Here is a 55,952-nt window from a genome sequence, read left to right on the forward strand (position 1 = left end):
GGCGCGGTGTAGACGGGCTGGCCCTTGGCGTCCAGCACGGGCTTGCCGGCGGCGTCCAGCTTGGGGATGGGCATGCCGTGGTCGAACAGCAGCATGTCGTGCTGGATGACGCCCAGCCAGGTCGGCTCGGGGTAGCGGCCCGAGCCCTTGGGCGACTCGAGGCCCTGCAGGTCCTTGCGCTGCGCAACATAGGCGTGGGCGCCGTTCAGCCCGGTCTCCTCGTTGTTCCAGAGGATCAAGCGGATGGAGCGCTCCGTCGTGACGCCCGGCGCGTTGAAGATACGCGCCAGTTCCATGACGAGTGCCGTGCCCGAACCGTCGTCGTTGGCGGCCTCGCCGTAACCGATGCCGTCCATGTGGGCGGACACGATGTACATCTCGTCCGGTCGCGTGGCGCCGACCTTGGTGCAGTAGACGCTCTCGCGCAGGCCGGTGCCCAGCGGCGTGGACTCGCCGTTCAGCGCGCGCAGCTTCTCGTCGGGCTGGGCCAGCGGGTCGGTGTTGACGCCTATGGGCGCGCGCTTGCCGAACAGCGTGCCGCCGCCCTGCGCCGCCGGGCCGGCGGCGCGCACGGGCTGCAGTTGCGCCGGGTTGCGGCGAGCCGGCTCGGTGAACTCGTAGCGCAGCCGCTCGGTGTTCGTGCAGCCGTGGCTCTTCAGCTGCGCCTCTATCCAGTCCAGCGCATCGCGGTTGCGCTGCGTGCCCTGCTTGCGGTCGCCGAAGCGGGTCAGGCCCTTGATGGTGGCCTTGTACTTCTCCAGGTCCAGCTGGTCCACCAGCGCGGCGACCGGGTCGGGCGGCAGCGCCTGGGCGTAGGCGCCGCCCAGTGCGGCGAACAGGGAAGCGACAGCAATGGCTTTGAACATGGCGTGCGGTGTTGAGGTCAGGGAGACAGGGAATCCAGGTCCAGGCTGGCCGACAGCAGCAGCGCCGGCGCGGCGCGATCGTCGGCGTCGGTCACCAGCCACAGCTGCAACCGGCCATCCGCCACGGTGGCGGCGATGCCCTCGGCCTTGCAGCGCAGGGACAGCGGCCAGAGGCCGCGCAGCCGGCCGTCGGCCGCCACGACGCCCACGGCCGAGCCGCCGCAGGGGCCGTCGGCGTAGTTGTCGTCTGTGGCCTCGGCGGCGGCACTGAACACCCAGCCGCCGTCGGGCAGCGCGGCGCCGTCGGTGAAGCACAACGGCACGCCGTCGAGGTCGCCCAGCGCGTAGCGCGTGCCGGCCATGGGCGCCGGCGCCGGTCCACCGCGCAACCAGGCCAGCACGGCCGACCAGTCGAAACGGATCAGCTCGTTGACGGGGTCTGCGCCGCTGCCGCGCTGCAGCAGGCACAAGCAGCCGGCCGCGACGAAGGCGCCTTCGATGTTGAGCTTGGCGTGCCGGGCATGCAGCGCGGCGTACAGCGGCGCGAAATCGACCTGCTGCGCGCGCCGCTGCAGTTCGCCCGCTGCGTCCAGCGCCAGCAGGACCGCGCGTTCACGCTGCGGGCGCGAGCCAGATCCCAGCGCCAGCAGCGCACCGTGCGGATGGCCGTCGAACGGTGGCAGCAGCGCCAGCGCCTCCAGATCGGGCTTGGCCGCCTTGCGGGCCTTGGGGTCATCGGGCAGCTCGCCCTCGAACAGCGCATGCAGCGTGCCCGCGCCGGAGGCATCGAACTCGCCCAGCTGGTGCTCATCGTCGGCAACGACATACAGCCGCGCCCCAAGGCGAACCAGCCCGCTGGCCGCGCTGACGTGGCGTGGCCCGGCCGCGTCGGCCACGGACAGCGTTGCAAGCACTTGCGGGTTCAGCATGGCCGGCGAGCATAGCGGCCGAGAATGCGGCGCATGACCGATCTCCAGGATCCGCGGCTGTTGCGCCGCCTGCTGCGCGCCAAGGACCGCATGGACGCCGCCTCGAACGAGGAATGGACCGTCGAGCGGCTGGCCAGCATCAGCGACGTGTCGCCGGCGCATTTCTCGCGCAGCTTCAAGCAGGCCTTCGGGCTGCCGCCGCACCGCTACTTGCTGACGCGCCGCATAGAGCGCGCCGTGGCGCTGCTGCGCGAGACCGAGCTGCCCATCACCGACATCGCCTTCCAGACCGGCTGGGCGAGCCTGGGCACATTCGGCCGCATCTTTCGCGACATCACCGGCACCAGCCCCGGCGACATGCGCGAGCAGTCGCGCGGCCTGGCGCCCGAACTCGGGCGCATGCCGCATTGCGTGCTGCAGGCAGCGCAGCGCCCCGATCTCAGGACAGCAGTTTCGGAGAAGCGCCGTCGCGAGGCGGCCGATACAAATGAGTCTCCCAAGCCATCAAAGCAGGAGCAACCCAAATGATCCAAGCCATCCAAGTCGTCGGCCTCTATGTGCGCGACCAGGCCGAAGCCCTGGCCTTCTATGTCGACAAGCTGGGCTTCAAGGTGCACACCGACGTGGGCAACGGCCCCTACCGCTGGCTGACCGTGCAGCACCCCGACCAGCCCGGCTTCCAGCTGGGCCTGTTCCTGCCCGGCCCGCCTGTGCACGACGAGGCCACCGCGCAGGCGCTGCACGCCATCGTCGCCAAGGGTGCGATGCCGCCGCTGGTGCTGCAGGTCAGCGACTGCCGCGCGGTCCACGCGCAGTTGAAGGCGCGCGGCGTGGAGTTCACACAGGAGCCCACCGAGCGCTACGGCAACGTGGACGCGGGCTTCCGCGATCCGTCCGGCAATGGCTGGAAGATGATCCAGTCGGGGCGCGCATGAAGAAGGCCGCAGCCCCATCCGGCGACGCCGCCAGCGCGCTCATCGACCAGCGCATCGAGGAGCTGGGCGGCTGGCGCGGCCCGCTGCTCGCGCGGCTGCGCGCGCTGCTGCTGGAGGCCGTGCCCGATGCCGTCGAAGAATGGAAATGGGCCAACCCGGTCTGGTCCAGCAATGGCATCCTGTGCACCGGCGAGGCCTACAAGGCCACCGTGAAGATGACCTTTCCCAAGGGCGCCGCCCTGCCCGACCCGGCCGGCCTGTTCAATTCCAGCCTGGACGGCAACGTGCGCCGCGCCATCGACTTCCGCGAAAGCGCGACGCTGGACGAGAAGGCGTTGAAAGCCTTGTTCAAGGCGGCCGCGGCCGCCAACAAGAAGGGCTGATCAGGCCAACCCGGCCTTTTCCAGCCCGAACGCCCCGTCCCGCGTGCCCGGCGCCATGCGGAAGGCCACGTTCATGCGGTTCCAGCCGTTGATGGCGGCCACGCGCCAGGTCAGGTCCGACAGCTCCTGCTCGCCGAAGTGCTCGCGCGCCTCGGCGTAGGCGGCGTCGGAGATGCCTTCGGGCGCGATGCGGGTCAGCGCCTCGGTCCAGGCCAGCGCGGCCCGCTCCTTGGGTGTGAACAGCGGCGACTCGCGCCAGATGGCCACATGGTGCAGGCGCAGTTCACGCTCGCCGTGGATCTTGGCCTGCTTGACATGCATGTCCAGGCAGAAGGCACAGCCGTTCAGTTGCGATGCGCGGATGTCGATCAGCAGGGACAGCGTCGGGTCCAGCTGGAAGGCCATGCTGAAGGCCAGGTACTTGTTGAACAGCGTGGCGGACTGGGAGAAGTAGTCGATGCGGGCGTCGCTCATGGTGAGGTCCTGTCTGAGTTGAGGTTGAGAGAAAGGGAAGCGCTCATCCTCAAGACGGGGCAGCCCGCGGGTTTGTGACGTCAGCCGGCCAACTTTCGTTCGATGGCCTCCAGCTTGTCCGGATTGCGCTGGATGTACAGCGCCCCCAGGCGGCCGTCTTCCTGCGCCGGCGCCAGCGCAATGGTCTGCACCAGCCGGCCGCCGGCGGCGTCGTCCAGCACCAGGCAGCCCGGCAGGCCGTTGACCATCGCGGGCACCATGCGGCAGTGGCGGCCGGCCGGCAATTGCGTGAAGCCGATGAAGATCTGCGCGATGCGCGCGCCGCCGTGCAGCGGCTTCGGGACCGCGCTGACCTTGCCGCCGCCGTCGGCCATCATCACGGCGTCCTCGGTGAGCAGCGCCGTCAGCGCCGACACGTCGGCGCTGCGCACCGCGTCCATGAAGGCCTGGACCAGCCGGTCGGCCTCTTCCTTGGCCACGTCGCGGCGCGCGTAGTCGGCCTTCACGTGCTTGCGTGCGCGGGTGACGAGCTGGCGGCAGCTGGCCTCGCTGCGGTCCAGGTGGCGCCCAATCTCGTCGTAGTCCATGTCGAACACGTCGTGCAGCAGGAAGGCAGCGCGCTCCAGAGGGGACAGCCGCTCCAGCGCCAGCAGGAAGGCGATGGACACATCCTGCGCGAACTCGGCCTGCTTCTCGGGCCCCGGCGCCCAGCCGAACAAGGCCTCGTCCTCCAGCATGGGCTCGGGCAGCCACACGCCCACGTACTGCACGCGCCGCGCGGCGGCGGAGCGCAGCTGGTCCAGGCACAGGTTGGTCACCAGCCGCGTCAGGAAGGCGCCGTCGTTGAGCACCTCGGCCTCGTCCACCTCGGCCCAGCGCAGCCAGGCCTCCTGCACGATGTCCTCGGCCTCGGCTCGCGAGCCCAGCATGCGGTAGGCCAGCGCGCGCAGGCGGCGGGCGTGTTCACGGTCAAAGCGTCGGGCGCGGTCGGCGGCGCTGGAGTCGGCGGTCATGTCGTTGGCGGAAGTGGCAACGGATCATGACGGAACAGACCTCAGGTTTGTGACATGGCTTTCAGGGGCAGCGCAGGAACATGCCTTGCACGGTGCACGTGCCCTTGGGCCCCACGAGCCCCGGGCCCACGCGGGTCAGCGTGGAGCCGTCGCTGGCCGTGCAGGTGGCGGCGTTGCAGTGCGTGATGGTGACCGGGGGGTCCGTGCGCGGCAGGTCCAGCGGTGGCAGCGGCCGGGGCTGGGCGCGCGGCGCCAGCGGCTCGGCACGAGCCACGGGCGCAGGGGGTATCCACGTGCGCTGGGACGGCGGCGGCGACGTGGTCATGCCGCCCAGGCAGGCATCGGCCACGCGCTGGCGCAGCGGCTTCAGCTTCGCGGCCACATCGTCGCGTTGGCGGCGCGGCGCGGAGGCCGCGCTGTCGGCCAGTGCGTCCTCCGCCTGCTCCAGCGCGGCGACGGCCGTGCGGCAGGCCGGCGAGCGAGGCAGATCCTCGGCCTGCGCCACACCGGCAAGCGCGGCGCACAACAGCGGAAGCGAGAGCCACCATGCGTTCATGATGCTCACATCTTGCGCCATTCCGGCCACTGACGCTGTAGGCCATGACCGCCGGCTCAGGTCCGACGCAGCCGGGACAGGCCCAACGTCGCGACGACACCCACAAGACCCGCGACTGCAAAGCCCGCCACGCTGGCTGGGCTGGCATCGCCGGCCAGGCCCAACACATCCAGCGCTGCGACGCCCGTGTTCTGCAGACTCAGGTACAGGCCGAACAGGAACAGCGCGAGGAAGGTGCGCGAGCCCTGCGTCAGCCGGCCCAGCAGCGCCGCCGCCGTGCTGAGGAACAGCAGGCCGGCCACGCAGGCGGCCGCGCTCCACGGTGCGTCCACCAGCCAGCGGAAGAGCGCCGGAGCGCTCAGCAGCAAGCCCAGACCGAAGGCCGTCAGCAGCAGGCGCCAATCGCGCTCGCGCGCACCGCCCGGCACCGCGCTGGCCAGGGCCGACGTGCCGCTCTGCAGGTCTCGCGAGCTGACGTCGGCCACCGCCATGCCCCAGGCGACCAGAGCCATCGCCAGCACGCCGGTCAGCGCGTCGGCAGGCACGAAGGCCGATGCAACGGCGCAGCCGCACATCGCCAGCGCCAGCAGCGGCTGACTCAGCAGCACCAGGCCCACGTCGGCCAGCCAGCGACCCGGCACGCCGGGCAGGCGTGCCGCCAACTGCAGCACCAGGCCCAGCGCCCGCGTGAACGGACGCATCAGCGGGCTCAGCAGCCACTGCAGCGCCTGCGCCACGCGCCAGCGGCCGGCCGGGTTGCGCAGCTTCACGCGGTCCGGTGCGTAGCGGTGGAAGGCCAGCACCGCCGGCACCAGCGGCAGCAGCGCCAGCAGCATGGAACCCAGGCGCAGCGCCACCAGCTCGCGGCTCCACAGGCCCGCCGGCATGTGCAGCACGGGCAGCGTGGCGTCGAATGGCCCGCCGCCAACCTGCACATGGGTCACGTCCATCAGCCGGCTCAGGCTCACCAGCAGCGGCGACACGCCATTGATGTCGAACACCTGCCAGCCGCTCAGCTGGATGGCGCCCTGCCCCAGCGAGGCGGGGATGAACGCGAACTGCACCATCCACAGCACCCAGTACAGCAGGTCACCGCGCTTGCCCATCAGCGGCGCCCAGGCGTCGGACAGCACGGCCAGGCTGGCGCACAGCATCAGCCCCGGTGCCAGGCCCAGCAACAGCATCTGCAGATAGGGCAGCGGCTGCAGTGGCCCCTCGCCGCGCACCCATTGCAGCACCCATGCGGTCAGCATGACCACGGTGCCCAGCGACAGCAGGAAGCCGAATGCACCCAGCCAGCGCGCGCCCAGCAGTTGGGCGTTCGTCACCGGCGTGGCAGCCAGCACGCTGGCGGTGCCCGTGCGCAGGTCTTCCTGGCTGCGCCCGCGGGCGAGATAGAAGCCCGCCAGGCCGAACAGCAGCGACGCGATCAGCGTGGTCGCGAACGCCAGCGCCTGGCTCTCGTAGGCCACGCGCTGCTTGTGCACCACCATCATCGCGGCGCCGCTTTTCGGGTCCAGCACCATCAGCCAGCTCACGGCCACCACGGCCAGCAGGATCACCAGCGTGCTGACGCGCCGGCTGCGCAGCCGCCATTCGTTGACCACCAGGGCCTTGGGGAGTGACGTGCTCATGCGGCCACCCGCGCATCGGCATAGCGGTCGGCCATCAGCGCCTCCTCCAGGCTGGCTTGCGCGGGCTGGGCCTCGGCGAACGGCCGCTTGGGGTGGGCCATGCGCACCTGCACGAGGCCGCCCTGGGGCTGGGCCTGCAGCACCTGCACGTGGGCGCGCAGCGCTTCGTACTCGGCCTGCGCGAGCAAGGCCGTCCAGACCTTGCCAGCCGCGCGCGCCAGCACGGCGTCGGGCGTCTCGAAGGCCACCAGCCGGCCGTTGCGCAGGATGGCCAGGTGGCCCGCCATGTTCTCGACGTCAGACACGATGTGCGTGGACACGATGACCAGGCGCCGCCGCCCCAGGTCGCCCAGAAGATGGCGAAAGCGCAGGCGCTCCTCGGGGTCCAGCCCCGCGGTGGGCTCGTCCACGATGAGCACATCGGGGTCGTTCAGCAGCGCCTGCGCGATGCCCAGCCGCTGGCGCATGCCGCCCGAGAAGCCGATGGCCGGCCGGTTCGCCTGCTCATGCAGGTTCACCAGCTCCAGCAGCTGGTGCAGCCGGCGCGCATCGCGAATGCCCTTCAGCGCGGCGAAGTACTGCAGGAACTCCAGCGCCGTCAGGTGCGCATAGACGCCGAAGTCCTGCGGCAGATAGCCCAGACGACTGCGCATCAGTTCGGGCTTGGCGACGATGTCCTCGCCGTCCAGCAGGACGCGGCCGCTGGTGGGCGGCGTCAGCGTCGCCAGCATCTGCATCAGCGTGCTCTTGCCCGCGCCGTTGTGGCCGATGAGGCCCACGACGCCGGGCTGCAAGTCCAGCGTCACGCCGTCCACGGCCCGGAGTTTTCCGAACGTCTTGCTGACGTTTTGTATCTGCAGCATGGCCACCTCCTGTTGTGTGTTGCCAGCAGGTTAGGCAGGCGGCCCGGCGCCGCAAACGCACATCCGACAGACCGTCGTGTGCGCGGTTCAGGCGGGCGAAAGCGCGGCCTGGGCGTTGCGCGGCATCAGCGCCGCAGCGGTTGCAGCAGGCCGCGCAAGTCGTTGTGGTCCAGCTCGTACATCAAGGCCAGCAAGCGACCGATCTGGCCCTTGGGAAAGCCTTCACGCGCGAACCAGCCGAGGTAGCTGCCCGGCAGGTCGGCGAGCAGCGTGCCCTGGTGCTTGCCGAAGGGCATCTCGGTGGTGACGAGCTTCAAGAGGTCTTCCGGGTTCATGGGCGGAGTTTGACGCGCTCTTGCGGTGCCAGCCTCGAATCTTGAGATGTCCTTGATGCCCCGCCAGCAGGAGCTGGTGCGCGACCTGCCGCAGCGCGCCCGTCAGCTGCATCGCTTCGCGCGCGAAGCCTACCGCCGCTGGGGCGACTCGCTGCCGCGGCCGCCGGTGTCGTTCAACAGGGTGGGCGCTGCCGTTTAAGTGTTGCTCGCGTTGGGCCGAGCGCCGGGCCGCTCCCAAGCAGGCCCGTCTGGCGATGTGCAAGCGGCTTGATGCCGCTTGCATCGCCATCCCCTCGGGGGATCGACCGGGCATGCCCGCGTTCAGCGAGGCGGGACTGGGCAAGGGGCTCAAACTTTCAATCGATAGCCGACGCCGGCTTCGGTCACCAGCCACTGCGGCCGATTGGGGTCGGCCTCGATCTTCTTGCGCAGATTGGCCATGTGCACGCGCACGTAGTGCACATCCTCGGCATGGCCCGGCCCCCACACGGCTTTCAGCAGATGCTGGTGGGTCAGCACGCGGCCCGGCGCGGTGGCGAGCTCCTGCAGCAGCCGGTACTCGATGGGCGTGAGGTGCAGTTCCTCGCCATCACGCGTGACGGTGCGCAGCGCGCGGTCCACGGCGATGGGGCCGAAACGCAGCACCGGGTCGGCCGCATGGGCACCGCCGCCATGCCGGCGCAGCTGCACGCGCACGCGCGCCAGCAGCTCGGCCACGCCGAAGGGCTTCACGAGGTAGTCGTCGGCGCCGGCATCCAGCGCCTGCACCTTGCGCTCCTCGCCCTCGCGGGCCGACAGCACCAGCACCGGCGCCTGCGACCAGCCGCGGAACTCGCGGATGAAGTCCAGCCCGTCGCCGTCGGGCAGGCCCAGGTCCAGCACCACCAGCTCGGGCCGGCGCGTGGCGGCGTCGATGAGGCCGCGCTGCAGCGTGGCGGCGTCGAACACTTCCATGCCTTCGCTCTCCAGCGCCATGCGCACGAAACGCCGGATCTCCGGCTCGTCCTCGATCATCAACACGCGCGGGGCGCTCACTCCAGCTTCTCCTTCGGGGGGCTACCAACGGGCAGTTCGACTCTCACACAGGCACCGCCAGCGGGCGGATTGTGGGCGCTGATGCTGCCGCCATGCGCCTCCACGATGGCCTTGCAGATGGCCAGGCCAAGGCCCACGCCGGGCGTGGCGCTCTCGCGGTCGCCGCGCTCGAACTTGTCGAACAGCTGCGCCTCGCGGCCGGGCGGAAAGCCGGGGCCGTTGTCGCCGACGTCGATCTCGACCTGCCGCCCCGCCGCGCGCGCGCTGATGCGCACCTCGCGGGCGCCGTACTTGACCGCGTTCTCCAGCAGGTTGACGAGCACGCGCTCGAACAGCACCGCGTCCAGCTGCAGCAGCGGCAGTTCGGGCGGCAGCTCCACCGCCACGTCGCGGCCGGCCAGCGTCTCGTCCAGGCCCGCCAGCGCGCTGCCGATGACCTCCTGCAGCGGCAGCCATTGCCGGTTCAGCTGCACGCCGCCGGACTGCAGCCGCGCCATGTCCAGCAGGTTGGCCACCAGCGCGCTCATGCGCAGCGCCGAGCGGCGCATCGCGTCGGCCACCTCGGCCTGCGCGTCGCTGAGGCGCGGCGGCGCCAGCCTCAGCGCGTCGGCCAGGCCCACCAGCGCCGCCAGCGGCGTGCGCAGGTCGTGCGACACCGCCGTCAGCAGCGAGTTACGCAGGCGCTCGGACTCGATCTGCAACGTGCTGTGCTGCGCCACGTCGATGTAGTGGATGCGCTCCAGCGAGATGGCCAGCAGCGCCGCGCAGGTGTCCAGCAGCTCGCGCTCCTCGGGCGACCAGCGTCTGCCACGCCCCTCCACGGCCAGCACGCCGCGCAGCCGCATGGGCGCCGTCAGCGGCAACATCAGACAGGGGCTGGCGGGCAGCGTGTCGGTGCCCTGCCCCGCCGGCTGGCCGTGGTCGAAGGCCCATTGCGCCACGCCCATGTCGGGCTGGATGCCGGCGCCCGGCAGCACGGCCAGCACCTCGCGGCCCACCGACGTCGCCAGCGGCGGCGCCAACACTGCGGCGGCAACGCCGAACTCGGCGCGCAGGAAGCGCGACGCGATCTCGGCCACCTGGTCGGGCACCAGCGCCGCGCCGAGGTCGCGCGACATCGCATACAGCCCGCGCACGCGCCGCTCGCGCTCCTGCGCCGCCTGCGCCTGCGCCTGCAGGCCGGCCGCCAGCTGGCCGACGACCAGGCCCACCAGCAGCAGCACGGCAAACGTCACCAGGTATTGCGCGTCGCCCACCGCGAACGACCAGCGCGGCTCGACGAAGACGAAGTCGAACGCGCCCACGCCCAGCAGCGCGGCCATGGCCGCCGGCCCGCGGCCGAAGCGCAGCGCCACGCCCACCACGGTCAGCAGGTACAGCATGGCGATGTTGGTGGCGGCCATGAAGCCCAGCAGCAGCAGGCCCAGCGCGGTGGTCAGCAGCACGCCCAGGCCGGCCGCGGCAAAGCCGCGCAGCATCTGCGGCGCCAGCACGCCGCGGGCCTCGATGACCGGCGCCTCGCGCTCGCGCGCCACGGTGGGCAGCGCCACCTGCAGCACATCGACCTCGTCGGCCAGCCGGGTCAGCGACTCGGCCAGCGCCGGCCGCCCGGGCCAGCGCCACGCGCGCTCGTGCCGGCCCACCACCAGCCGCACCAGGTTGTGCTTGCGCGCATAGCCCACCAAGGCGGGCGCGACCTCGGGCGCCGACAGCACGGCCGTGCGCGCGCCCAGCGACTGCGCCAGCTCCAGCGTGCGCTGCACGCGCTGGCGTGCCGCCTCGCCCAAGGCCCGCGCGGTCTGCACATGCACCGCATGCCATTCCAGGTCCAGCTGGCGCGCCAGCCGCGCGGCGCTGCGCACGACCTTGTCACCGTTGCCGCCCGGGCCCACGCAGGCCAGCAGCGACTCGCGGTTGGGCCACACGGCACCCTGCCCCGTGTGCTCGCGGCGCCAGGCCTGCATCTGGTCGTCCACGCGGTCGGCCGTGCGGCGCAGCGCCAGCTCGCGCAGCGCCAGCAGGTTGCCCTTGCGGAAGAAGTTCTTGGCGGCGCGCTCGGCCTGCTGAGGCAGGTAGACCTTGCCCTCCTTCATCCTCTGCAGCAGCTCGTCGGGCGGCAGGTCCACGACGACCACCTCGTCGGCCTCGTCGAACACCTTGTCGGGCAGCGTCTCCCAGACACGGATGCCGGTGATGCCGCCCACCACGTCGTTCAGGCTTTCCAGGTGCTGCACGTTCAGCGTGGTCCAGACCTCCACGCCGGCCTCGCGCAGCTCCTGCGCGTCCTGCCAGCGCTTGGCATGGCGGGAGCCGGGCGCGTTGCTGTGCGCCAGCTCGTCCAGCAGCAGCACGCCACCGGGCTCGGCCGCCCCCCAGGCCAGCGCGGCATCGAGGTCGAACTCGCGCAGCGTCTGGCCCTTGTGCGCTATCTCGCGCCGCGGCAGGGCTGCCAAGTCGCGGGCAATGCCTTCGGTGTCGGCCCGGCCATGCGTCTCGACGACGCCCACCCGCACCGCGCGGCCCTGCTGCTGCGCCGAGTGCGCGGCGGCCAGCATCGCGAAGGTCTTGCCTACGCCGGCGTTCGCGCCAAAGAAGATCTTCAGCCGGCCGCGCTTGGCGGCGGATTCCTCGCGCTGCACTTTCGCGAGCAACGCATCGGGGTCGGGTCTTGAGTCGGTCATCCCGCGAGCAATTGCAGAAATGCAACCACAGAGGCACAGAGGCACGGAGAGAAAACCGTTGAATTCCTCCGTGCCTCTGTGCCTCTGTGGTTGCCTTTGAATTTCATGTCAGAGCCAGGCCAGCCGCTTGAAGCGCCAGTACAAGGCCCCGCTGACCAGCGCGATGGTGCCCAGCGCCATCGGGTAGCCGAAGGCCCATTTCAGTTCGGGCATCTTCTCGAAGTTCATGCCCCAGATGCCGGCCAGCGCGGTGGACGCCGCGAAGATGGCGGCCCAGGCAGCCAGCCGCTTGGTGACCAGCGATTCGTCGATGGTCACCAGCGTCAGGTTCACCTGCGTGGCAGCGATGATGGTTTCGCGCGCGGCGTCGATGCTGGCCTGCAGCCGCACCAGGTGGTCATAGACGTCGCGGAAGTAGTCCTGCATGGCCTTGCAGACCATGGGCACGCGGCCGCCATGCAGCTTGGCCGTCACCTCCAGCAGCGGCGTGACCGCGTGGCGCAGCGTCATCAGCCGTTGCTTCAGCGCGAACAGCTTCTGCACGACGGCCTGGCGGTCCTGCTGCGGCACGAACATCGTTTCCTCCAGCGCCTCGAGCTCGGCGTCGATGCCGTCCATCAGCGGCAGGTAGCGGTCCACCACCGCATCCATCAGCGCGTACAGCACGAAGCCGGGGCCCTGGCGCAGCAGCTCGGGCTCGCGCTCGGCGCGGCCGCGCACGCCCAGGAAGCCCTGGTTGCTGCGGTGGCGCACCGACACGACGAAGCGCGGGCCGACGAACACGTGCACCTCGCCTACCTCCAGCCCGTCCGGGCCCATCTCCAGCAGGTGCATGGCGGCGAAGGTGATGTCGCCGTACTCCTCGACCTTGGGTCGCTGGTGGCCCTTGCGGGCGTCTTCCACGGCCAGCGGCGGCAGCTCCAGCTCGTGCTGCAGCCGGCTCAGCTCGTCGTCAGTGGGGTCGCGCAGCGCGATCCAGACAAAGCCGGTCTGCGTGGCCTCCAGCGCTTCGGACACGTCGTCCAGTTCGGGCTCGGCCACCATGCGGCCATCGTCGTATACGGCACTGTTGATCAGCATGGGAGGCTCAGGCGGTGCGGGAACATCGCCTCATCCTCGCACGAGCGCGGCGGCGTTCCTCCCAAATCAACAGGCCCCACACCATGCCCAAGGGCAAGGCCACGGCGGACAGCGCCAGCAACGCGTACAGCCAGTCCACCGCGGCACCTCAGCGCGTTGTCGCGGGCGAGGCCGCGTCCAGCGCCAGGTTCAGCGCCAGCACGTTGACGCGCGGCTCGCCGATGAAGCCCAGTGCACGCCCTTCGGTGTGCTGCTCCACCAGCGCGGTCACGCGCGCCGGCTCCAGGCCGCGCACCCGCGCCACGCGGGCCGCCTGGTAGTCGGCGGCGGCGCGGCTGATGTGCGGGTCCAGCCCGCTGCCGGACGCCGTCACCAGGTCCACCGGCACGGCGGCCGTGTTGCCCGGGTCAGCGGCGCGCAGCGCCGCTATGCGTCCCTTGACGGCATCGGCCAGCGCCGGCGCGGTGGGCGCTTGGTTGGAGCCGGCCGAGTTGGACGCGTTGTAAGGCATGGGCCCGGTGGCCGACGGGCGGCCCCAGAAGTGGCCGGGGTCGCTGAAGGTCTGGCCGATCAGCGCGGAGCCGACAGTCTTGCCGTCGCGCACGACCAGGCTGCCGTTGGCGGCCTCTGGGAACAGCACCTGCGCGATGCCGGTCACGGCCACCGGGTAGGCCAGGCCCGTGACGATGCTCAGGGCTATGAACAACGTGAGCGCAGGACGCAGAAGAGAGTCTTGCTTCATGGCGGTCTCCATCAGAAGGTCTTCTTCAGACCGAGGACGAACGAGGTCTTGCCGAGAAACTTGTTGTTGGCGGCGCTGGTGTAGGCGGACTTCTCGGCGTCGGTGCCGACGATGGCGCCGCTGACGACGAAGCCGGAAAAGTCCTTGGCCAGCGTCAGCGAGTAGTCGGTGTACGACGCGGCCGAGTTGTTCTTGACGGTCTGGTGGCCCACGTGGGGCGTCAGCGTGAGGCCGTCGCCGATGTCGAAGTTGGCGGTGACGTCGAAGTAGCCGGACTTCTTGCTGGCGGCAAAGCCGAACAGGTTGGTCGTGCTGTGGGAGTACTTGGCCGTGACGGGCCCGCAGCTCAACGCGCCGTAGACCTCCAGCGTGTCGGGGCTGATGCCCAGCTTGTGGCTGGGGTAGACGTACTGCAGCAGGCCCACGTCGGCCGTCAGGCCGGGGGCGATCTCGGCCTTGTAGCCGCCGTAGACGTCGATCTCGGCCTGCGAGTCGCCGCCGGCGTCCTTGATCCACTGGATGGTGGAGGTCCAGGCGCCGACGTAGAAGCCGCTGGCGTGGGCGTAGTCCAGGCCGCCTTGCAGCGCTGGCTTCAGGCGGGTCTGGGAGATGCCGCGGTAGCGGTAGTCGCTGACGGCAGCGGCGTTGAAGGACAGCGAACTGGCGGCTTCCTGAGCAAACGCGGAAGCAGCAGCAAGAGAGAGAACGGAAACGACAAGAGTTTTCATGGGATGGGTTCAGTGCGCTCAGGCCAGGCCCAGCGCAACGAGGATGAGGTCGATGGCCTTGATGCCGATGAAGGGGACGATGACGCCGCCCAGGCCGTAGACCAGCAGGTTGCGGCGCAGCAGCGCGGCCGCACCGATGGCGCGGTAGCGCACGCCCTTCAGCGCCAGCGGGATCAGCACGACGATGATCAACGCGTTGAAGATGACCGCGCTCAGGATGGCCGAGCTGGGACTGTGCAGCTGCATGACGTTCAGCGCGCCCAGCTGCGGATAGGTCGACACGAAGGCCGCCGGCAGCACCGCGAAGTACTTGGCCAGGTCGTTGGCGATGGAGAACGTGGTCAGCGAACCGCGCGTCATCAGCATCTGCTTGCCGGTCTCGACGACCTCGATGAGCTTGGTGGGGTTGCTGTCCAGGTCCACCATGTTGCCGGCCTCCTTGGCGGCCTGCGTGCCGGTGTTCATCGCCACGGCCACGTCGGCCTGCGCCAGCGCGGGGGCGTCGTTGGTGCCGTCGCCGGTCATCGCGACCAGCCGGCCCTGGGCCTGGTGTTCGCGGATCAGCGCGAGCTTGGCCTCGGGCGTGGCTTCGGCGAGGAAATCGTCGACCCCCGCTTCAGCGGCAATCGTTGCCGCCGTCAGGTGGTTGTCGCCGGTGACCATGACGGTCTTGATGCCCATGCGGCGCAGCTGCGCGAAGCGCTCCTTGATGCCGGGCTTGACGATGTCCTTCAGCTCGACGACGCCCAGCACCTGCGTGCCATCGGCCACCACCAGCGGCGTGCTGCCGCGGCGCGCGGCCTCGTCCACGGCGCCCTGCACGCTGGCGGGCCAGCGGCCACCCAGCGCCTCGACGTGGGCGCGCACGGCGCTGCCGGCGCCCTTGCGGATCTGGCGCGCACCGAGGTCCACGCCGCTCATGCGCGTCTGCGCCGTGAAGGGCACGAACTCGCCGCGTTCGCTGGCGGCACCCGCCAGGCCGGACTTGCGCTCAGCTAGCGCGACGATGCTGCGACCTTCCGGCGTTTCGTCGGCCAGCGAGGCCAGGCGGGCCGCGGCGGCCAGCTGCGCTTCACTGGCACCGTCCACCGGCCAGAACGCATCGGCCTGGCGGTTGCCCAGCGTGATGGTGCCGGTCTTGTCCAGCAGCAGCACGTCCACGTCGCCGGCGGCCTCGACCGCGCGGCCCGAGGTGGCGATGACGTTCGCCTGCAGCATGCGGCTCATGCCCGCCACGCCCACGGCCGACAGCAGGCCGGCTATGGTCGTGGGGATCAGGCACACCAGCAGCGCTACCAGCACGAGCAAGCTGACGGGCTCACCCGCGCCGGCCACGGCCACGCTGAAGGTGGAAAACGGCAACAGCGTCGCGCAGACGATGAGAAACACCAGCGTCAGCGCCACCAGCAGGATGGTCAGCGCGACCTCGTTGGGCGTCTTCTTGCGCTTGGCGTTCTCGACCATCGCGATCATGCGGTCGACGAAGGTCTCGCCCGGGTTCACCGCCACGCGGGCGACGACCCAGTCGGACAGCACGCGGGTGCCGCCGGTCAGCGCGGAGAAATCGCCGCCGCTTTCTCGGATGACAGGGGCCGATTCGCCGGTGATGGCACTCTCGTCCACCGAGGCCACGCCCTCCAGCACTTCGGCGTCCGCCGGCACGACATCGCCAGCCTCGATCAGCACGATGTCGCCCTTGCGCAGCGAACCGGCCTCGCGTGGATGCCACTTCAGCGCCGTGCGCGCGGTGCCGGCGGCCCAGCCGTCGGCGACCTTGGCCCAGGTCTCCTTCTTCAAGCCGCGCAGCGACGCGGCCTGCGCCTTGCTGCGGCCCTCGGCCAGCGCCTCGGCGAAGTTGGCGAACAGCACGGTGAACCACAGCCACAACGTGACCGCGATGGTGAAGCCGCCCGGCTGGGCGATGGCCAGCGCGGTCGTCAGCAGGCTGCCGAGGTAGACGACGAACATGACCGGGTTGCGCAGCTGCGTGCGCGGGTCCAGCTTGCGGAACGAGTCCACGAGTGCGGCGCGCGTCAGCGCCGCATCGAACAGCGCAAAGGTCTTGCGCTTCTCGGTGGCACCCGTGGGCGCGACCGCGGTTTTGGTGGCGTGCATCAGTGGGGTCCCCACAGGATCAGGTGCTCGACGACGGGCCCTAAGGCCAGCGCCGGCACATAGTTCAGAAGGCCGACCAGCAACACCACGCCGATCAGCAGCGCGACGAACAGCGGGCCGTGCGTGGGCAGCGTGCCCTCGCCCGCCGTCAGGCGCGTCTTGGCGGCCAGCGACCCGGCCATGGCCAGCACCGGCACGATGACGCCGAACCGGCCTATCCACATCGCCAGGCCCAGCATGAAGTTGTAGAACGGCGTGTTGGCCGACAGGCCGGCGAAGGCGCTGCCGTTGTTGTTGCCGGCGGACGAGAAGGCGTACAGCACCTCGCTGAAGCCGTGCGCGCCGGGGGCGGCGATGCCCACCTTGCCGGCACCGGCCATCACGGCAATGGCCGTGCCGCCCAGCACCACCAGCGGCACCAGCAGGATGGCCAGCGATACCATCTTCATCTCGTGGGCCTCGATCTTCTTGCCGAGGTATTCGGGCGTGCGGCCGATCATCAGCCCGGCCACGAACACGGCCAGGATGGCGAACACCAGCATGCCGTACAGGCCCGCGCCGACACCGCCGAACACGACCTCGCCCAGCTGCATCAGCACCATGGGCACCGCGCCGCCCAGCGGCGTGTAGCTGTCGTGCATGGAGTTCACGGCGCCGCAGCTGGCGGCCGTCGTGATGGCGGCGAACAGCGACGAGGCTTCGATGCCGAAGCGCGCTTCCTTGCCTTCCATGTTGCCGCCCGGCTGCGTGGCGCTGGCGGTGGCATCCACGTCCAGCGCGGCCAGCCGAGGGTTGCCGGCCTGTTCGGCGGCGGTCGCGATAACCACGGCGACGACGAAGATCGCCGTCATCGCGCCCAGTACGGCCCAGCCCTGGCGCATGTCGCCCACCTGCCGGCCCATGACGAAGCACAGCGACGCCGGGATCAGGAAGATGGACAGCATCTGCAGCGCATTGGTCGCGGCGCTCGGGTTTTCGAAAGGGTGCGCCGAGTTGGCGTTGAAGAAGCCGCCGCCGTTGGTGCCCAGCATCTTGATGGCCAGCTGCGACGCGACCGGGCCCACGGCCAGCGTCTGCGTCTGGCTGGTCTGGTCTTCGATGACCGGGTTGCCCTGCGCGTCCTTCAGCGGCTGGCCGTCGGCGCCCGCCTTGGCCTGCTGCCAGGTCTGCGCCTCGACGGTCGTGACATCCTGGTAAGCATTGAAGGTCTGCACGACGCCCATGCCGGCCAGCACCAGCGCGAACGCGAAGGACAGTGGCAGCAGCACCCACAGCGTGGCGCGGCTCAGGTCGGCCCAGACGTTGCCGATGGCCTTTGCAGAGTGGCGCGCGAAGCCGCGCAGCAGCGCGAACACGACGACGATGCCGGTGGCGGCGGACAGGAAGTTCTGCACCGTCAGCGCGAGCATCTGCGTCAGATAGCTCATCGTGGCCTCGCCGCCGTAGCCCTGCCAGTTCGTGTTGGTGACGAAGCTGATGGCGGTGTTGAACGACGAGTCCGGCGTGACGGCGCCCATGCCCTGCGGGTTCAGCGGCAGCACCGCTTGGAAGCGCTGCAGCGCATAGACCGCCAGCACGCCCAGCGCATTGAAGACCAGCAGGCCCAGCGCGTAGCGCAGCCAGCCTTGTTCATGCTCGGCATTGACGCCGGCCATCTTTAGCAGGCCGCGCTCGATACGCTGCAGCCAGCCCACGCGGCCTTCCATGGCCGCGTGTATCCACTTGGCCAGCGGCCAGGCCAGCACCAGCAGCGTGACGAGATAGGCGACCAGTTGCACCCAAGCAGAGGCACTCATGACAAGTCCTCCGGGAACAGCAACGCCCAGAACAGATAGCCGACCAGGCCGACGACCAGGACGGCGGCGGTGAGTTCGAAGCCGCTCATGACTTCCTCCCCGCCAGCTTCTCGCAGCCCCAGGCCGCGACGCCGGTCACGAGCGCGAGGACCGCGCTGAGACCGAGAAAAACGATGTCCATGACACCTCCAGTAACGATGGAGGCATTCTGGAAATCGGGCCGTCAATCCGCCGACAAGATCGCGGCGGGCGGCATCAAGAAAGCATCAAGATCCCTTGATGGCGAGCTGGGTGATGTCGATGCCGCGCTCTTTCGCGATGGCTTCCAGCACCGGCAACAGCGGCCCCAGCTTCTCGTCCAGCGCGTCGCGCACGGTGTCGACGACCACCTGCGTGCTGCGGTCAATCTCGATGTGGATGGCGTCGCCGACGACCTTGTCGCCAAAGGTGGTCATGCGCAGCGTCTCGGGGATCAGCCAGACCTCGAACCAGCCCGAGCCATCGCGCTCGCGCTGCGCCTCGGCCACCGTCAGGCTGCAGCCGTTGACGCCGATATAGCCCTTGGCGAACACATAGCGCATCCACGGTGCCGGCACGGCGAAACGGATGACGTGGTTGTTGTCGGGCTTGCGGATCTCGGCGATGCGGGCCGACACGTCCACATGGCCCGACAGCGGATGGCCACCGATCTCGGCGCCATCCTTGGCGGCGCGCTCGACGTTCAGGCCCGAACCGACCTGCAGGCCGCCCAGCGTGGTCAGCCTCATCGTCTGGCCCATCACGTCGAACAGCGCCACGTCGGGCGATGGCCGTTCGGTGACGGTCAGGCAGACGCCGTCGCAGGACACGCTGGCGCCAATGGCCAGATCGTCGTCGAAGCCATGGGGCAGCTTCAGTGCCAGCGTGTGCAGCCCCTCGCGGGCGTCAATCGATTCGACTCGGGCGACGCCCTGGACGATGCCTGTGAACATGAGTGAAAAAGGCCCCGCGTGGGGCCGTTTCTGAGGGTGCAGCCAGCTTACCAGCTGACCTCGCGGTCCGGCGTTGCGCCGATCTTGTGGATGGACAGGTCGGCGCCCTCGAACTCCTGCTCGGCGTCCAGCCGCAGGCCCACGAACTGCCGGATCAGGCCGTAGACGACGAAGCCGCCGGCCAGCGCCCACGCCACACCGGCCAGCGTGCCGATCAGCTGCGCGCTGAACGTCACACCGCCCAGCCCGCCCAGCGCCTGCTGGCCGAAGATGCCGCAGGCGATGCCGCCCCAGGCGCCGCAAAGGCCGTGCAGCGGCCACACGCCCAGCACGTCGTCGATCTTCCAGCGGTTCTGCGTCAGCGTGAAGAACTGGACGAACAGCCAGCCCGCGACGCCGCCGGTCACCAGAGCGCCCAGCGGGTGCATGACGTCGGAACCCGCGCACACCGCCACGAGGCCGGCCAGCGGGCCGTTGTAGGCAAAGCCGGGATCGTTGCGCCCCAGCAGCACGGCCACCAGCGTGCCGCCGGCCATGGCCATCAGCGAGTTGACGGCCACCAGGCCCGACATCTTCTCCAGCGTCTGTGCGCTCATCACGTTGAAGCCGAACCAGCCCACCGTCAGCACCCAGGCACCCAGCGCCAGGAAGGGGATGCTGGACGGCGGATGGGCGCTCATCGCGCCGTCCTTGCGGTAGCGGTTCAGGCGCGGGCCCAGCAGCAGCACGGCGGCAAGGCCGATCCAGCCGCCCACCGCGTGCACGACCACGCTGCCGGCGAAGTCATGGAACTCGGCCCCGGTCGTGGCTTTCAGCCAGGCCTGCAGGCCCAGGCCCTGGTTCCAGGCCACGCCCTCGAAGGCCGGGTAGACCAGGCCCACGATGACCGCGGTGGCCACCAGCTGCGGGCCGAAGCGTGCCCGCTCGGCGATGCCGCCCGACACGATGGCCGGGATGGCGGCCGCGAAGGTCAGCAGGAAGAAGAACTTGACCAGCTCATAGCCGTTCTTCTGCGCCAGCGTCTCGGCGCCGACGAAGAAGTGCGTGCCGTAGGCCACCAGATAGCCCACCAGGAAATAGACCAGCGTGGACACGGCGAAGTCCACCAGGATCTTGACCAGGGCATTGACCTGGTTCTTCTTGCGCACGGTGCCCAGTTCCAGGAACGCGAACCCCGCGTGCATGGCCAGCACCATGATGGCGCCCAACAGGATGAAGAGCGCATCCGCGCCCTGCTTGATCGATGATTCCAACGCTGTCTCCGTCAGCGGCTTTCAACCCTGGATGACGCACCAGGGAGAAGCCAAACCGCACCGAAACAGCAAGTTCAATGCCCAGATTCAATGCGCAAGCGCCCCAGGATGGTGGCTGATGGCGCTGCGGCGAAGTTCTATTTTGGTGCAGCTGATGCACCTTCTTCGAACGCTGGTGCACTGAATCCGAGCGTCAAGCGACCATCGGCCCAGCGTACGACCGGGCGCTTGATGACGCTGGGCTCGGCCAGCATCAGCGCCGTGGCCGACGCGTCATCGACGACGCCGGCCTTGGTCGCGTCATCCAGCTTGCGCCACGTCGTGCCGGCGCGGTTGAGCAGCTTGTCGCGGCCGAAGGCCTTCAGCCAGGCCGGCAATTCGGCGGCGGGAACGCCCTGCTTCTTGAAGTCATGGAACGCGGCTTCCACCCCCCGGTCGGCCAGCCAGGTGCGGGCTTTCTTGACGGTGTCGCAGTTGGGAATGCCGTAGACGGTGATCATGGGCAGGCAACTTACCATGAGCTCATGATTGACTGGCTCGACGAGGACTCTCTGGCGTTCCCGCCCAGCAGCCGCGCGCTGGGCCCGGAGACCGACGCCCCCGGCCTGCTGGCCGCCGGCGGCACGCTGCATCCCCAACGCCTGGCCGCAGCCTACTCCCGCGGCATCTTCCCCTGGTACGGACCCGGCCAGCCGCCGCTGTGGTGGGCGCCCGACCCGCGCATGGTGCTGCAGACCGCGAACTTCAAGCTGTCGCGCTCGCTGCGCAAGACCGTGCAGCGCTTTGCCGCGACGCCCGGCTTCGAGATCCGCGTCGACCATGACCGCGCCGCCGTGCTGGCCGCCTGTGCCGACGCGCCACGCGAGGGCCAGAACGGCACCTGGATCGTGCCGGAGCTGCAGGCCGCCTACCTGGCCTGGCCGGCCATGCACAGCATCGAGACCTGGATGGACGGCGAGCTGGTGGGCGGCCTGTACGGGGTGAACCTGGGGCGCATGTTCTATGGCGAATCCATGTTCATGCGCCGCACAGATGCGTCCAAGATCGCGCTGTGCGCGCTGGTCTGCCTGTGCAGGGAGTTCGGCATCCCGTGGATCGACTGCCAGCAGAACACCCCCCACCTGGCCTCGCTGGGCGCGGCGGAAGTGAGCAGACACGCGTTCGAGGCACACCTGGCCGCCCATGTCGGGGAGGTCTCACCACAACCCTGGACCTATCATTCGGCCTACTGGCACCGGCACCTGCTGACTTCGACGTGACCCACCCCAAAGAACTGCCGCTTGCGCAGATCCAGTTCTATGCCACGGCCGCCTACCCGTGCAGCTACGTCGCGGGCCGCCAGGCGCGCTCCCAGGTCGCCACGCCCAGCCACCTGATCCACGCCGACGCCTATTCCAACCTCGTTGCCGCAGGCTTCCGGCGCAGCGGGCTGTTCACCTACCGCCCCTACTGCGACCAGTGCCGCGCCTGCATCGCGCTGCGCGTGCCGGTGGCGCGCTTCGAGCCCACCCGTTCGCAGCGCCGCGCGTGGAAGGCGCACCAGCATCTGCAGGCCAAGGTCATGCGGCTGGGCTACTCGCCCGAGCACTATGCGCTGTACCTGCGCTATCAGGCCGGCCGCCACTCGGGCGGCGGCATGGACCACGACAGCGTGGACCAGTACACCCAGTTCCTGCTGCAAAGCCGCATCAACAGCCGGCTGGTGGAGTTCCGCGAGCCGCTGCCCGACGGCCAAACCGGTCCCGGGCCGCTGCGCATGGTGTCCATCCTCGACATCCTCAACGACGGCCTGTCCGCGGTCTACACCTTCTACGACCCCGACATCGAGGCCAGCTTCGGCACCTATGGCGTGCTGTGGCAGATCCAGCAGGCCAAGGACCTGAAGCTGGACCATGTGTACCTGGGCTACTGGATCGCCGAGAGCCCGAAGATGGCCTACAAGGCCACGTTCAGGCCGCACCAGATCCTGCAGAACGGCGCCTGGACCGACGCCGACTGACGCTCAGACCAGCACTTCCACCACGTCCGGGTGACCGAGGAAGCCTGCCGGGCTGGCGCTGCGGCCATAGGCGCCGCTCTGGTAGACCACCGTCAGGTCGCCGATCTCGCCCCTGGCCATCTCCATGCGGTCGGCCAGCAGGTCCAGCGGCGTGCACAGCGGGCCGACGACGCTGGCGGCCTCCGTTGCCGACTCGCTACGACCTTGAGGCTCGACCGACGCCGGGTAGTTCTTGCGCAGCACCTGGCCGAAGTTGCCCGAGGCCGACAGGTGGTGGTGCAGGCCACCGTCCGCCACCAGGAAGACCTGGCCACGCGAGACCTTGCGGTCCACGACACGGCTGACGTAGACGCCCGCCTCGCCGACGAAGTAGCGGCCCAGCTCGATGACCAGCTTGGATTGCGGCAGGTCGGCCTTGGCGCGCTGCTGCAGTGAGGCCAGGTTGTCCGCGATGGGCGCCAGATCCAACCGCGTCTCGCCGGGGAAATACGGGATGCCGAAGCCGCCGCCCAGGTTCAGAAACTTGACCGGCGCGGGCGCCGACTCCGCCAGTCGCAGCGCCAGCTCGTAGCTCTTCTGCTGCGCCTCGCAAATGGCCTCGGCCTTCAGGTTCTGCGAGCCGGCAAACAGATGGAAGCCTTCGAACGCCAGGCCATCGCCGGCCAGCGCGCCGACCTGGGCCAGCACTTCGGGCACGGTCTCGGCGTCGATGCCGAACTGCTTGGGGCCGCCGCTCATGCGCATGCCCGAGCCCTTCAGCTCGAAGTCGGGGTTCACGCGCAGCGCGACGCGGGCCGGCAGGCCCAAGCGCTGAGACGCCGCCGCCAGCACCTTCAGCTCGCGCGCCGTCTCCACATTGACCAGCACGCCGGCCGCCACGGCCTGGCCCAGCTCGATGTCGCGCTTGCCGGGGCCGGCGAAGCTGATCTCGTGCGGGTCGGCGCCGGCATTCAGCGCCACCTGCAGTTCGCCAGCCGACGCGACGTCGATGCCGTCCACCAGCCCGGCCATCCACTGCACCAGCGCCGGCATCGGGTTGGCCTTCATCGCGTAATGCAGTTCGATGCCTTGCGGCAGCGCGGCACGCAGCTCAGCGACGCGGGCCTTCAGCAGCCCACGGTCGTAGGCATAGAACGGCGTCTGGCCCACGCGCTCGACCAGCACGGACAGGCGCTGGCCGCCGACGAGCAGCTCGCCGCTGGCGTCGCGGGGGAACAGCACGGGCGCGTGCTCGAGGGCACGCTTAGGGGCAATGGGTTCGCTCATGCGGCGTTGCGTTCGAGCCAGTCGGTGGACAAGGTCTTGCGGTCGATCTTGCCATTGGGGTTGCGCGGCAGCGGGCCGCTGCGCGGGTCGATGCCGTGCGGCACCATGTAGGCCGGCATGCGCGCCTTGCAGGCAGCGGTCAGTGCGGCGACGTCCAGCGCGGCCGCGCCTTCGGGCGGCGTGGCGATGACCTGGATGCTCTGGCCCAGCGTGTCGTGGTACACGCCGAAGGCCACGCATTCGCCCACCAGGCCGGTCGCGTACAGGATCTCCTCGACCTCCGTGGGGCTGACCCGGTAGCCCGAGGTCTTCATCATCTCGTCGCGACGGCCGACGAAGTACAGGAAACCCTCGGCGTCGCGCTTGACCGTGTCGCCGGAGAACACGGCGAACTCGGGCAGCTGCAGGCCACTCTCGCGGCCGCCCACGCCCACCGGCAGCGGCTTGTAGCGCTCGGCGGTCTTTTCGGCGTCGTTCCAGTAGCCCAGGCCCACCAGCGCACCGCGGTGCACCAGCTCGCCCGGCTCGTCGGGCGCGCATTCGGTGCCGTCTTCGCGCAGCACGAGGATCTCGGCATTCGGGATGGCCTTGCCGATGGAGTCCGGCCGGCGGTCCACCTCGCTGGGCGGCAGATAGGTGGAGCGGAAGGCCTCGGTCAGCCCGTACATCAGGAAGGGCTTGGCCGACGGCGCCTTGGCGCGCAGCAGGTCCAGCGTCGCACGCGGCATGCGGCCGCCGGTGTTGGCGAAATAGCGCAGGTTGGCGTCGATGGCGGCGGGCCACTCCAGCTGCGTCAGCTGGATGTACAGCGGCGGCACGGCGGTCAGGCCGGTGACCTTTTCGCGCTCCATCGCCTTCAGCACGTCCTTGGGCATCAGGTAGTTCAGCAGCACGACCCTGGCTCCGCTGTGGAAGCCCGTCGTCAGCTGGCTGAAGCCGGCGTCGAAGGACAGCGGCAGCGCCGCCAGCAGCGTGTCGCTGGCGCGGTTTTCCAGGTAGCTGGCCACGCTCTTGCCGCCCGCCACCATGTTGCGATGGGACAGCACCACGCCCTTGGGCCGGCCGGTGGAGCCCGACGTGTACAGGATGGCCGTCATGTCCGTGTCGATGACGCGGTGGCAGGCGCGCGCGGGCGACGCCAGCAACTGCGCCCAGTCATGCACGGGTACCGGCGCAGAACCCGTACCGCTCGTCAACACCACATGCTTCAGCGACGGGCACTGCGTCAGCACATCGCCCAGCTGCGACAGGCGCTCCGGCGACGTGACCAGCACGCGCACATCGCAGTCGCGCAGGATGAAACCCACCTGATCGGGCTTCAGCAGCGGGTTCAGCGGCACGAAGACACCGCCCGCGGCCGGCGCTCCGAAGCTGGCGACCACCGTCTCGAAGCGTTTCTCCAGGTAGATCGCCACCCGCTCGCCACGTGCCAGGCCCAGCGCCATCAGGCCGCTGGCGAAGCCGCGCACGGCGGTGTCCAGCTCGCCGTAGCTCAGCGTCGCCGCGCCATAGGTCAGGGCCTGGGCGTCGGGCGTGCGCTCGGCGGCAACGGCCACCAACTCGTTCAGCAGGGTCGATTCGGGCATGAAGCGGCGATGTCAAGGAGTGAGAAGGGCCGTGAAAAAAGTATCTCACGCGCCCCCGGGGCCGAGGGGGCGCAGCCCCGGGGCCGAGGGGGTGCCACGGCTAAACTGCCGCGTTCGATCTTTGCCACCCCATCCCGATGGACAACGCCCAAGTGCTCGGCCATGTGCTGAGGCTTCTCGACGACGTGCTGAGCCTCAATGGCCGCGCCCAGACCTTCACCCGCGACACCGCGCTGCTGGGCGCCCTGCCCGAGCTGGACTCCATGGCCGTGGTCAGCCTGATCACCGCGATGGAGGAGCAGCTGGGCATCGTCGTGGACGATGACGACATCGACGGCGACACCTTCGCCACCGTGGGCTCGCTGGCGGACTTCGTCGCCGCCCGCCTGGGTTGATCCCTCGCCCCGACGTCTTCTTCCTGCCCGCCGTCGGCGGCGAGCAGCGGCTGTGCCTGTTCCATGCGCCCGCCGGTACCCCGCGCAGCAAGCTGCTGTACCTGCACCCGTTCGCGGAGGAGATGAACAAGTCGCGCCGCATGGCCGCCCTCGCCTGCCGCGCGCTGGCCGAGGCAGGTCATGCCGTGCTGCAGATCGACCTGCGCGGCTGTGGCGACTCGTCGGCCGATTTCGGCGACTCTGGCTGGGCCGATTGGCAAGCCGACGTGCGGCTGGGCCTGGAGGCCCTGGACGCCCGCGTGCCGGGCGACGCGCCGCTGTGGCTGTGGAGCCTGCGCGCCGGTGGCCTGCTGGCCGCGGCCGACTGGGGCCGGACGGTGAACCACCTGTTCTGGCAGCCCATGACCAGCGGCAAGCTGGCGCTGCAGCAGTTCCTGCGCCTGAAGCTGGCCGCCGAAATGGCCAGCGGTGCCAGCAAGGGGCTGATGGACCAGCTGAAGACCGAACTCGCGGCGGGCCGCCCCGTCGAGATCGCCGGCTACAGGCTGGGCGCGGCGCTGGCCTCCGGGCTCGAGGCCGCCAAGCTGACGCCGGCGGGCCAGGCCGGGCGCGTCGAATGGCTGGAACTCAGCACCCGCGAAGATGCAACGCTGACGCCGGTCACCGAGCAGGCCGTCAAAAGCTGGCAGGACGCCGGCTGGACAGTGCGCACGCAGATCGTGCAGGGGCCGGGCTTTTGGAGCACCTCCGAGATCGAGCTGGCTCCCGCTCTCATCACGGCCACCGTGGAGGCCTTGTCGTGAAGGAATCGGTGCTGGGCTTCGACTGCGAGGGCGAGCGCCTGGTCGGCATCCTGGCCGAGCCCGACGGCGCCGCCGCTGAAGTGGGCGTCATCATCATCGTCGGCGGCCCGCAGTACCGCGCCGGCAGCCACCGCCAGTTCACGCTGCTGGCCCGCCACTTGGCCAGCAACGGCTTTGCCGCGCTGCGCTTCGACTACCGCAGCATGGGCGACAGCACCGGCGACGCGCGCGACTTCCAGGGCGTTGATGCCGACATCGGCGCGGCGATAGCCGCGCTGCAGGCGGCCCGGCCCGGCTTGAAGCGCGTGGTGCTGTGGGGGCTGTGCGATGCGGCCTCGGCTGCGCTGATGTACCTGGACGCGACGCATGACCCCCGCGTGGCGGGTCTGGCGCTGGCCAACCCCTGGGCGCGTTCGGCCGCAACGCTGGCACAGACCCATGTGAAGCACTACTACTGGCGGCGGCTGCGCCAGCGCGAGTTCTGGCTGAAGCTGCTGCGCGGCGGCGTGGGCCTGAAGGCCTTGAACACGCTGGGCAGCAACCTGAAGCTGGCCCGCAGCGCGGGCAAGGCCAGCGACTCGCGCAGTTTCCAGGATCGCATGGCGGACGGCCTGGCTGGCTTCAGTGGTCCGACGCTGCTGGTCTTGAGCGGCGATGACTACACTGCCCGGGAGTTCGAAGAACATGCTCGATCCTCTGCGGTGTGGCAGAAATTGCTGACGCGACCCACGCTGCAGCGCCACGCAATGCCGGCAGCCGATCACACGTTCTCTTCACTGTCGGAGCAGGACGACTTGAACCTTGTCTGCATGAACTGGTTGAGGACTCGATGCCTAGCAAATTGATTTCGATCACCCGTCATGCGGCACTGATCGCGGCGCTGGCGGTCAACACCTTGCCCGCCCAAGCGCAAGCCACAGCCCGACCCGCGCCGTCACCCGCGGGCTGTGGCGAACCGTTCAACGTCTACGGCCCGTTCGACTACCGGCTTGCCCACATCACGCAGAAATCCATCGTCGAGAACGCCCACTTCACGCGTGGCGTGGAGAACCTGACCCGGCGCAAGACGGGTGCCTTCGGCCATGACATCGGCTACACGCTGGCCGTCTTTCCCAACCATCCACGGGCGATCCACTCCATGGAGCAGCTCGCCGCGAAGGAAAAGACCGATCCGCCCCAGGGGGCCGACATGACCGTCGAGTGCTACTACGCCCGCGGCATGAACTTTGTGCCTGACGATCTCGTGTTCCGCATGTTCTATGTGAACTATCTGAGCCGCCGCAACCGCCTGGAAGAGGCGCGCCGCTTCCTGGACTACATCGTCACGCAGGCCGGTGACGCGCCGCACACGCATTTCAATGCCGGCATGCTGTACTTCGACCTGAAGGTCTACGACCAGGCGCTGATCCAGGCTCATCGCGCCATGGCGCTGGGTATGGATCGACCGGACCTGCGCGAGCGCCTGGAATCCGTCAAGCGCTGGAAGGATCCCGAGCCCGCACCGGCTGCTGACGCGGCGGCATCTGCGGCTTCCGCGGCTTCGCAGGCCACCCGCTAAGACCAAGAGCATGCCGCGCGTCAATATCGTCATCCCCGCCTACAACGCCGAAGCCTTCATCGCCGCGACGGTTCGCTCGGCACTCGATCAGACCTTCCCCGACCTGCAAGTCACCGTCATAGACGACGGGTCCAAGGACGCAACCGCCGCGCACGCGGCGCTGAACGACGCCCGAGTGCGCGTCATCTCACAAGAGAACCGCGGCATGTCGCGTTCGCGCAATCGCGGCATGTCCGAGGTCGATTCCGAGTTCGTGGCGCTGCTGGACGCCGACGACATCTGGCATCCGGAGAAGCTGCGCCTGCAACTGGAGGCCCTGCAAAGCCGCCCGGACCACGACTTCTGCTACACCGGCTTCGAGGTCTGGCACGGTGAGCCTCGGCCGGAGTTCGCGCAGCAGGCGCGCAGCGGCCGTATCGACGAGACCTTGTCTGGTTGGATCTACCCCCGCCTGATCCTGGACAACCACGCACTGCCGTCATCGGTCGTCTGGCGCCGCAGCGCCTGGGACAGCATGGGCGGCTTTCTGACCGACAACCAGCAGACCGACGATTGGGAATATCTCGTCCGGGCCAGCACGCAGCACCGGTTCCTGCGCCTTGCCGAGCCCTTCGTGCTGTACCGCCAACACCCGGTGTCGCTGTCGCGTCGCATCCCCGCCACCAACACGACGGAGTTGATGCGCGCCGACCTGATCCGCCGCTTCGGCATGAGCGCGCCGCCCGGCCATGATGTGGACCCGACCGCGCTGCAGTCTTTCCAGCACCGCGGCTGGTGCAACTTTGCCGACGCCCACACCGCCAAAGGCGATCTCGGTCTGGGACTTCGCACCTTCGCGGGCCTGCTCGGCAGGGGCCCCTACCGCGGCCGGACGCTGACCAAGTTTGCCAAGTCACTGGTCCGCCGCTACATCCCCAACGACTGAACAAGTCCGGCACTTCGGCTTCAGCCGCTCTAGCGGCGGCGCTCCACCACGTCGCGGTAAACCTCAAAATGCCGCTCGACGCTGCTGCGCCATGAGAACTGTCGAGCCCAGGCTTTGGTCTGCTCAGCCTTCTCCGCCTTCACGTGCGGCGGCAGGCTCAACACCTCCTGCAGCGAACTGAGCCATGCATCGAAGTCGTGAGAAGGATTCGTCCAGGCCAACGGCCCGATCAGATCGACCAGACTGCTGACCGGGCTGAACAACACCGGCGTACCAGCCGCCTGCGCCTCGACGGCCGGGAAGCCGAAGCCCTCATACAGCGTGGGATAGATCGCCGCCTGCGCGCGACGGTACAGCGTCACCAGTTCCCCTTCCTCGAGGAAAGGCGCGATGTGCACGCGATCACGGAGCGCCGGCGGAATACGGTCGAGCGGCGCGGTACCGGCACCGAATCCGCAGCCCACGAGATGCAAGTCATCTCGCCCGCAGCGGCTCAGCAACTCGAGCGCCCAGTCAAAGCGCTTGCGGGTCTGCGCCCCTCCGAGGTAGACCAGGTAAGGCGCACCGCCAAGTGCCTGCTCGAGCACCGCGGGCAACGGCACCTGCGCGTCATCGAAGAACTCGTCCGCGATGCCGTGTGGAATCACCGCCAGCCGGTTTTCCAGGAATGGCCAGCGCGCGGCGATGTCCCGCCTCGACGACTCACTGATGGTGATGACGGACGCGCAGCGCCGCAGCGCCATGCCTTGCACGTCATGCAGGTAGTGGCGCTCCAGTCCTCGGGTCTCCTCCTCCCAGGGCACCGTGTCATGGATGGTCACGATGGTGGGCACAGGCTGCCAGATGGGGGCGGTGTTCTCACCGCAGTGCAGTAGCTGCGCGCCCGCGGCCCGGACCTTCAACGGCAAGCCCAGTTGTTCCCACAGGTGGAAGCGATCGCCACGGAACTCGAACACCTCAGCCTGGCCACGCAGCCCCGGCGGCACCCGAAATGGCAGGGCCGTGTCATGCCCATACACGGCCCACTCCACCTGATCGGGCTCCCGCGTGTTGCGCAGCAACTCCTGCACATAGCGTCCCGTACCCCGCAGGTGACGCACGTTCAGGGTGCGCGCCGCCATGGCAACCTTTAATTTCATGTGTTCGATACCTGGTCATGCAGTGGGCCACACCGCTTGAGATGAGTCGCGAGGCGCAGGGCCAGCGCGGCAATCGTGAGCCCCGTGTTGGCGATACCGCTGGCGGGAATCAACGAGCCATCGCAGACATAGAGATTGGCCATGCCATGCACCTTGCCGTCCACATCGCAAACACCCGTATCGGCATCCGCGGAAAGCCGGGCAGTGCCTGAATGGTGCGCGCTGCTGCGCAAGCCGGATTGCCAGCCGGCAAAGACGCGTGAGCGCTTGGCCACCGGAGCTAGCCACGCCAGCACGTCATCGATGGCGCCCTGAAGGTTGCAGAGGTAGTCTGTCGACAACTGCCAGTTGCGCTTGCGAACCTCGCCGCCTTGTGCGTCCGTGGGTTCACCCCAGAGTGCAAGTTCGGGCGAGGTCGGCATCTGCGCGCACATCAGCAGCGTGTAGTGGCGGGTGGGCAGCTTGATGCCGAACTTGAACGACAGGATGTCCAGCACGTCATCCCAATGACGGAACAGGCTGAAGTAGTTGCGCAGGTTCCAAGGATTGCGGCGCAGATCATTCAGCACGCTGCCAACGCGCTCCCGGCGGCTGTTGCGATAGTAGTTGGCTGCCGGTCGCAACTGGAAGGACACGTGCAAGCCGGCACGCTGGACCACCAATGGCAGACGGAGATTCCCATCCGTACCCGGCACGCGGAAGTTCCACAGCCGATACAACGGCACCTTGACCTCAACTTCGCCCACGAAGCCCATGGGGTGGTCTTCATAGTGGCGCCCAGCATGGCGCAACGCAGGCAAGGGCTGGTGCTTGGCCAGCTTCTGCAAAAGCACCGGCGAGCCCAGGCCGCCTGCGGCCAGCACGAACATGTCACCGCGCAGGACACGGCTCTCGCCCGCTTCGACCACTACCAGCCCCGTGACCCGGCCATCGCCGCCGACCTCGACATCGACGACGTTGCCGCGCTCGACGCTTACCCGGCCTTGCAGCTTGAGCGACTCCCAGACATTGAGAGGCCAACGCGGGTAGTACAGCCCCTGCATCAGTCCATCCGGCACCCCCAGCTCACGGTAGCGCACCCGCAAGCGCTCGATGGCGTTGCGAACGAAAGGGAGTGTCGTGTTCGATAACAGGCCAAACGCCTGCTCGTAGAACGGGTCAAGCACGGACTTCTGCAGCGGCCAATGCGAAGCGAAGACGGCCTCATCGATTTCGATCAGGCCGTTGTGCCAGAGCTGCGTCGTACCGCCCAGGCCTGCGCCCACGTGCGGCTCCGTGACTGCTGGCAGCCCCACGTCGACCACGGGGTAGCGAGCATCTTCGACAGCATCACCCCGTTCAACCAGCACAACTTCATGCGAGTCCGACAGGGCATGGGCCAATATGCAGCCGCCCAAGCCGGCCCCGACAATGACAACCCGCGAGGTCAACGGCCAAGCTCCCCCTGCGCCTTCAGCCAATCCCGGGTCAATGCCACACCTTCCTCGAACCGGACGCGCGGCGTCCAATCCAGCAGCGCCTTGGCCCGGTCATTCGAAAAGCGGATCGGAAAAGTCTCGCGCAAGACCGGCCCCAGAGGCGGCCACGGCGCCACCGGAGGACGCCAACCCGCCAGACGCTTGAGCTTGCGCAGCACCCGGGTCGGCAGGCCGCCCACCGGTTCCGGCGGATGCTCGGCCCAGTAGCGAATGGCTTCGGCGGAGGAGCGGTCGACAAATCGAGGGTTGGGCTCTACCAGCGACGCGAACGAGCGGATGAACTGCCCCCACGTCACGGTGTCGTCCGAATTGATGAACATGGGTTTTCCCAGCGCATCCTCATTCACCAACGCGGCCTCGATCGCATCACAGACGTCATCGACAAAGACGGCATTGCAGATGCCCTGCCCCCCATCGAACAGCTTGACCTCACCGGACAGCGCCTGCCTGATGATTTGCCGCTCGAAATGACCGCCCAGGCCATAGACCACGGTGGGCCGCAGGATCACCGCAGGCAGGTCGCCACGCTCGAAGGCCGCCTGGACGATCTCCTCCTGCTCCGCCTTGGAGTCAGAGTATTCGTCGCCATAGCGACCCACCCTGGCGGTCTCTTCGCGTGCGGCCTCGGTGCCAGGCTTGGGCCCATGAACAGACATCGTGCTGATGTGGACGAAACGGCGCACCTTGCGAGCGATGGCGGCCTCCACCAGAAGCCTGGTCGCCTTGGGGCCCTGATCGCCGTGAGCGAGGTGAATGACGGCATCACAACCGTCCAACGCACGAAGTGCCTGTCCGGGCTGAAGCAGATCCGCCATCACGGACTTGCGCCCGGCACCTTGCAAGGCCTGCTGAACCGCCGCGTCGCGCACCAAGGCCACATAGCCTTGAGTGAGCTGCGAATCAGAGCGCTCGCGCAAGCGGGTGCCGATATAGCCCGCCGCGCCGGTGACCAAGCATCGCGCCGCGCGCGGGTCGAAAGCAGTCATCACAAGAAGGTAGGTTGTTGCACGGGAAGCCGCCAACTCGGTGAATTTGAGGGGCGGCGAGCCGGAGGACGGGTCGGGAGGCGATCCCGTCTGGCAAAGCACGGCGATGATAAAGGTTGGCCTGCGACAGGCCTTCCATCCCCACTGCCCAATCGCGGGGGCCTGATGCTGGAGGACGAGAACTAAACTGCGCCCCCGCCAGGAACCGCTCCCCAGCCAGCACAAGACGCGCCTGAACGCCACGAGCAGCATAGCCACAACATGCCCATCATCCACGCTGCCTTGAGCCAGGCCTTCACTTGCGGCTGCGCTCCATGAATTCCACGCCCCAGTGGCAACTCCACCACATGCCCGGCGACCAGGGCTTGGCCGAGCATCGTCGCGACTGGGACCGGTTGAACCAGCACCTGATGGGCGGCCACGCGATGCTGGACGGCGCCTTCGTTGAGGGGCTGCTGCGTCATTTCGGTGCCGATGGCGCACGGCTGGCCGTGGCGAGCCAAGGCGGTGAACCGGTCGCGATGTTGCTGCTCAACGCTCAGTCGCGCGGCATGGGCGTGTGGAGCGGCTTCCTGCCGTCACAGTCGCAGATCAGCCTCAGCCTGATCCCGGCCGGCCTCGACCTTAGCGGCCTGTTCCGTGCGCTGCCCGGCTACACGGGCGAGCTGGACCTGCTGTGCAACGACCCACGCTTCGTTGACCTGCGCGAGCTGCCGGGACATCCGGTCAAGAGCCTTCCCCACGCACTGACGATGAACGTCAGCCTGCGCGGCAGCTTCGACGACTACTGGGCACAACGCCCCCGCAAGCTGGTGCAGAACATGCGGCGCTACATGCGCCGGCTTCAATCGGAGGCGGGTGCAGAGCGCCTGGACATCGTCAGCGACGCGACGGCCATGCCCGAGGCAGTGGCGCGCTACGCGGAGCTGGAAAGCAGTGGCTGGAAAGGCCGTGAGGGCACCGCCATCAGCCGCGACAACGCGCAGGGGCGCTTTTACGCCGAGGTCATGTGCCAGTTCGCGGCACGGGGCGAGGCGCTTGTCTACGAACTGTGGCTGGGTGATGACCTGGTCGCATCGCGCATGCTGCTGCTGCGGGACGGCATGGCGGTCATGCTCAAGACGGCATTCCATGAGGAGTTCGACCGCTTCGCGCCGGGCCGCATCCTGCTGCTGCGCACGCTGGAAGACCTGTTCACGCGCTTGCCGGGCGGTGTCGTCGAGTTCTACACCAATGCCGAGGCTGACCTGCTGGCCTGGTCGACGTCGCAGCGCTGGATCAACCACATCAGCGTCTACCGCCACCGCGGTCTTCCACACGCCTATGAGTTGATGCGGCTCAGCAAGCGTGGCTGGCGGCCGCGCGACAAGCGGCCTATGGACGCCGAAGGCATGGCCAGCCGCAGTGGCGCCAGCGTAGACGTGGTCGCCAACGTGCGCGAGCTGCCGACAGACGCGCTGGCGTTGATGTCACGCCGCGAGCAAGGCTATGTGGAGTTCGGTGCGGACTGGTTCGGACTGCTGGCCGACACCGTCTTCCAGGGCGAATCGCAGGCCACCTTCTATGTGCTGCGCCGCCAAGGCCGCGTGCTAGCCGTGCTGCCCGTCGGCGTGCAGCCGGATGCGACCGGGCGGCGCGAGCCTGGTGCGCTGGCCAATTACTACACGACGCTGTACTCACCGCTGCTTGAGGACGAGCTGACGCCCGAGGACCTGCTGCCGCTGGTGCTGGCCCTGCGGCGCGCGCACCGTGCGCCGGCCTACCGTTTCTGGCCGATGGATCCCCAGTCGCGGGAGTTCAAGCTGCTGCGGGATGCACTGCGCCTGAGCGGCCTGAGGCCGCACGAGTACTTCGCGTTCGGCAACTGGTTCCTGCCGGTGCAGGGCAACTGGACCGAATACCTGAAGGAACGCAGCGGGCAGCTGCGCAGCACCATCAAGCGCATGACCAAGCGGCTGGCGACCGAGCCCGATGCGCGGCTGGAGATCGTCCGCGACGAAGCCGACGTCGAGCGAGGCATCGCGGCGTATCAGGCGGTCTACGGGGCCAGCTGGAAAGTACCCGAGCCCTATCCGGACTTCATTCCGGGACTGATACGGCTGTGCGCCCGCCGCGGCTGGCTGCGCCTGGGCCTCGCGTGGATTGGCGACAAGCCCATTGCAGCCCAGCTGTGGATCGTCAGCAACGGCCGCGCGAACATCTACAAGCTGGCCTACGACGAAGCCTTCAAGAGCATGGCCCCCGGCACCGTCCTGACCGCGCTGCTGATGGAGGAAGCCATCGAACGCGACAAGGTCACCGAGATTGACTATCTGATCGGCGACGACGCCTACAAGAAGACCTGGATGAGCCATCGCCGCGAACGCTTTGGCCTCGTGGCCTACGACCCCACGACGCCAAGGGGCCTGGCGGGCCTGCTCCGCCAAGCGCTGGGCAACGCCTCGCGCCGGCTGCGCCGGCCAACGCTTCCCGCAGACAATCCTGCGTCCTGACCCCACCCCATCCGCATGCAAGCCCACGTCCTGCCGCCCGACACGCCCTTCGCCGCCGGCCACGCCCGGTTCGCCACGCCCGCCACCGATGCGCTGGCGGCCTGGCAGCAGGCCTATGCCGCGCGCGGCACGGCCTGCGCGGCCGATGTGGGCGGCGAGTTCGCCGTGGCGCTGGAACTGAGCGATGGTGCCACCTACCTGGCCGTGGACCGTTTCGCCGTGCACAGCCTGTGCTACGCGGTGCGCGACGGGCGCCTGCACTACGCCACGCGGGCCGATGATCTCGCGCGCCGTCTGGGCATCCAGGAACTGGACCGCCAGGCCATCTTCGACTACCTGTTCCACCACTGCATCCCGTCGCCGCGCACCATCTATGCAGGCATCCATCGCCTGCCGCCGGCGCACTACGCGCTGTTCGAGAACGGCCAGCTGACCGTGGCGCCGTACTGGGTCGCACGCTTTGACGAGCAGCCCGCTCCCCGCTTCGATGCGCTGCGTGAAGAGTTCCGCGCCATCCTGAGCACCGCCGTGAAGGAGCGCGTCGGCGCCGACGGCAAGACCGCCTGTTTCCTGTCCGGCGGCACCGACAGCTCCACCGTCTGCGGCCTGCTGCGCGAGGCCACGGGCCAGGCGCCGGCCGGCTACTCCATCGGCTTCGATTCCGAGGGCTATGACGAGATGGAGTACGCGCGCATCGCCGCCAAGGCGTATGGCGCGGACCATCACGAGTACTACGTGACGCCGGCCGACCTCGTCGCGGCCATCCCCGACGTCGCGGCCCACTACGACCAGCCCTTCGGCAACTCGTCAGCCGTACCGGCCTTCTACTGCGCCAGCAAGGCGCGCGCCGACGGCTACACGCGCATGCTGGCGGGCGACGGCGGCGACGAGCTGTTCGGCGGCAACGTGCGCTACGCCAAGGAGCGCGTGTTCCACGTCTACAGCCAGATCCCGTCGCCGCTGCGCGCGGGCGTGCTGAATCCGCTGTTCATGAACCCGGTGACGGGCAGCATCCCGCTGCTGAAGAAGGGCACCAGCTACATCCGCCAGGCCCGCGTGCCCATGCCCGAGCGCATGCAGAGCTACAACTTGCTGGACCGGCTGGGCATGGCCGAGGTGCTGACGCCGGCCTTCCTGGCCTCGGTCGACACGGGCGCGCCGCGCGCCCACCAGCGCGACACCTGGGCCGAAACACCGCACGACGCCAGCCTCGTCAACCGCATGCTGGCCTTCGACTGGCGCTACACGCTGGCCGAGAACGACCTGCCCAAGGTCGTCGGCACCACGGCGCTGGCCGGCGTGGATGTCAGCTTCCCGCTGCTGGACACGCGGCTGCTGGACTTCTCGCTGAAGCTGCCCACCAGCTACAAGCTCAAGGGCCTGAAGCTGCGCTGGTTCTTCAAGGAGGCGCTGCGCGGCTTCCTGCCCGACGAGATCCTGACGAAGAAGAAGCACGGTTTCGGCCTGCCCTTCGGCCCCTGGGCGGTCAAGGACGCCGCGCTGAACGCGCTGGCCGCCGAGTCGCTGCGCGGCGTGGCTGCTCGCGGCATCGTACGCAGCGAGTTCGTCGAGAGCCTGCTGACGCAGCGGCTCAAGGAGCACGCGGGGTACTACGGCGAGATGGTGTGGATCCTGATGATGCTGGAGCAGTGGCTGCGCCGGCATGCGCCGAATTTCCGTGTGTAAACCCCTCACCCTGGGTCCGGGTGCCGAGCCGCAAGCAGGGCACCATCGCAGGCCGTCTTGGGGTGGCGGTCCGGCGCTCGGCCCGAAAGCGGCCTAGCGGTCACCTGCCAGCCACAGTACCGCAGGCGCAAGCCTGGCGGCGCCTCGCATGCCGAGGTGGTTGTCATCGAAGTACAGCGGGTACAGCCCATCGCGCACCGCGCAGCTTGACGCACCGCACAGCAGCGCGCCTGTTGGCACGCGCTGCGCTGCGCTGCCGGCCACCAGCCGCTGGAGCAGCGCGAGCGCGTCGCGCTGGTGCTGCGCGTACTGCGCCTCGGACTGCCCCTGCCCGTCCAGTGGCTGTCCGCGCAGCGCGCGTTGCGCCAGCGCGGCCGGCACGGGGAAGTGATAAGTCGGTACCGGGTCCAGCAGCAGCACGCGCTTGCCGGCCGCCTGCAGCCTCGCGATGGCCCGCGCCAGGCCAGCCTCGAAGGCCACCGCGTCCCACCTACTTAGGTAGACCTCGTAGCGCGCCACCAGCAGCACGGCATGCACACCGGGGTCGTCCGCCAGCCGCTCAAGCAGCGCCGCGTTGACGCCGGCGCAGCGTCGCCGGCCCGGCACGTCGAAACCGGGCGCCGGCGGGCAGTTGGAGCCGGTCAGTTGCGCAACGCGATGTCCGCGCGCGGCGTCGCCCAGCGCGCGCGCCAGCTCTACCCCGTGGCTGTCGCCCCAAACGGCCAGCGTGAATTGCGCCTTCGCGGGGCCGAACCAGCAGCGCTGGTCATAGCTCAACCAACGATTGCCACTGGAATGGCAGCGGCGGCGGTCGGGGCTGGTGTCGGCGGCGCCGGCGCGCAAATCGGCGGCCGGGCCCGGCTGCGCGGCGCGTGAGTCCGCCTGCCGCGCCAGGCCCCACGCGGCCGCCAGACTCGCAGCGATCGCAGCTGCGCCGGCTGCCAGCAGCAGCGGCCGCGCCAACCGCGCCTGGCGCACAGGGGTTTCGATCCAGCGTAGCGACGCCCAGGCCAACACAGTGGACAGTGCCACCGCGAGAACAGCCTGCGCCGGTGTCGGCAGGTCCAGTAGCGCATGGCGCAACAGCGCCAACACCGGCCAGTGCCACAGATACAGCGAAAACGACAACTCACCTATCCAGCGCAGTGGCGCGAAGGACAACCAGCGCGTCGCCCCAACACAGCTGCTGTCGCCGACCCAGATCAGCGCCGCGGTCGCGACGCAGGGCCACAGCGCCGTCGGACCGGGGAAGCCGGCCTCGGCGCGCATGCACACCAGCGAGACAACCAGCACCATCAGCGCGACCCAACCGACCACGGCGTCCACCCAGGCCGGCCGCACCGGTGCGCCACCACGCTGCATCCACCAGGCCAGGCCCGAGCCGATCATCAACTCGAAGGTACGCGCCGGCGCTGCATAGAAGGCCAGCGTGGCGTCGTGCGGCATCAGCCGCAAGCAGTACGCCAACGACGCGAGCCCGGCCAGTAGCAGCGCCAGGCCGACGAGGCGCCGCGCGAAGCGCCACACCAGCGCCAGCAGCGGCGGGAAGACGATGTAGTACTGCTCTTCCACTGCAAGCGACCAGGTGTGCAACAGCGGCTTCAGCTCGGCAGCGCTCTCGAAATAGCCGGCGGTCTGATATAGCTCGAGGTTGGACAGAAACAACCCCGTTGCACCCAGCAGGCGCGCGAGCTCGTGCAGTGCTTGCGGCTCCATCAGCCACAGGCACAGCGGCACCATGATGGTCAACATCGCGAACAGCGCCGGGAAGATGCGCCGGATGCGGGCAGCGTAGAACGACGCAATACTGAAGTTGCCGGCAGCCAGGCGCTGCAGCAACAGCGTCGTGATCAGGTAGCCCGAGACGACGAAGAACACGTCCACGCCGACAAAGCCGCCAGGCAACAAGGCCGGCCAGGCGTGGAAAACCACCACCGGCACGATCGCCAGCGCCCGCAACCCTTCGATGTCTGGCCGGAACTTCACCGGCCACCCGATCAGTTCAGCGCTTGAGCAACGGCAGCGACGACCCGGTCCTGCTGCTCGTTGGTGAGGTCGGCACTCATCGGCAGGCTCATCACGCGCGCAGCCGCGGCCACGCTGAGCGGACAGGCATCAGCGCTGCCGTACTTCGCATAGGCCGGCTGATGGTGCAATGGGCGCGGGTAATGCACCGCCGTCGGCACACCGGCCTCCTTCAGCCGCGCCTGCACGGCGTCGCGGTCGTCAACGAACACCGTGTATTGCGCCCACACGCAGTCGCGGTCACCGCGCACGGCCAGCAATTGCAGCGCCGGAATGGCAGCCTGCAACTTGGCGCGGTAGGCATCACCCAACTCAAGCCGGCGGCGGATTTCCCATTCGAAACGGTCCAGCTTGCCCAGCACGACGGCGCACTGCAGCGTGTCCATACGCCCTCCCACGCCAAGGCGGGTGTGCAGATAGCGCTGGCTCTGGCCGTGCGTGCGGATCTCGCGGCAGGCCTGGGCCAGCCGGTCGTCGCTCGTGAAGATCGCGCCGCCGTCGCCGTAGCAACCCAGCGGCTTGCTGGGGAAGAAACTGGTACAGCCGAACGTGGACAGGTTGCAGCTCTTGCGTTGCTTGTAGCTGGCCCCGAAGCTCTGCGCGGCGTCTTCGATGACGGCCACGCCGTGCCTGGCCGCGATGGTGTTGATCGCATCCATGTCGGCGACCTGGCCATACAGGCTGACCGGCATGATGGCGCGGGTGCTTGGCGTGATCGCGGCCTCGATCAGCGAGACATCGATGTTGGCGGTGTCGGGTTCGATGTCCACGAACACCGGCACACCGCCGGCCAGCACGATCATCTCGGCCGTCGCCGCGAACGTGAAAGGCGTTGTGATGACTTCTTCACCGGGCTGGATGTCCAGCGCCATCAGCGCAATCAGCAACGCCTCGGTGCCACTGGCAACGCTGATGCAGTGCTTGGCACCGGTGTAGGCCACCAGCGCTTCTTCCATCTCCCGGACCTCGGGGCCCAGGATGTACTGGCCATGGTCCAGCACGCGCTGAATGCGCGTGTTGATGTTGTCGCGCAGCGCTGCGTACTGGCTTTTCAGGTCGATGAAGTCCATCAGATGATCTCCAGGCGGTCGCCGTTGAGGCGGTAACGCTCGCCCGTATTCGGGCAGATGGTATCCACCGGCGAGGCGCTGCTGATGGGCAACTCCAGCCGCTCTCCGAAGCGGCTCATCCATCCGATCTGCTTCGCCGGCACACCCACCATCAGCGCGAAGTCCGGCACGTTGCGATTGATGACGGCGCCAGCGCCAACGAAGGCGAAGCGGCCAATGGTGGTGCCGCAGACGATGGTGGAGTTGGCCCCCAGCGTCGCGCCCTGCTTCACCAGCGTGCGGCGGTACTCGTCCTTGCGCGTGACCGCCGAGCGTGGGTTGTAGACGTTGGTGAACACCATGCTGGGGCCGCAGAACACGTCATCCTCCAGCGTCACCGCGTCGTAGACCGACACATTGTTCTGGATCTTCACGTTGTCGCCGATGCTCACATCGTTGCCGACATAGACGTTCTGGCCGAACGAGCACTTCGCGCCGATGCGCGCGCCACTCGAGATGTGCACGAAATGCCAGACCCGGCAGCCGTCGCCAAGCTGGGCGCCATCGTCGACGATGGCACTGGGGTGGATGGTCGTTGCCATGGCGCGTATCAGTACGCCAGCGGCAGGTTGACGCGCTTGCCGTCGCGCGCGCTCATGTACATCGCGATGAGCAGTTCCAGCGACTTCAGGCCCTCGCGGCCGTCCGTCTCGGGACGAGCTTCGCCGCGCAACGTGTTGATGACGTTGTCGTAATACAGCGGGTGACCGAAGCCGTAGACCGACGTGGTCTGGTAGCTCGCGTCCGCGATCTGTGCATCCATGTCATGCGGGGTGTCGAATTGCCACTGCTGGATCTCGTTCACCGCCACGCCACCGATGCGCACCGAGCCCTTCTCGCCCAGCAGCGTGATGGAGCCTTCCAGGTTCTTCGGATAGGTCAACATGCTGACGTTCACGGTGCCCATGGCGCCGTTGCGCCACTTCAGCGCCGCCACGCCGCTGTCCTCGACCTCGATGTTGCGCGCCAGCGTGCCGGTGTAGGCCATCACGCTCTCGACCGGGCCGCAGATCCAGTCCAGCAAATCGATGTAGTGACTGGCCTGGTTCATGAAGGCGCCGCCATCGAACTCCCAGGTGCCGCGCCAGGCGGCACTGTCGTAATAGGCCTGCGGCCGCGTCCAGAACACATTGACCGCGACGTTGTAGAGCCGGCCGAAGCGGCCTTCCGCGACAGCACGCTTGAGCAGTTGCAACGTCGAGTTGCGACGGTTCTGCTTGACGACAAACAGGTGCACGCCGGCCGCATCACAGGCCTTGACCATCGCCAGACCATCCTGCCAGCGCGTGGCCATGGGCTTTTCGGTCATGACGTTGAGGCCGGCATTCGCCACCTCGATCACCTGGCGCGGGTGCAGACCGCTGGGCGTGGTCAGCACGACGCAGTCGATATCCAGTTCGGACTTCACGCCCAGCAACTCGGTCAGCGACGGGAAGCCGCGCGCGCCGGTCTTGGCCACGGCATCAGCCAGCGCGCCAGGGTCCACATCGGCAACCGCTACCAACTCGGCGCGCTCGCCGTGCTTCTTGATGGCCTCGAAATGGTTTTGCGCAATGCGGCCGCAACCGATCAACGCAAACCGGACCCGGCGGCCGGTAACAGGCGGGCGCAACAAATTCATCGCGAATCTCCAACTACGAAATTAGGTACGGCGAGATCTGGTCACCGTCCTCCAGAGCTTCTGGAACACGGGATCCTGAGTCAGCGGATGCCTGACCAACAACAGGCCGGGGATCCAGGTCAGCATACAAAGCACGATGGCCAGCACAAAGGCGACAGCAGGCATGGGCGCGTTGCGATCCAGCCCATAGTGCCAGGCGATGGCCGCCGGCGCTCCCAGGCTGATCAGCGCCGCGCCGGCGCTGCTGGCCAGATTGCGCCGCCAGACGCTCCAATTGTTCTGCATAAATCGAGCTTTGGCCGCGTACAGCAATGGCACCTGCAACGCCAACGCCAGCAGCAGCGCGATGGCACAGGCCAGCATGGACTCGAACCAGACTGCAGCCAGCACGATCATCGCCGCCCGCAGCGGTTGCCAGAACAACTCGACCTTGGTCAGCAAATCGATGCGCCCCGCTGCCAGCATTACCGGGCCGATCAGATTGGCCGTGGCCGCCACGGCGCCGCACAGGCAGTACCAGGGCACCAGTGCCGCGGCGCTGTCCCACTGGCTGCCGAAGAGCAGCCGAAGCGTCTCCAGCGCGTACAGGCTCACGAAACCGTAGAACGGCCACGCCGTGGCCGTGACATGAGTAACGCCGGTCAGGTACTGCGCCTCCAGGTCTTCCCCGTCCCGCACCGCCTTGGCATACGCTGGGTAGGCCACATTGCGGATGGCCGCCATGACATCGCGATGAAACAGCTGCATCAGCCCCTGTGCCTTGCTGATGATGGCCACCGGCTCGAAGCCCATCACCTTGCCGACGGCGAGATCGTTGACGTCCATCGACACCGAGGTGACGACGCCCGTCAATGAGCTCTGCGCACCAAAACCCAGCAGCCGGCGCCAGGCCTTCAGGTTGGGCCTCAAGCGCAGCGTCTCCGGGCGCGCGATCCACACGCCGATGCAATTGGTCGCGTTCGTGACGACGGCACCGATGGCCAGTGCCATGACGCCATGCCCCGCCCAGGCCAAGCCGACGCTGACGCAGGCACCCAGCCCGGCACTCGACAGGCCGATGACGGCCAGGGCCCGAAAAGCCATCTCGCGCCGCATCAACGCCATCGTGACGGTGGCGAAAGGCAGCAGCAGGAAATTGATGGCGCAGACTCGCAGCGTGTCGCGCACCAGTTCCTCGTGGTAGAAGGCCGCCACGAATGGCGCCGCAGCAAACACGCCCGCGAACAGCGTGAAGCCCAGCAGCAGCGACAGCCCGTAGGCGGTGCGCAGTGAGTCCTGCTGCAGGTCTTTCTCCTGGATCAGGTAGTTCACGACGCCAAAGTCGCGCAACACCTGCGCCACGCCGATGACGGACAAGCTGACGGAGAAGATGCCGACCTGCGCGGGCGTCAGAAGCCGAGCCAGCAGCACATTGCTGCCCAGCCCGATGATGATGCCGAGCCAGCGCTCGATGAACGAGAACGCCAATGCACGGCGAACACCTGTTCCTTGGCTCACGACTGGATCGCCTTGTCCAGGATGCCGCCCAGTTGTCGTGCGGTTGCGGCCCGCGTGTAAGCCGCAAGCCGCTCCGGGCGTTGGGCCGTGAAGCCCGACAGCGCGCGGCCGGCACACAGGTCGGCGAGCACGGCAGCAGCAGCCTCGACATCGCCGGGCCCGATCTGGCGTCCCCCGCCCACGTCTTCGATCACGCGCGCCACCTCGCTGTCCGCGGGCGCGGCCGCGAGGATGGGGCGCCCGCTGCCGAGGTACTCGAACAGCTTGCCGGGCAGCGAAGCGCGGGCATAAAAGCCGTTCGGAACCGGCAGGAAAACAAGGTCCGCGTCCATCATCAGGCGCAACGCGGCCGTGTGGGTGACGCGTCCCTGCTCGTGCACCACATCCTGGATGCCAAACTCCGCGGCAGGCCCCGGCGGGAATCCCGCCACGTCGACCCGCAGCCTCGACAAGCCCGCCGCGCCGGCCTGCTTCAGCCGTTGCACGGCGCGATAGAGGAGATCAAGGCCATAGCCCGGTCGCCAGACGCCCGCATAGCTCACCCGCACCAAACCGTCAGAAGGCCGCGCCGGCAGATCTGCAAAGTCCTTGGGTTCGAAGCCATTCGTGACGCATTCGATTTCGCTGCGGCAGGTATGGGATTTGAGTTCCTCCGCCAGCGTGGGCGTCACGGTAACGATGGCCGCCGCCTTGGACGCCGCACGGCGCTCCAGATGGGGGCCCAACCATCGCTGCAAACGACTGTCGTTCTCCCACGGCAAGCTGCCGTTGGATCGCCATTGATCACGGTAGTCGAGCACGTAGGGCAAGCCGGTCCGTCGCGCGACGTCATGCGCCACCAGGAACGAGGTCCAAGGCGAGCCCGTCGCCAGGATGGCATCGAACGGCGTTTCACGATGAGCGCGAAGTGCGGTTTCCACGGCTTCACTGCGCCACATGGCGCAGTCGTCGGGCACGGTCCATAGCTCGTCCAGGCGCCATTTGACGGCGTCGAACACGCGCGCGCGATGCGAAGCCGGCGCGAAGGCGCTCACGCGCCGCGCCCAACGCTCGCTGGCGTGCGGAGCTCGCAGCACGCGCGTACCGGCGCGAACCTCGTCCAGCAGCCGCACATCCAGATCCCTGGGCTTGGGGCTCGTCAGCGTCAGCACGGTGGGTTGCCAGCCGCAGTCGGGCAGATGGTTGGCGAACTCAAGCGAGCGCCGGGTCCCTGAATTGGCAAATGGCGGATACAGATAGGCGATGAACAGCAGCGAACGCGTCATCCAAGCACCCCTTCGATGCACGAGATCATCCGGGGCTCCTAGTAGGCAGCCCTGGCCGATGCGACACCGGTTGCGCCTTGGAAGAAGTTCCTGAGCAAGCGCGCGCCGAACTTCAGCCGATCTCTGTCCCAGGGTGTGAACCGCGGGATCTGAAAGACATCGTCCGAACCGCGCGCGGCCGCCCAACGAGTAGATACCGCGGAGTCGAAACCGAGTTCCCGCACAAGGGCCGGATGCACTTCAGGCAGGTAGTCCGTGCCGGGCTTGCCGTTGGGGTAGGCAAACATCCCGACCTCCTCACCCAGCAAGGCCTGCAGCACGTCTCGGCTGCGACCGATCTCGTCGCCTGCCTGCTGCACGCTGAGCTTGGCAAGAATGGGATGGCTGACCGTGTGTGCGCCGATCTGCATGCCGGCCGCGCGCAGCGCACGCACCTGGCCACTGCTCATCATCAGGTCGTTGGGCGGTTGGACCTCGGCACGCGCCGCGATGGCGTCGACGCAGACAACGCGAGGCTCAGGCGGCAGGTACTTGACGCGCTCGATGAGGCGCCCCAGAGCCGCACGGCGGCCACCGTCGTCACCCAGCATGTGCTGACCGAGGTCGTCACCCCGCCCGTCCACCAAGCCACGCAGGTCCAGCGTCGGCAGGCTGCTCAGGCGCACCGCCTCGATCAACGTGTCGTTCCACATGCGGCCGCCATCCAGGAAGCCGGTGGCCACGAAGAAGCTGCACGGCAAACCGTGCTTGCGCAGCAGCGGCAGTGCCACGTCATGGTTGTCGGCGTAACCATCGTCGAAGCTGAGCGCCGCGGCGCGCGCGGGCAGGCTGCCGTCCTGCAACTGGCGGATCGCCGTATCCAGGGGCAACACGTTGAACCAGGATTTGATCCACCCCAGCAATTCGTCGAAGCGCGCAGCGTCGACTTCGTCCGGGAACAGCGGGTCCGGCTCGCGCACCACGCGATGAAAGATCAACACCGTCAGGCGCGCGTTCGCACCCGAAGGAGACAGCAGGCTGAACAAGGCTTTCATGGCGGCGGAATGGCTTTCTTCTTCTCGAAGCGCTTCTTCAGGAACTCGGGCCAGTAAATGAGCGGCTCTTCCGCTTCGCGCTGCCATTCCTTGCGGTCCAGCCAGCGCTTGCCGACAACGGCCAGGATGACCAGGTTGTACGGCAGATCCCAGTAGCTCAAGGAAAGGAAGGCGCCACCCACCGCGTAACCCGCCAGGCTCACCTGCAACATGCCGCCGAGATCGGACAGCCATTGCGTCTGCGGTCGCTCCCGCCCTTGCGTACGCAAGGTGCCAGCGGTGAAGAACGCCATCGTGAACAGGGTCAGGAACAGAAACAGGCCGATGAAGCCTTGCTCGCCCAGCACCATGAAGTAGATGCTGTGCGCCGCATGCGGGTCGGTGGGGTCGGGCGCATACATCTGGAAGATGCTGCCCGTCCAGATGTAGAAGCCACCACCGAAGAACCGGTCCTTGGCCAGGTTGAAGGCCATCCACCAGGCGTTGATGCGTCCCATGGCGGAGGCATCCTCTTCGTAGGTCTTGATGGTGTTCATGCGCTGCCACCATTCGGCTGGCATGACGGACAGCAGCGCGACGGCCACCACCACCATGACGATGGCACCCACTATCTTGTTCTTGCCCCGCCACCACAGCACCAGACCCATGGCCGCAATGGCAAGCAAGGCGCCGCGCGAGTGGCTGCCCAGCGCCGCCATCGCCATCGCCACCATGCAACAGGTCATCGTGACCTTGGCCCATTTAGCCTGCATCTGCATCTGCAGGAAGCGCATCAGCGGGATGACGACGACGATGGCCAGCGCGATCTCGTTGTTGCCTTCGATGTAGGTGTTCGCCGGTCCCCAGACCTTGTAGCTGCCGCCGGTGGCCAGCGTGAACACTCCCCCCTTGACGCCGAAGAAGCCGATGGAAAACACCAGCACCCAGGCCAGCAGCATCATGTGGCGCTTGCTGTGCAACAGCACCAGCGACACAAGAATCATCAGGTCGATCTTCATGACGCGCTTCCACCACTCGTAGCTCTCGTCAAAAAGAATCGAGAACGGCAGCGTGATGCACATCCAGGCCATGAACATCATCAGCACGATGCTTTCACGGCTTGTTGAGTAGTCGCGCCGGTCTTTCGAGATGAACAGACCGATCAGCGTCGCCCCGCCGATGGCGGCCGCCAAGGGCATGGTGCTCATCCGCCAGCTCAACTGATGCGGATTCATGATGCTGAGCCAGGTCCAGCACATGATGCCTATCCACGGCCGGCGGAAGGCTTGCAGGAAGCACCAGCCCACGACGATCAGCAGGACCAGGTCACGCATGGTGCGCTGCCTCCTTGATGGCATGGAACAGGTCCAGCTGTCCAGTCGTCGTGGCCTGCCAGCTGAAGCCTTCGGCGTAGCGGCGCGTTGCGGCCCGGTCGATGCCGCCGGCCTGCAGCGCCTCGATGGCCGCGGCAAACGCGGCACCCGTCCGCTGCGCCACCAGTTGCCCAGCCTCCGCCGCCGCCACGACCTCGGGCGTGCCCCAGATGTCGGTGGCGACCACCGGCGTGCCACAGGCCATGGACTCCAGCAGCACGTTGGCCCAACCCTCGCGGCTGGAGCACAGCAGCAGCACGTCGGCCGCGCTGTACCACTTCAGCAGGTCGGTGTTGGGCAGCGAGCCCGTCAGACGGACCTTGTCGGCGACGCCCAGGCGCTGTGCCAAGGCCGTCAGCGCCGCCCGCTCCTCACCTTCGCCGATGACGACAAGGCGGGCGCCGGGGCGGTTCCTCGCCAGCTCAGCCAGCGCCTCGATGGCGACGTGGTGGCCCTTGCGTTCGATCAGGTGACCGACCGACAGCAGCAGCGGTTCGCCCTGAACACCCAGTTCGGCGCGCATGTTCGCCTGCGGCAGCGGACGAAAGCGCTCCAGGTCCACGCCGTTGCGCAGCACATGCAGGCGCGCCGGGTCATGCCCCCAGCCGCGCAGCACGTCCATCAGCGCCGCGCAGACACCGATGGAGCCGGCCGCGCGGTTCGCAGCCCACTCGATCATGCGCTTGGGCAGCGGGTACTGCGGAATCAGGTTCAGGTCGGTGCCCCGGGCGGTGATGGTCAGCGGCTTGTTGAACCACTTGGCCAGCAGGGCCGCGGCCACACCGTCGGGGTAGTAGTAGTGCGCGTCAATGACGTCGAAGTCGAAGCCCTCGTCCAGCAGCTTCTGTACTGCAGCGCGCGCACCCAGCGCCAGCGTCAGCGGCGCTGACGTCATGCCCACCTTCGGCAGCAGCAGATAACGCGGGTGCAGCACGTCGATGCCGTTGCGCTGCTCACGTGCCGGCGTGGCGGCGAACTTGGCGTAGTCGCCCCAGCGCGGATTCGTGGACGGGAACCAGGGCACAGGCGCGATGACGCGGGACTCGACCTGGCCGCTTTTCAGCAACTCGCGCAGCCGCGTCTCGACGAAGATGCCATGACTGGGCCGCACGCTGCTGGGGAACAGCGTCGAGAAGGTCAGGATCTTCAACGGCTTCATCGCGAAGCCTCCACGGCCTCGACGAGGATGCGACCGAACACCTCGGCCGCGACGCGGTGGCCGAACTGGGCTTCCACCAGTTCGCGCGCAGCGCGCGACAGCTTCAGGCGCAACTCGCCGTCGGCAATCAGCCGGCAGGTGGCTTCCGCCAACGACTCGGCACTGTCGGCACGCAGGAAATGATTGCCGTCCTCGACATCCAGGCCCTCGATGCCGATGCTGGTCGACACGACCGGCAAGCCCATGGCCATGGCCTCGAAGGCCTTGATGCGGGTGCCGCCGCCTACGCGCAGCGGGATGACGAAGGCCTGCGCGTCGCGCGCATGGTCACGCACGTCGTCAACGAAGCCGGTGAAGCTCACGCCAGGCACATTGCGCTGCACAAGCGCCTGCGGCGGGTTCTTGCCAACGACGCGCAGCTGCGCCGCGGGCACCTTGGCGCGCACCAGCGGCCACACCTCTTCGATGTAGAAGCGGATGCCGTCGACATTGGCTTCCCAGTCCATGGAGCCCGTGAAGACGACGGTGGGTGCTCCATCGGCCGGCACCTGCCAGGAGAAGAAGTCCAGATCCACGCCGGTGGGGATGGCACGCGCCGTCGTCAGGCCGTCGGCGGCGAACTTCTTCGCGTCGCGCTCGGACACGGCCACCACACGCGTGAAGCGGGCCAACTCCTCGCGCTCGAAGCGGCGCATCTTGGCCGCCTGCGAGGCCCACAGCCACCGCAGTGGCGCGCTGGCGGCCGTCTTGGCATGACGCTCGAAGATCTCGGCCTCGACGTTGTGCGTGAAGCAGACCGTCGCGCCGTTGAGCTTGGCGGGCCGCAACACGGCCGCATGGACAAAGTCGAACACCACCACGTCGAAGCGCTCGGCCGCCAGTAGCTTCTCAACGGCTTCGACGGCGGCCGGCGTGCGGTCGGCGGCCACGTTGATGGGCAGCGACGACAGCAGATCCGGTGCGCGCTGCCAGCGCGGACGCGGCGGGCTGGGCGCCCAGCCGACGAAGCGGTCGCATTGCTTGTCCAGCTCACCCTGCCATTCGCGCTGCTGCTCGGCCGTTGCGGGCGACAGCAGCGTGATATCGAACCGGCCGCTCTCCTTCAGGCCGCGCAGGATGTTGCCCGTGCGGATCTTGCCGCCGGCGTCGGCCGGGAACAGGAAGACCGGCGAGATGAACGCGACCCGGAGCTGGCTCACCAGCAGATGCCCTCGTACTCGGCAAAGCCGGCGTCACGCAGGTCGGCGTAGCCGTTGAGGTCCACGATGCGCGCGCCCTTGGCCAGCGCGATGATGCGCTGGCGCGTCTCGGCGTCCGCATGGCCCACCACGACGATCTCGGCGCGCGCCAGCACCGCGTCGGGCGTCTCTTGCAGCAGCTTGTCGAGGTGGGGAATCTCGCGGTCGATGTATTCCTTGTTCTTGCCCAGCAGCCGCGCGATCTTGACGAACTTGTCGTAGATGGCGAGGTCGAAGCCCTTGCCGAGCAGCTTCTCCGCCAGCACGACCAGCGGCGAATCGCGCAGGTCGTCGGTGCCGGGCTTGAAGGCCAGGCCGAACAGCGCCACCGGCTTGCGGCCGTTGGCGGCGATCAGCTCGTAGGCGCGGCCGATGTGGGCGTCATTGCTGTCCAGCAGCGCGCCCAGCACGGGAATGTCCACGCCGCGCTCGCGGGCGATGGTCAGGAAGCCCTTGACCTCCTTGGGCAGGCAGGAGCCGCCGAACGCGAAGCCGGGGCGCAGATAGGCCTTGGAGATGTTGAGCTGCGTGTCGCGGCAGAACAGGTCCAGCACGTCGCGCGAGTCCAGGCCCGTCTCCTTCAGCACGGCGCCGGCCTCGTTGGCGAAGACGATCTTCAGCGCGTGGAAGACGTTGCACAGGTACTTGACCGACTCGGCCACACCCACGTCGGCCGCGACGAAGTTCCCCGGCACGCCGGCATACAAGCGCTTCATGACCTCGACGCCGGCCTCGTCCAGGCTGCCGACGATGGTCTGCGGCGGGTTGTGGAAATCGGCCACCGACGAGCCCTCGCGGAGGAACTCGGGGTTGAAGACCAGCGACAACCGGTCGCCGATCTGGCGGCCCACGGCTTTTTCCAGCAGCGGCGCGATGCGCTCGCGCGTGGTGCCGGGCGCCACCGTGCTGCGGATGACCAGCGTGTGGTGGCCGTCCTTCTTGGCGATCTCGGCGCCGATCTGACCCACGACCGCGTCCAGCGCGGTCAGGTCGGGCATGAAGTTGGGCAAGGCCGGCGTGGCGACGGAGATCAGCGAGATCTCGGTGTCACGCACGGCGGCGGCCACATCCTTCGTGGCGGTCAGCTTGCCAGCCTTCACCGCGGCGCCTATCAGCTCCTCGATGCCCACCTCGACGACGGGCGACTGCCCCGACGCGATCAGCTCGACCTTGAGCGGGTTGATGTCCACGCCCACCACGTCATGGCCGAGTTCAGGCAGGCAGGCGCAGGACACGGCGCCCACATAGCCCAGACCGAAAACCGAAACCTTCATCGTTGTTCTTCCTTTGAATGTCTTAGGCGGCTGCGCGCGCCGGTGCGGCGCCCAGGCCTGCATTGCGCAGGAAGGCGTCGAACATCAGCAGCACCCACAGCGGCTGGGCATGGTCCATCGCGCCGCGCTCATGCTGGTCCAGCAGGCGGGCGATGGTGCTCTGGTTGAACCAGCCGGTCTGTGCCAGCGCGCCGTGCTGCAGCGCGTTGCGCGTCTGCTCGCGCAGGGGGCCGCGCAGCCAGCGCGCCAGCGGCACGGCGAAGCCCATCTTGGGCCGGTAGAGCACGTCGTGCGGCAGCTGTGGCTCCAGCGATTTCTTGAAGATGTACTTGCCTTCCTGGCCACGCAGCTTCAGGTCGGACGGCAGCGTCGCCACCCACTCCACCAGCGGGTGGTCCATCAGCGGCTCGCGCACCTCCAGGCTGTGGGCCATGCTGGCGCGGTCGACCTTGGTGTTGATGTCGCCCGGCAGATAGGTGTGCATGTCCAGGTACTGGATCAACGCCAGCGGATCGTCCGTGTTGGCGCGGCGTGCGTGGTGGTGGAACACCTCGCTGGCGTGCCAGCCCTGCAGGTCGCGCTTGAAGCCGTCGCTGAACAACTGCTGGCGCAGCGGGTCGCGCACCAGACCCATGGTGTTGAAGTAGGCATCGACCGAATTGCGGGCAATGGCCTGGAAGGTGGTCTTGGCGCGGAACACGCGCGGTGCCCAGTCGGCCTTCGGGTACAGCTTGGCGAGCGGGCCGAACACGCCCTTGCGCAAGGCCAGCGGGAAGGCGCTGCGCATGCGCTCTTCCATCATGTGCATCTTGTAGCGGCGGTAGCCCCCCAGGCTCTCGTCGCCGCCATCGCCGCTCAGCGCCACGGTCACATGCTTGCGCGCCAGCTCGCAGACGCGATAGGTCGGGATGGCGGACGAGTCGGCATAGGGCTCGTCGTACAGGTGGGCCAGCAGGTCCACCAGACCGAAGTCGTCGCTGTTGACGACCTCGACGCGATGGTTGGTGCGGTAGCGGTCCGCCACCTGCTGCGCGAACTCGGTCTCGTTGAACTTGGGATCGTCGAAGCCGATGGAGCAGGTGTTGACGGGCTGGTCGTCCAGCTGCGCCATCGCGGCCACGACGGCGCTCGAATCGACGCCGCCGGACAGGAAGGCCCCCAGCGGCACCTCGGCCTTCAGCCGCAGCTTGACCGACTCGCTGACGCGGCGGCGCAGTTCCTCGGCGGCTTCCTCTTCGCCGATCTTGGCATCCAGCGTGAACTTGACGTCCCAGTAGCGCTGCGGCTCGCCCAGCGGCTGGCCGCGCTTGACGAGCAGGCGATGGCCGGGGGCCAGCTTCTGCGCGTGGCGGTAGATGGTCCAGGGGTCGGGCACATAGCCCAGCGCGAAATAGGCTTCGACGGCGCGCGGGTCGATCTCCTGGCGCAGGCCACCGTGAGCCATCAGGCTCTTCAGCTCGGAGCCGAACAGCAGCCAGCCGTCCTCGGTCAGCGCGTAGTGCAGCGGCTTCACGCCCAGGCGGTCGCGAGCCATGAACAGGCAGTCGCGGCGGCGGTCGTGGATCATGAACGCGAACATGCCGCGCAGGTGGTGCACGCAGTCCTCGCCCCAGTGCTCCCAGGCGCGCACGATGGCCTCGGAATCGCTCTTGGTGCGGAACACATAGCCGTGGCCGCGCAGCTCGTCCATCAGCTCGAGGTAGTTGTAGACCTCACCATTGAAGACCAGCGCCACCGACTTGTCGTCGTTGAAGATGGGCTGTTGACCGGTGGCGATGTCGATGACCGAAAGGCGCCGGTGGCCGAAGCCGACGCCCGGCTCGATATGCAGGTCGCCCTCATCCGGCCCGCGGTGGTGCTGGGACTCGTTCATCCGGTGCAGGCGCTCGCGCTCCGGGAGGCGCTGGCCGCGGGTGTCGAACAGACCGGTGATGCCACACATGGGTTGGCCCTGACAGAGATGCAGAGTGGTTGACGCGCCTGCGTAGGCGCACGGAAAAACGGATTCTTACCGAGGCGGCCGCCCCCACCCCGCCAGCGCACCGGCCTTTGTGATTTCGCACACGGTTTCCACCCGTGAACAGGGGGGGCTGCGCAGGCGCTTCACAATCGTCATCCGCGATGATCCGCGGCGCGCAAATTGGCCGTCAGGCCCCCGCTCCGCGCCCCTCCCCTACCCGCACGTTTCGCCCATGGCGCCACTCCGTCCATCGACTCTGCATTCCCGCGGCACCACGTCGCGCGCCGTGTTCTGGGCGGTCTATGGGCTGCTGGCGGCCGGGCTGGCCTTCATGCAGTGGCGGTTTTTCGTGGGCTACCAGGCCAGCGACGACGCAAACTATCTGCAAGGCGCGCTCGGCTGGCTGGAACAGGGTCTCTATGTCGGCAACAGCCACTGGACGCTGCGCCACACGATCACGTTGCCTGCCGCGCTCGCGATCTCGACGCTGGGCCTGAGCCTGCTCTCCGTGAGCCTGCCCACGCTGCTGTACTTCATCGGCTTCGTCGGCGTGCAGATGTGGGCCCTGCACCGCTACCTGGGCTTCGGCGTCGCCGCCTGCTTCGGACTGTTCGCGATCACCACCACGGGCATGGTGGTCAACTCGACCTATCTGGCCCCGGATGTCTCCGAGCTGTTCTTCGTCGGCACCACGTTCTGGCTGCTGGTCATGGCGCTGGAGCCCCGACGCGACGGCCAGCGCGGATCGGCGCCGCTGTGGCTGCTGGCCGGTGCGCTGGCCGGCCTGGCCTGGATCAACCGCCAGACCGCGGCCGGCGCGCTGCTGGCTTGCGCGGTCACCGCCGTGGCGGCCGGCCCGCAGGCGCGCAGGCGCATTCCGTGGGCCGTGCTGGGCTTTGTCATCGTGGTTGGCGCGGAGTGGGCCTACCTGACGCTGATGACCGGCAATCCCATGTACCGCTTCAGCCTCGACCTGAACCACGATCCGGTGAACCGCATCGCCGAGGTCAACCGCGTGCTGGCCAGCGGCGCCTGGCTGGACAAGGAAGGCAATCTGAGCGTGAACGTCGTGCTGGATCCCATCCTCGCGTTGTTCGTGTCGCAGAAGTACGGCCTGCTGTTCTGGATGGCACTGCCGGCCATCTGGCGCCTCTGGCGCCAGCCCCGGGACGCAGAACGCCAACTGCTGATGCGCCTTCTGGGCCTGGGCTGCCTGGCCTTCCTGTTCGTGGCGGCCAATCCCAAGCTCTACCTCGTGCCGCGCTACCTGATGGTGCCGGCCTGGGTGGCGGCCGTGCTTGCGGCCTGGTGGGTGGCGCGGCTCTGGTCGTCGCAGCGGCGGCGCCTGGCCGTCGGCGCTGCGACTGCCGTCGTGGGCGTGAACCTGCTGTGCCTGGCGGTGGAGAACACGCAGCCCAGGGCCATCGAGCAGGCACTGGTCAGCTGGGTGCGCGCGCACCCGCAGCAGCAGGTCCACACCGACATCGAAACCTTCGAGCGGGCCAGCGAGTTCTTCCGCCTGGCCGGCGTACCCGCCCAGACGGTCAGCCGCGCCCCCGCCTCGCCCGGCGACCTCGTGTTCTATAGCGCGGTGCGCGTGGATCAATGCGCGATGCAGAAACGCTGCCGCGACGAGGTGTCGGCGTTCCGGCGCCAGCCGGGCTGGGTGGAGGTCGAGACCTTGAAGGGCCCCGAGAAGCCCGTCGGCCAGCTGCTGAAGGCCTTGCGCATCGCGCCGCTGCTGCCGCCCGACATCGCGCGCCGCATTCTGGCGCCCAGCTACGAAGTGACCCTCTATCAAGTGCGCTGAAGGAAAACTGAATGACTCCCGTCCTGGACCCCAAGCTGCGCGTGGCGGTGCTCGTGCCCTGCTACAACGAAGAGGTCGCCATCGGCCAGGTGGTGAAGGACTTCCGCGCCGCCCTGCCCCAGGCCGCCATCTACGTCTACGACAACAACTCCAGGGACCGCACGACGGACGTGGCGCGTGAGCATGGCGCCATCGTTCGCGTAGAGCGCCGCCAGGGCAAGGGCAACGTCGTGCGCCGCATGTTTGCGGACATCGAGGCCGATGTGTACGTGCTGGTCGACGGTGACGCCACCTATGACGCCGCCAGTTCGCCCCGGATGGTCCAGACGCTGCTGGACGAGCAGTTGGACATGGTCGTCGGCTGCCGCGTGCACACGCAGACCGAGGCTTACCGCCCCGGCCACGTGTTCGGCAACGCGATGCTGACCGGCTTCGTCGCCAAGCTGTTCGGCCGCAGCTTCTCCGACATCCTGTCGGGCTACCGCGTGTTCTCGCGCCGCTTCGTCAAGTCGTTCCCGGCGCTGTCCAAGGGCTTCGAGACCGAGACCGAGCTGACGGTGCACGCGCTGGAACTGCGCATGCCCGTCACGGAAGTCCAGACACCCTATGGCGCGCGCCCCGAAGGCTCGACGAGCAAGCTGTCCACCTACCGCGACGGCTGGCGCATCATGCGGCTGATCCTGCAGCTCTACAAGCACGAGCGGCCGCTGGCCTACTTCTCCACGCTGGCCGTGCTGCTCGCGTTGCTCTCGGCGGGCTTGGCGGTGCCGGTCGTGCTGGAGTACTTGAACACCGGCCTGGTGCCGCGCTTCCCGACGGCCATCCTGTCCACGGGCATCATGATCCTGGCCTTCCTGTTCTTCATCGCCGGCGTGATCCTGGAGACCGTCACGCGCGGGCGCCAGGAGATCAAGCGCCTGCTGTACCTGCAGATCCCACGATGGGAGTCCTGACGCCTCTGGGCGAGCATCTGCGCCGGTCGCGACTGCTGCGCTTCGGACTGGTGGGCTGCGTCGGCTTCGTGACCGACGCCGGCGTGACGCTGCTGCTGCACACCCGGCTGGGCCTGGGCGAGGCGCTGGCACGCGTGCTGGGCTTCCTCGTGGCGGCGACGGTGACGTGGTGGCTGAACCGCCGCTTCACCTTCCAGGCTGAGGGCGGCGCGTCCAGCTGGTTGCGCTACGTGGTGCTCACCAGCACCGGCGCGTTCATCAACATCGCCTGCTATCTGGTCGTCGTGCAGTTGCTCGGGGCCACGCCCCTGGTGCTGCTGCTGGGCGTCGCCGTGGGCTCCATCGTCGCGCTGGGCTTCAATTTCTGGGTCTCGCACAACTGGGTGTTCGCGACGCCGCGCCCACCCCGCTGAAGACCGTCAGCGCCCTCGCCTACGCGCGCTGCGAGTACAGCGCCGCGTAGGCCGAGACCATGCCCGACAGACTGAACTGGCTGCGCACACGCGCCAACGAGGCCTCGGCGAGACGCTGACTCAAGCCCGGCTCGCCCACCAACCGCGCCAGCGCGGCCGCGAGCGCCTCAGCGTCCTGGGAAGGCACCAGCAAACCGTTGGTGCCGTCGTCCACCAGCTCGGGATTGCCGCCCACGTCCGTCGCCACCGGCGCGCAACCGCAGGCCATGGCCTCCAGCAACGTGTTGCTGATGCCTTCGGCCCGAGACGGCAGCGCAAAGATGTCGAACTGAGGCAGCAACTCCGCGACATCGCTGCGATCGCCCGGCAGCCAGGCCTGATCCGCGGCCCCAGCCTCCGCCAGACGCCGCTGTGCCGCCTCCAGCAAGGGCCCGCCGCCCAGCATGACCAGGCGCAGTCGGGGCCAGTCGCTGGGGCACAGGTCGCGCAGGCGCAGGAAGGCGTCGACGAGGTTCAACGGGTCCTTGACCGCCTGCATGC

53 protein-coding genes (2 of these 53 only partly in view) are annotated in these 55,952 nt (G+C 68.2%); 16 read left to right on the plus strand and 37 right to left on the minus strand.

The window, feature by feature from the left end; genetic code table 11:
* Positions 1-866, minus strand: the 5' portion of a protein-coding gene (locus J2X21_RS16330) for a M20/M25/M40 family metallo-hydrolase (RefSeq protein WP_310330372.1). It extends 370 nt beyond the left edge of the window; only the first 866 of its 1,236 coding nucleotides appear in the window; its start codon is at positions 864-866; its stop codon lies beyond the left edge, outside the window.
* 17 nt (positions 867-883) lie between these two features.
* A complete protein-coding gene (locus J2X21_RS16335) occupies positions 884-1,795 on the minus strand; it encodes a DUF6929 family protein (protein WP_310330374.1) in 912 nt (303 codons plus the stop codon).
* 33 nt (positions 1,796-1,828) lie between these two features.
* On the opposite strand from J2X21_RS16335, the gene J2X21_RS16340 reads away from it, so the two are divergent.
* From J2X21_RS16340 to J2X21_RS16350, 3 genes are read left to right on the plus strand one after another with little or no spacing between them, the layout of a single operon-like run.
* Complete coding sequence (locus J2X21_RS16340; RefSeq protein WP_310330375.1) at positions 1,829-2,323, plus strand: helix-turn-helix transcriptional regulator; 495 nt, start codon at positions 1,829-1,831, stop codon at positions 2,321-2,323.
* Positions 2,320-2,730: a VOC family protein gene (locus J2X21_RS16345; protein ID WP_310330377.1), complete on the plus strand. Its 411-nt coding sequence runs from the start codon at positions 2,320-2,322 to the stop codon at positions 2,728-2,730. The genes J2X21_RS16340 and J2X21_RS16345 overlap by 4 nt, the downstream gene beginning before the upstream one ends.
* Positions 2,727-3,113: a DUF1801 domain-containing protein gene (locus tag J2X21_RS16350; RefSeq protein ID WP_310330378.1), complete on the plus strand. Its 387-nt coding sequence runs from the start codon at positions 2,727-2,729 to the stop codon at positions 3,111-3,113. Before J2X21_RS16345 ends, J2X21_RS16350 begins: the two co-directional genes overlap by 4 nt.
* On the opposite strand, the gene J2X21_RS16355 is transcribed toward J2X21_RS16350, so the two are convergent.
* The 6 genes from J2X21_RS16355 to J2X21_RS16380 form a co-directional block, all read right to left on the minus strand.
* Entirely contained in the window at positions 3,114-3,587 is a 474-nt protein-coding gene (locus J2X21_RS16355; protein ID WP_310330380.1) for a carboxymuconolactone decarboxylase family protein, read from the minus strand. It abuts the gene before it with no gap.
* A gap of 80 nt (positions 3,588-3,667) precedes the next feature.
* Positions 3,668-4,600, minus strand: a complete 933-nt coding sequence (gene sigJ / locus J2X21_RS16360) for an RNA polymerase sigma factor SigJ (RefSeq protein ID WP_310330382.1) — start codon at positions 4,598-4,600, stop codon at positions 3,668-3,670.
* 61 nt (positions 4,601-4,661) lie between these two features.
* Positions 4,662-5,156, minus strand: coding sequence for a hypothetical protein (locus J2X21_RS16365; protein WP_310330383.1), 495 nt, complete (start codon positions 5,154-5,156; stop codon positions 4,662-4,664).
* A 56-nt stretch (positions 5,157-5,212) separates the two neighbouring features.
* The gene (locus J2X21_RS16370) at positions 5,213-6,790 is read right to left on the minus strand and encodes a hypothetical protein (RefSeq protein WP_310330385.1); all 1,578 of its coding nucleotides are present in this window, start codon (positions 6,788-6,790) and stop codon (positions 5,213-5,215) included.
* Positions 6,787-7,653 carry an ABC transporter ATP-binding protein gene (locus J2X21_RS16375; RefSeq protein WP_310330387.1) on the minus strand — a complete coding sequence of 289 codons (867 nt, stop codon included), beginning with the start codon at positions 7,651-7,653 and terminating at the stop codon, positions 6,787-6,789. Before J2X21_RS16375 ends, J2X21_RS16370 begins: the two co-directional genes overlap by 4 nt.
* A 125-nt stretch (positions 7,654-7,778) precedes the next feature.
* Positions 7,779-7,988, minus strand: coding sequence for a DUF3820 family protein (locus J2X21_RS16380; RefSeq protein WP_310330388.1), 210 nt, complete (start codon positions 7,986-7,988; stop codon positions 7,779-7,781).
* A gap of 46 nt (positions 7,989-8,034) precedes the next feature.
* On the opposite strand from J2X21_RS16380, the gene J2X21_RS16385 reads away from it, so the two are divergent.
* Positions 8,035-8,187 carry a hypothetical protein gene (locus J2X21_RS16385; protein WP_310330390.1) on the plus strand — a complete coding sequence of 51 codons (153 nt, stop codon included), beginning with the start codon at positions 8,035-8,037 and terminating at the stop codon, positions 8,185-8,187.
* A 149-nt stretch (positions 8,188-8,336) separates the two neighbouring features.
* Here the strand turns inward: J2X21_RS16385 and J2X21_RS16390 are convergent, their stop codons facing one another.
* From J2X21_RS16390 to J2X21_RS16440, 11 genes are all read right to left on the minus strand, one after another.
* Positions 8,337-9,002: a response regulator gene (locus tag J2X21_RS16390; protein ID WP_310330628.1), complete on the minus strand. Its 666-nt coding sequence runs from the start codon at positions 9,000-9,002 to the stop codon at positions 8,337-8,339.
* Between the two features lie 17 nt (positions 9,003-9,019).
* A complete protein-coding gene (locus J2X21_RS16395; protein ID WP_310330392.1) occupies positions 9,020-11,704 on the minus strand; it encodes a DUF4118 domain-containing protein in 2,685 nt (894 codons plus the stop codon).
* A 108-nt stretch (positions 11,705-11,812) separates the two neighbouring features.
* A complete protein-coding gene (locus J2X21_RS16400) occupies positions 11,813-12,784 on the minus strand; it encodes a magnesium and cobalt transport protein CorA (RefSeq protein ID WP_310330394.1) in 972 nt (323 codons plus the stop codon).
* A 148-nt stretch (positions 12,785-12,932) separates the two neighbouring features.
* On the minus strand, positions 12,933-13,526 hold the full coding sequence (gene kdpC, locus J2X21_RS16405; RefSeq protein WP_310330396.1) for a potassium-transporting ATPase subunit KdpC: 594 nt from the start codon (positions 13,524-13,526) through the stop codon (positions 12,933-12,935).
* 11 nt (positions 13,527-13,537) lie between these two features.
* A complete protein-coding gene (locus tag J2X21_RS16410) occupies positions 13,538-14,254 on the minus strand; it encodes a TorF family putative porin (RefSeq protein ID WP_310330398.1) in 717 nt (238 codons plus the stop codon).
* 18 nt (positions 14,255-14,272) lie between these two features.
* On the minus strand, positions 14,273-16,369 hold the full coding sequence (gene kdpB / locus J2X21_RS16415) for a potassium-transporting ATPase subunit KdpB (RefSeq protein ID WP_310330400.1): 2,097 nt from the start codon (positions 16,367-16,369) through the stop codon (positions 14,273-14,275).
* On the minus strand, positions 16,369-18,165 hold the full coding sequence (gene kdpA, locus J2X21_RS16420; protein ID WP_310330402.1) for a potassium-transporting ATPase subunit KdpA: 1,797 nt from the start codon (positions 18,163-18,165) through the stop codon (positions 16,369-16,371). Before kdpA ends, kdpB begins: the two co-directional genes overlap by 1 nt.
* Complete coding sequence (gene kdpF, locus J2X21_RS16425; RefSeq protein WP_310330403.1) at positions 18,162-18,254, minus strand: K(+)-transporting ATPase subunit F; 93 nt, start codon at positions 18,252-18,254, stop codon at positions 18,162-18,164. The genes kdpA and kdpF overlap by 4 nt, the downstream gene beginning before the upstream one ends.
* Positions 18,255-18,431: 177 nt before the next feature.
* Positions 18,432-19,136 (minus strand): riboflavin synthase subunit alpha, encoded by a 705-nt coding sequence (locus J2X21_RS16430; RefSeq protein WP_310330405.1) that lies wholly within the window; start codon positions 19,134-19,136, stop codon positions 18,432-18,434.
* Positions 19,137-19,183: 47 nt separating this feature from the next.
* Entirely contained in the window at positions 19,184-20,389 is a 1,206-nt protein-coding gene (locus J2X21_RS16435) for an ammonium transporter (protein WP_310330407.1), read from the minus strand.
* 137 nt (positions 20,390-20,526) lie between these two features.
* On the minus strand, positions 20,527-20,889 hold the full coding sequence (locus tag J2X21_RS16440) for an arsenate reductase (protein WP_310330409.1): 363 nt from the start codon (positions 20,887-20,889) through the stop codon (positions 20,527-20,529).
* 24 nt (positions 20,890-20,913) lie between these two features.
* Here J2X21_RS16440 and aat point away from each other — a divergent pair, with 24 nt between their 5' ends.
* Positions 20,914-21,648, plus strand: coding sequence for a leucyl/phenylalanyl-tRNA--protein transferase (aat, locus tag J2X21_RS16445; RefSeq protein WP_310330411.1), 735 nt, complete (start codon positions 20,914-20,916; stop codon positions 21,646-21,648).
* Positions 21,645-22,388: an arginyltransferase gene (locus J2X21_RS16450; RefSeq protein ID WP_310330413.1), complete on the plus strand. Its 744-nt coding sequence runs from the start codon at positions 21,645-21,647 to the stop codon at positions 22,386-22,388. The genes aat and J2X21_RS16450 overlap by 4 nt, the downstream gene beginning before the upstream one ends.
* A 3-nt stretch (positions 22,389-22,391) precedes the next feature.
* On the opposite strand, the gene J2X21_RS16455 is transcribed toward J2X21_RS16450, so the two are convergent.
* Both J2X21_RS16455 and J2X21_RS16460 read right to left on the minus strand, forming a co-directional pair.
* Complete coding sequence (locus J2X21_RS16455) at positions 22,392-23,654, minus strand: pyridoxal-dependent decarboxylase, exosortase A system-associated (protein ID WP_310330415.1); 1,263 nt, start codon at positions 23,652-23,654, stop codon at positions 22,392-22,394.
* Positions 23,651-25,240 carry an acyl-CoA ligase (AMP-forming), exosortase A system-associated gene (locus J2X21_RS16460; protein ID WP_310330417.1) on the minus strand — a complete coding sequence of 530 codons (1,590 nt, stop codon included), beginning with the start codon at positions 25,238-25,240 and terminating at the stop codon, positions 23,651-23,653. Before J2X21_RS16460 ends, J2X21_RS16455 begins: the two co-directional genes overlap by 4 nt.
* A gap of 137 nt (positions 25,241-25,377) precedes the next feature.
* Here J2X21_RS16460 and J2X21_RS16465 point away from each other — a divergent pair, with 137 nt between their 5' ends.
* From J2X21_RS16465 to J2X21_RS16485, 5 genes are read left to right on the plus strand one after another with little or no spacing between them, the layout of a single operon-like run.
* A complete protein-coding gene (locus J2X21_RS16465) occupies positions 25,378-25,635 on the plus strand; it encodes a phosphopantetheine-binding protein (protein WP_310330419.1) in 258 nt (85 codons plus the stop codon).
* Positions 25,632-26,438 (plus strand): hydrolase 2, exosortase A system-associated, encoded by an 807-nt coding sequence (locus J2X21_RS16470; protein ID WP_310330420.1) that lies wholly within the window; start codon positions 25,632-25,634, stop codon positions 26,436-26,438. The genes J2X21_RS16465 and J2X21_RS16470 overlap by 4 nt, the downstream gene beginning before the upstream one ends.
* Entirely contained in the window at positions 26,435-27,283 is an 849-nt protein-coding gene (locus J2X21_RS16475) for a hydrolase 1, exosortase A system-associated (RefSeq protein WP_310330422.1), read from the plus strand. Before J2X21_RS16470 ends, J2X21_RS16475 begins: the two co-directional genes overlap by 4 nt.
* Complete coding sequence (locus tag J2X21_RS16480) at positions 27,268-27,996, plus strand: hypothetical protein (RefSeq protein WP_310330423.1); 729 nt, start codon at positions 27,268-27,270, stop codon at positions 27,994-27,996. The genes J2X21_RS16475 and J2X21_RS16480 overlap by 16 nt, the downstream gene beginning before the upstream one ends.
* A 10-nt stretch (positions 27,997-28,006) precedes the next feature.
* On the plus strand, positions 28,007-28,921 hold the full coding sequence (locus J2X21_RS16485) for a glycosyltransferase family 2 protein (protein ID WP_310330424.1): 915 nt from the start codon (positions 28,007-28,009) through the stop codon (positions 28,919-28,921).
* 29 nt (positions 28,922-28,950) lie between these two features.
* Here J2X21_RS16485 and J2X21_RS16490 read toward each other — a convergent pair whose 3' ends face one another.
* Genes J2X21_RS16490 through J2X21_RS16500 form a run of 3 tightly spaced genes read right to left on the minus strand, consistent with a single transcriptional unit; the run spans position 28,951 to position 32,524 of the window.
* Entirely contained in the window at positions 28,951-30,060 is a 1,110-nt protein-coding gene (locus tag J2X21_RS16490; protein WP_310330425.1) for a glycosyltransferase family 4 protein, read from the minus strand.
* Positions 30,057-31,442, minus strand: coding sequence for a GMC oxidoreductase (locus J2X21_RS16495; RefSeq protein WP_310330427.1), 1,386 nt, complete (start codon positions 31,440-31,442; stop codon positions 30,057-30,059). Before J2X21_RS16495 ends, J2X21_RS16490 begins: the two co-directional genes overlap by 4 nt.
* A 44-nt stretch (positions 31,443-31,486) precedes the next feature.
* Positions 31,487-32,524 (minus strand): NAD-dependent epimerase/dehydratase family protein, encoded by a 1,038-nt coding sequence (locus J2X21_RS16500; RefSeq protein WP_310330429.1) that lies wholly within the window; start codon positions 32,522-32,524, stop codon positions 31,487-31,489.
* A gap of 314 nt (positions 32,525-32,838) precedes the next feature.
* Here J2X21_RS16500 and J2X21_RS16505 point away from each other — a divergent pair, with 314 nt between their 5' ends.
* Together J2X21_RS16505 and J2X21_RS16510 are read left to right on the plus strand one after the other, a co-directional pair.
* On the plus strand, positions 32,839-35,016 hold the full coding sequence (locus tag J2X21_RS16505) for a GNAT family N-acetyltransferase (RefSeq protein ID WP_310330431.1): 2,178 nt from the start codon (positions 32,839-32,841) through the stop codon (positions 35,014-35,016).
* A 15-nt stretch (positions 35,017-35,031) separates the two neighbouring features.
* On the plus strand, positions 35,032-36,702 hold the full coding sequence (locus J2X21_RS16510; RefSeq protein WP_310330433.1) for an asparagine synthetase B family protein: 1,671 nt from the start codon (positions 35,032-35,034) through the stop codon (positions 36,700-36,702).
* 93 nt (positions 36,703-36,795) lie between these two features.
* On the opposite strand, the gene J2X21_RS16515 is transcribed toward J2X21_RS16510, so the two are convergent.
* The 12 genes from J2X21_RS16515 to J2X21_RS16570 are packed head-to-tail and all read right to left on the minus strand — an operon-like array spanning position 36,796 to position 52,218.
* Complete coding sequence (locus tag J2X21_RS16515) at positions 36,796-38,688, minus strand: acyltransferase family protein (protein ID WP_310330434.1); 1,893 nt, start codon at positions 38,686-38,688, stop codon at positions 36,796-36,798.
* An 11-nt stretch (positions 38,689-38,699) separates the two neighbouring features.
* Positions 38,700-39,797: a DegT/DnrJ/EryC1/StrS family aminotransferase gene (locus J2X21_RS16520; RefSeq protein WP_310330435.1), complete on the minus strand. Its 1,098-nt coding sequence runs from the start codon at positions 39,795-39,797 to the stop codon at positions 38,700-38,702.
* Complete coding sequence (locus J2X21_RS16525; RefSeq protein WP_310330436.1) at positions 39,797-40,378, minus strand: N-acetyltransferase; 582 nt, start codon at positions 40,376-40,378, stop codon at positions 39,797-39,799. Before J2X21_RS16525 ends, J2X21_RS16520 begins: the two co-directional genes overlap by 1 nt.
* A gap of 8 nt (positions 40,379-40,386) precedes the next feature.
* Entirely contained in the window at positions 40,387-41,457 is a 1,071-nt protein-coding gene (locus J2X21_RS16530) for a Gfo/Idh/MocA family protein (RefSeq protein WP_404667360.1), read from the minus strand.
* 21 nt (positions 41,458-41,478) lie between these two features.
* Complete coding sequence (locus J2X21_RS16535) at positions 41,479-42,954, minus strand: lipopolysaccharide biosynthesis protein (RefSeq protein WP_310330437.1); 1,476 nt, start codon at positions 42,952-42,954, stop codon at positions 41,479-41,481.
* Positions 42,951-44,219 carry a glycosyltransferase gene (locus J2X21_RS16540; RefSeq protein WP_310330438.1) on the minus strand — a complete coding sequence of 423 codons (1,269 nt, stop codon included), beginning with the start codon at positions 44,217-44,219 and terminating at the stop codon, positions 42,951-42,953. Before J2X21_RS16540 ends, J2X21_RS16535 begins: the two co-directional genes overlap by 4 nt.
* Before the next feature lie 38 nt (positions 44,220-44,257).
* Positions 44,258-45,253: a polysaccharide deacetylase family protein gene (locus J2X21_RS16545; RefSeq protein ID WP_310330440.1), complete on the minus strand. Its 996-nt coding sequence runs from the start codon at positions 45,251-45,253 to the stop codon at positions 44,258-44,260.
* A complete protein-coding gene (locus J2X21_RS16550) occupies positions 45,250-46,566 on the minus strand; it encodes a putative O-glycosylation ligase, exosortase A system-associated (protein ID WP_310330442.1) in 1,317 nt (438 codons plus the stop codon). The genes J2X21_RS16545 and J2X21_RS16550 overlap by 4 nt, the downstream gene beginning before the upstream one ends.
* On the minus strand, positions 46,559-47,764 hold the full coding sequence (locus J2X21_RS16555) for a glycosyltransferase family 4 protein (protein WP_310330443.1): 1,206 nt from the start codon (positions 47,762-47,764) through the stop codon (positions 46,559-46,561). Before J2X21_RS16555 ends, J2X21_RS16550 begins: the two co-directional genes overlap by 8 nt.
* Complete coding sequence (locus J2X21_RS16560) at positions 47,761-48,963, minus strand: glycosyltransferase family 4 protein (RefSeq protein WP_310330445.1); 1,203 nt, start codon at positions 48,961-48,963, stop codon at positions 47,761-47,763. The genes J2X21_RS16555 and J2X21_RS16560 overlap by 4 nt, the downstream gene beginning before the upstream one ends.
* Positions 48,960-50,276 (minus strand): nucleotide sugar dehydrogenase, encoded by a 1,317-nt coding sequence (locus tag J2X21_RS16565; RefSeq protein WP_310330447.1) that lies wholly within the window; start codon positions 50,274-50,276, stop codon positions 48,960-48,962. Before J2X21_RS16565 ends, J2X21_RS16560 begins: the two co-directional genes overlap by 4 nt.
* 22 nt (positions 50,277-50,298) lie before the next feature.
* On the minus strand, positions 50,299-52,218 hold the full coding sequence (locus tag J2X21_RS16570; RefSeq protein ID WP_310330449.1) for an XrtA/PEP-CTERM system amidotransferase: 1,920 nt from the start codon (positions 52,216-52,218) through the stop codon (positions 50,299-50,301).
* A 250-nt stretch (positions 52,219-52,468) separates the two neighbouring features.
* Between J2X21_RS16570 and J2X21_RS16575 the strand changes: the two genes are divergently transcribed.
* From J2X21_RS16575 to J2X21_RS16585, 3 genes are read left to right on the plus strand one after another with little or no spacing between them, the layout of a single operon-like run.
* The gene (locus J2X21_RS16575) at positions 52,469-54,046 is read left to right on the plus strand and encodes a hypothetical protein (RefSeq protein WP_310330450.1); all 1,578 of its coding nucleotides are present in this window, start codon (positions 52,469-52,471) and stop codon (positions 54,044-54,046) included.
* A gap of 11 nt (positions 54,047-54,057) precedes the next feature.
* Positions 54,058-54,999 carry a glycosyltransferase family 2 protein gene (locus J2X21_RS16580; protein ID WP_310330451.1) on the plus strand — a complete coding sequence of 314 codons (942 nt, stop codon included), beginning with the start codon at positions 54,058-54,060 and terminating at the stop codon, positions 54,997-54,999.
* Complete coding sequence (locus J2X21_RS16585) at positions 54,987-55,412, plus strand: GtrA family protein (RefSeq protein WP_310330452.1); 426 nt, start codon at positions 54,987-54,989, stop codon at positions 55,410-55,412. The genes J2X21_RS16580 and J2X21_RS16585 overlap by 13 nt, the downstream gene beginning before the upstream one ends.
* 19 nt (positions 55,413-55,431) lie before the next feature.
* Here the strand turns inward: J2X21_RS16585 and J2X21_RS16590 are convergent, their stop codons facing one another.
* On the minus strand, positions 55,432-55,952 hold the end of the coding sequence (locus J2X21_RS16590; RefSeq protein ID WP_310330454.1) for a TIGR03088 family PEP-CTERM/XrtA system glycosyltransferase. Its footprint extends 577 nt past the window's final position; 521 of the gene's 1,098 nt are visible here — the last part of the coding sequence; the start codon falls outside the window, past its right edge; it ends in the stop codon at positions 55,432-55,434.

Source organism: Roseateles asaccharophilus, assembly GCF_031458115.1.
Classification (GTDB): Bacteria; Pseudomonadota; Gammaproteobacteria; order Burkholderiales; family Burkholderiaceae_C; genus Pelomonas; species Pelomonas asaccharophilus_A.

Coding starts and splice junctions, on each gene's coding strand:
- J2X21_RS16335 (WP_310330374.1), bottom strand. CDS start 1,795: ATGCTGAACCCGCAAGTGCTTGCAACGCTGTCCGTGGCCGACGCGGCC.
- J2X21_RS16385 (WP_310330390.1), top strand. CDS start 8,035: ATGTCCTTGATGCCCCGCCAGCAGGAGCTGGTGCGCGACCTGCCGCAG.
- J2X21_RS16365 (WP_310330383.1), bottom strand. CDS start 5,156: ATGAACGCATGGTGGCTCTCGCTTCCGCTGTTGTGCGCCGCGCTTGCC.
- J2X21_RS16545 (WP_310330440.1), bottom strand. CDS start 45,253: ATGAAAGCCTTGTTCAGCCTGCTGTCTCCTTCGGGTGCGAACGCGCGC.
- J2X21_RS16540 (WP_310330438.1), bottom strand. CDS start 44,219: ATGACGCGTTCGCTGCTGTTCATCGCCTATCTGTATCCGCCATTTGCC.
- J2X21_RS16375 (WP_310330387.1), bottom strand. CDS start 7,653: ATGCTGCAGATACAAAACGTCAGCAAGACGTTCGGAAAACTCCGGGCC.
- J2X21_RS16550 (WP_310330442.1), bottom strand. CDS start 46,566: ATGCGTGACCTGGTCCTGCTGATCGTCGTGGGCTGGTGCTTCCTGCAA.
- kdpA (WP_310330402.1), bottom strand. CDS start 18,165: ATGAGTGCCTCTGCTTGGGTGCAACTGGTCGCCTATCTCGTCACGCTG.
- J2X21_RS16465 (WP_310330419.1), top strand. CDS start 25,378: ATGGACAACGCCCAAGTGCTCGGCCATGTGCTGAGGCTTCTCGACGAC.
- kdpB (WP_310330400.1), bottom strand. CDS start 16,369: ATGCACGCCACCAAAACCGCGGTCGCGCCCACGGGTGCCACCGAGAAG.
- J2X21_RS16390 (WP_310330628.1), bottom strand. CDS start 9,002: ATGATCGAGGACGAGCCGGAGATCCGGCGTTTCGTGCGCATGGCGCTG.
- J2X21_RS16575 (WP_310330450.1), top strand. CDS start 52,469: ATGGCGCCACTCCGTCCATCGACTCTGCATTCCCGCGGCACCACGTCG.
- J2X21_RS16585 (WP_310330452.1), top strand. CDS start 54,987: ATGGGAGTCCTGACGCCTCTGGGCGAGCATCTGCGCCGGTCGCGACTG.
- kdpC (WP_310330396.1), bottom strand. CDS start 13,526: ATGAAGCAAGACTCTCTTCTGCGTCCTGCGCTCACGTTGTTCATAGCC.
- J2X21_RS16570 (WP_310330449.1), bottom strand. CDS start 52,218: ATGTGTGGCATCACCGGTCTGTTCGACACCCGCGGCCAGCGCCTCCCG.
- J2X21_RS16525 (WP_310330436.1), bottom strand. CDS start 40,378: ATGGCAACGACCATCCACCCCAGTGCCATCGTCGACGATGGCGCCCAG.
- J2X21_RS16430 (WP_310330405.1), bottom strand. CDS start 19,136: ATGTTCACAGGCATCGTCCAGGGCGTCGCCCGAGTCGAATCGATTGAC.
- J2X21_RS16460 (WP_310330417.1), bottom strand. CDS start 25,240: ATGCCCGAATCGACCCTGCTGAACGAGTTGGTGGCCGTTGCCGCCGAG.
- J2X21_RS16485 (WP_310330424.1), top strand. CDS start 28,007: ATGCCGCGCGTCAATATCGTCATCCCCGCCTACAACGCCGAAGCCTTC.
- J2X21_RS16400 (WP_310330394.1), bottom strand. CDS start 12,784: ATGCTGATCAACAGTGCCGTATACGACGATGGCCGCATGGTGGCCGAG.
- J2X21_RS16345 (WP_310330377.1), top strand. CDS start 2,320: ATGATCCAAGCCATCCAAGTCGTCGGCCTCTATGTGCGCGACCAGGCC.
- J2X21_RS16440 (WP_310330409.1), bottom strand. CDS start 20,889: ATGATCACCGTCTACGGCATTCCCAACTGCGACACCGTCAAGAAAGCC.
- J2X21_RS16565 (WP_310330447.1), bottom strand. CDS start 50,276: ATGAAGGTTTCGGTTTTCGGTCTGGGCTATGTGGGCGCCGTGTCCTGC.
- J2X21_RS16395 (WP_310330392.1), bottom strand. CDS start 11,704: ATGACCGACTCAAGACCCGACCCCGATGCGTTGCTCGCGAAAGTGCAG.
- kdpF (WP_310330403.1), bottom strand. CDS start 18,254: ATGAGCGGCTTCGAACTCACCGCCGCCGTCCTGGTCGTCGGCCTGGTC.
- J2X21_RS16480 (WP_310330423.1), top strand. CDS start 27,268: ATGCCTAGCAAATTGATTTCGATCACCCGTCATGCGGCACTGATCGCG.
- J2X21_RS16455 (WP_310330415.1), bottom strand. CDS start 23,654: ATGAGCGAACCCATTGCCCCTAAGCGTGCCCTCGAGCACGCGCCCGTG.
- J2X21_RS16355 (WP_310330380.1), bottom strand. CDS start 3,587: ATGAGCGACGCCCGCATCGACTACTTCTCCCAGTCCGCCACGCTGTTC.
- J2X21_RS16520 (WP_310330435.1), bottom strand. CDS start 39,797: ATGGACTTCATCGACCTGAAAAGCCAGTACGCAGCGCTGCGCGACAAC.
- J2X21_RS16340 (WP_310330375.1), top strand. CDS start 1,829: ATGACCGATCTCCAGGATCCGCGGCTGTTGCGCCGCCTGCTGCGCGCC.
- J2X21_RS16580 (WP_310330451.1), top strand. CDS start 54,058: ATGACTCCCGTCCTGGACCCCAAGCTGCGCGTGGCGGTGCTCGTGCCC.
- J2X21_RS16380 (WP_310330388.1), bottom strand. CDS start 7,988: ATGAACCCGGAAGACCTCTTGAAGCTCGTCACCACCGAGATGCCCTTC.
- J2X21_RS16410 (WP_310330398.1), bottom strand. CDS start 14,254: ATGAAAACTCTTGTCGTTTCCGTTCTCTCTCTTGCTGCTGCTTCCGCG.
- aat (WP_310330411.1), top strand. CDS start 20,914: ATGATTGACTGGCTCGACGAGGACTCTCTGGCGTTCCCGCCCAGCAGC.
- sigJ (WP_310330382.1), bottom strand. CDS start 4,600: ATGACCGCCGACTCCAGCGCCGCCGACCGCGCCCGACGCTTTGACCGT.
- J2X21_RS16555 (WP_310330443.1), bottom strand. CDS start 47,764: ATGAAGCCGTTGAAGATCCTGACCTTCTCGACGCTGTTCCCCAGCAGC.
- J2X21_RS16505 (WP_310330431.1), top strand. CDS start 32,839: ATGAATTCCACGCCCCAGTGGCAACTCCACCACATGCCCGGCGACCAG.
- J2X21_RS16370 (WP_310330385.1), bottom strand. CDS start 6,790: ATGAGCACGTCACTCCCCAAGGCCCTGGTGGTCAACGAATGGCGGCTG.
- J2X21_RS16510 (WP_310330433.1), top strand. CDS start 35,032: ATGCAAGCCCACGTCCTGCCGCCCGACACGCCCTTCGCCGCCGGCCAC.
- J2X21_RS16490 (WP_310330425.1), bottom strand. CDS start 30,060: ATGAAATTAAAGGTTGCCATGGCGGCGCGCACCCTGAACGTGCGTCAC.
- J2X21_RS16500 (WP_310330429.1), bottom strand. CDS start 32,524: ATGACTGCTTTCGACCCGCGCGCGGCGCGATGCTTGGTCACCGGCGCG.
- J2X21_RS16530 (WP_404667360.1), bottom strand. CDS start 41,457: ATGAATTTGTTGCGCCCGCCTGTTACCGGCCGCCGGGTCCGGTTTGCG.
- J2X21_RS16350 (WP_310330378.1), top strand. CDS start 2,727: ATGAAGAAGGCCGCAGCCCCATCCGGCGACGCCGCCAGCGCGCTCATC.